Origin of the sequence: Klebsiella sp. CN_Kp097, assembly GCF_040064495.1 — a bacterium.
Classification (GTDB): domain Bacteria; phylum Pseudomonadota; class Gammaproteobacteria; order Enterobacterales; family Enterobacteriaceae; genus Klebsiella; species Klebsiella aerogenes.
Genome location: NZ_JBEAIL010000019.1, coordinates 57,672 through 114,995, shown reverse-complemented (window position 1 = coordinate 114,995; position 57,324 = coordinate 57,672). Strand labels below are relative to the sequence as shown.

General features: G+C 55.5%; 55 protein-coding genes (2 of these 55 running past the window's edge). 31 read left to right on the top strand and 24 right to left on the bottom strand.

The annotated features are described in order from the left end of the window. Both pgaC and pgaD read left to right on the top strand, forming a co-directional pair. Positions 1-198: the end of a poly-beta-1,6-N-acetyl-D-glucosamine synthase gene (gene pgaC, locus ABLV07_RS16895; protein WP_020079842.1), read on the top strand. Its footprint begins 1,134 nt before the window's first position; the window shows 198 of its 1,332 coding nt (coding positions 1,135-1,332); its start codon lies beyond the left edge, outside the window; the stop codon is at positions 196-198. Further along, complete coding sequence (gene pgaD / locus ABLV07_RS16890; RefSeq protein WP_015704090.1) at positions 195-629, top strand: poly-beta-1,6-N-acetyl-D-glucosamine biosynthesis protein PgaD; 435 nt, start codon at positions 195-197, stop codon at positions 627-629. The genes pgaC and pgaD overlap by 4 nt, the downstream gene beginning before the upstream one ends. 57 nt (positions 630-686) lie before the next feature. Here the strand turns inward: pgaD and ABLV07_RS16885 are convergent, their stop codons facing one another. Next, positions 687-1,478 (bottom strand): DsbA family protein, encoded by a 792-nt coding sequence (locus ABLV07_RS16885; RefSeq protein ID WP_059476360.1) that lies wholly within the window; start codon positions 1,476-1,478, stop codon positions 687-689. 219 nt (positions 1,479-1,697) lie between these two features. On the opposite strand from ABLV07_RS16885, the gene ABLV07_RS16880 reads away from it, so the two are divergent. The 3 genes from ABLV07_RS16880 to cbpM all read left to right on the top strand — a co-directional run bounded on the left by ABLV07_RS16880 (position 1,698) and on the right by cbpM (position 3,745). Beyond that, positions 1,698-2,381, top strand: a complete 684-nt coding sequence (locus ABLV07_RS16880; RefSeq protein WP_348853873.1) for a TerC family protein — start codon at positions 1,698-1,700, stop codon at positions 2,379-2,381. 141 nt (positions 2,382-2,522) lie between these two features. Beyond that, positions 2,523-3,440: a curved DNA-binding protein gene (gene cbpA / locus ABLV07_RS16875; RefSeq protein ID WP_047057455.1), complete on the top strand. Its 918-nt coding sequence runs from the start codon at positions 2,523-2,525 to the stop codon at positions 3,438-3,440. Next, positions 3,440-3,745: a chaperone modulator CbpM gene (cbpM, locus tag ABLV07_RS16870; protein WP_015368685.1), complete on the top strand. Its 306-nt coding sequence runs from the start codon at positions 3,440-3,442 to the stop codon at positions 3,743-3,745. Before cbpA ends, cbpM begins: the two co-directional genes overlap by 1 nt. A 192-nt stretch (positions 3,746-3,937) precedes the next feature. Here the strand turns inward: cbpM and ABLV07_RS16865 are convergent, their stop codons facing one another. The 4 genes from ABLV07_RS16865 to ABLV07_RS16850 all read right to left on the bottom strand — a co-directional run bounded on the left by ABLV07_RS16865 (position 3,938) and on the right by ABLV07_RS16850 (position 8,410). After that, positions 3,938-4,309 (bottom strand): plasmid partitioning/stability family protein, encoded by a 372-nt coding sequence (locus ABLV07_RS16865; RefSeq protein WP_348853872.1) that lies wholly within the window; start codon positions 4,307-4,309, stop codon positions 3,938-3,940. Positions 4,310-4,318: 9 nt separating this feature from the next. Further along, positions 4,319-5,275, bottom strand: coding sequence for a plasmid stability protein StbA (locus tag ABLV07_RS16860; protein ID WP_015368687.1), 957 nt, complete (start codon positions 5,273-5,275; stop codon positions 4,319-4,321). Positions 5,276-5,549: 274 nt separating this feature from the next. Further along, entirely contained in the window at positions 5,550-6,965 is a 1,416-nt protein-coding gene (gene melB, locus ABLV07_RS16855) for a melibiose:sodium transporter MelB (protein WP_032709637.1), read from the bottom strand. 92 nt (positions 6,966-7,057) lie between these two features. After that, on the bottom strand, positions 7,058-8,410 hold the full coding sequence (locus tag ABLV07_RS16850) for an alpha-glucosidase/alpha-galactosidase (protein ID WP_103826187.1): 1,353 nt from the start codon (positions 8,408-8,410) through the stop codon (positions 7,058-7,060). A gap of 239 nt (positions 8,411-8,649) precedes the next feature. On the opposite strand from ABLV07_RS16850, the gene melR reads away from it, so the two are divergent. Then, positions 8,650-9,588: a transcriptional regulator MelR gene (gene melR / locus ABLV07_RS16845; protein ID WP_026612426.1), complete on the top strand. Its 939-nt coding sequence runs from the start codon at positions 8,650-8,652 to the stop codon at positions 9,586-9,588. 50 nt (positions 9,589-9,638) lie between these two features. On the opposite strand, the gene proP is transcribed toward melR, so the two are convergent. Then, positions 9,639-11,141: a glycine betaine/L-proline transporter ProP gene (gene proP, locus ABLV07_RS16840; RefSeq protein WP_015368691.1), complete on the bottom strand. Its 1,503-nt coding sequence runs from the start codon at positions 11,139-11,141 to the stop codon at positions 9,639-9,641. Positions 11,142-11,675: 534 nt separating this feature from the next. Here proP and ABLV07_RS16835 point away from each other — a divergent pair. From ABLV07_RS16835 to phnP, 12 genes are all read left to right on the top strand, one after another. Then, a complete protein-coding gene (locus tag ABLV07_RS16835) occupies positions 11,676-12,011 on the top strand; it encodes a zinc ribbon domain-containing protein YjdM (protein WP_015368693.1) in 336 nt (111 codons plus the stop codon). A gap of 284 nt (positions 12,012-12,295) precedes the next feature. After that, entirely contained in the window at positions 12,296-12,730 is a 435-nt protein-coding gene (yjdN, locus tag ABLV07_RS16830; protein WP_015704080.1) for a VOC family metalloprotein YjdN, read from the top strand. Positions 12,731-12,886: 156 nt separating this feature from the next. Then, positions 12,887-13,612 carry a phosphonate metabolism transcriptional regulator PhnF gene (phnF, locus tag ABLV07_RS16825; RefSeq protein WP_015368695.1) on the top strand — a complete coding sequence of 242 codons (726 nt, stop codon included), beginning with the start codon at positions 12,887-12,889 and terminating at the stop codon, positions 13,610-13,612. Continuing rightward, positions 13,613-14,065 (top strand): phosphonate C-P lyase system protein PhnG, encoded by a 453-nt coding sequence (phnG, locus tag ABLV07_RS16820; protein ID WP_108683961.1) that lies wholly within the window; start codon positions 13,613-13,615, stop codon positions 14,063-14,065. After that, entirely contained in the window at positions 14,062-14,646 is a 585-nt protein-coding gene (phnH, locus tag ABLV07_RS16815; RefSeq protein WP_045362698.1) for a phosphonate C-P lyase system protein PhnH, read from the top strand. Before phnG ends, phnH begins: the two co-directional genes overlap by 4 nt. After that, on the top strand, positions 14,647-15,711 hold the full coding sequence (locus tag ABLV07_RS16810; RefSeq protein WP_348853871.1) for a carbon-phosphorus lyase complex subunit PhnI: 1,065 nt from the start codon (positions 14,647-14,649) through the stop codon (positions 15,709-15,711). After that, on the top strand, positions 15,704-16,552 hold the full coding sequence (locus ABLV07_RS16805; RefSeq protein ID WP_015368699.1) for an alpha-D-ribose 1-methylphosphonate 5-phosphate C-P-lyase PhnJ: 849 nt from the start codon (positions 15,704-15,706) through the stop codon (positions 16,550-16,552). The genes ABLV07_RS16810 and ABLV07_RS16805 overlap by 8 nt, the downstream gene beginning before the upstream one ends. Next, a complete protein-coding gene (gene phnK / locus ABLV07_RS16800) occupies positions 16,549-17,307 on the top strand; it encodes a phosphonate C-P lyase system protein PhnK (RefSeq protein ID WP_015368700.1) in 759 nt (252 codons plus the stop codon). Before ABLV07_RS16805 ends, phnK begins: the two co-directional genes overlap by 4 nt. 107 nt (positions 17,308-17,414) lie before the next feature. Next, the gene (phnL, locus tag ABLV07_RS16795) at positions 17,415-18,095 is read left to right on the top strand and encodes a phosphonate C-P lyase system protein PhnL (RefSeq protein ID WP_045362692.1); all 681 of its coding nucleotides are present in this window, start codon (positions 17,415-17,417) and stop codon (positions 18,093-18,095) included. Continuing rightward, entirely contained in the window at positions 18,092-19,228 is a 1,137-nt protein-coding gene (gene phnM, locus ABLV07_RS16790) for an alpha-D-ribose 1-methylphosphonate 5-triphosphate diphosphatase (RefSeq protein WP_045367887.1), read from the top strand. Before phnL ends, phnM begins: the two co-directional genes overlap by 4 nt. After that, positions 19,228-19,791, top strand: a complete 564-nt coding sequence (gene phnN, locus ABLV07_RS16785) for a ribose 1,5-bisphosphokinase (protein WP_015368703.1) — start codon at positions 19,228-19,230, stop codon at positions 19,789-19,791. The genes phnM and phnN overlap by 1 nt, the downstream gene beginning before the upstream one ends. 15 nt (positions 19,792-19,806) lie before the next feature. Further along, positions 19,807-20,565, top strand: a complete 759-nt coding sequence (gene phnP, locus ABLV07_RS16780; protein ID WP_015368704.1) for a phosphonate metabolism protein PhnP — start codon at positions 19,807-19,809, stop codon at positions 20,563-20,565. A 22-nt stretch (positions 20,566-20,587) separates the two neighbouring features. On the opposite strand, the gene yjdP is transcribed toward phnP, so the two are convergent. After that, on the bottom strand, positions 20,588-20,941 hold the full coding sequence (gene yjdP, locus ABLV07_RS16775) for a DDRRRQL repeat protein YjdP (protein WP_015368705.1): 354 nt from the start codon (positions 20,939-20,941) through the stop codon (positions 20,588-20,590). Between the two features lie 70 nt (positions 20,942-21,011). Then, positions 21,012-23,297, bottom strand: coding sequence for an ATP-binding protein (locus tag ABLV07_RS16770; RefSeq protein ID WP_047045317.1), 2,286 nt, complete (start codon positions 23,295-23,297; stop codon positions 21,012-21,014). Positions 23,298-23,486: 189 nt separating this feature from the next. Here ABLV07_RS16770 and ABLV07_RS16765 point away from each other — a divergent pair, with 189 nt between their 5' ends. Genes ABLV07_RS16765 through ABLV07_RS16755 form a run of 3 tightly spaced genes read left to right on the top strand, consistent with a single transcriptional unit; the run spans position 23,487 to position 26,974 of the window. Then, positions 23,487-25,007, top strand: a complete 1,521-nt coding sequence (locus ABLV07_RS16765; protein WP_045367893.1) for a sugar ABC transporter ATP-binding protein — start codon at positions 23,487-23,489, stop codon at positions 25,005-25,007. After that, positions 25,004-26,002, top strand: coding sequence for a putative carbohydrate ABC transporter permease (locus ABLV07_RS16760; RefSeq protein WP_015368708.1), 999 nt, complete (start codon positions 25,004-25,006; stop codon positions 26,000-26,002). Before ABLV07_RS16765 ends, ABLV07_RS16760 begins: the two co-directional genes overlap by 4 nt. A gap of 30 nt (positions 26,003-26,032) precedes the next feature. Further along, positions 26,033-26,974 (top strand): ABC transporter substrate-binding protein, encoded by a 942-nt coding sequence (locus ABLV07_RS16755; RefSeq protein WP_015368709.1) that lies wholly within the window; start codon positions 26,033-26,035, stop codon positions 26,972-26,974. Positions 26,975-27,006: 32 nt separating this feature from the next. Here ABLV07_RS16755 and ABLV07_RS16750 read toward each other — a convergent pair whose 3' ends face one another. Beyond that, on the bottom strand, positions 27,007-27,741 hold the full coding sequence (locus ABLV07_RS16750; RefSeq protein WP_045362674.1) for a response regulator transcription factor: 735 nt from the start codon (positions 27,739-27,741) through the stop codon (positions 27,007-27,009). Between the two features lie 272 nt (positions 27,742-28,013). Here ABLV07_RS16750 and fdhF point away from each other — a divergent pair, with 272 nt between their 5' ends. Beyond that, positions 28,014-30,161 (top strand): formate dehydrogenase subunit alpha, encoded by a 2,148-nt coding sequence (gene fdhF, locus ABLV07_RS16745; protein WP_080624900.1) that lies wholly within the window; start codon positions 28,014-28,016, stop codon positions 30,159-30,161. Between the two features lie 200 nt (positions 30,162-30,361). After that, entirely contained in the window at positions 30,362-31,045 is a 684-nt protein-coding gene (locus tag ABLV07_RS16740; protein WP_026612428.1) for a tetratricopeptide repeat protein, read from the top strand. Between the two features lie 35 nt (positions 31,046-31,080). Here the strand turns inward: ABLV07_RS16740 and gltP are convergent, their stop codons facing one another. Then, positions 31,081-32,391: a glutamate/aspartate:proton symporter GltP gene (gene gltP / locus ABLV07_RS16735; RefSeq protein WP_015368716.1), complete on the bottom strand. Its 1,311-nt coding sequence runs from the start codon at positions 32,389-32,391 to the stop codon at positions 31,081-31,083. Between the two features lie 414 nt (positions 32,392-32,805). Between gltP and acs the strand changes: the two genes are divergently transcribed. The 3 genes from acs to actP all read left to right on the top strand — a co-directional run bounded on the left by acs (position 32,806) and on the right by actP (position 36,913). Then, positions 32,806-34,764: an acetate--CoA ligase gene (gene acs, locus ABLV07_RS16730; RefSeq protein ID WP_032709622.1), complete on the top strand. Its 1,959-nt coding sequence runs from the start codon at positions 32,806-32,808 to the stop codon at positions 34,762-34,764. A gap of 188 nt (positions 34,765-34,952) precedes the next feature. After that, complete coding sequence (locus ABLV07_RS16725; RefSeq protein ID WP_015704068.1) at positions 34,953-35,267, top strand: DUF485 domain-containing protein; 315 nt, start codon at positions 34,953-34,955, stop codon at positions 35,265-35,267. Then, positions 35,264-36,913 (top strand): cation/acetate symporter ActP, encoded by a 1,650-nt coding sequence (gene actP / locus ABLV07_RS16720; RefSeq protein ID WP_015704067.1) that lies wholly within the window; start codon positions 35,264-35,266, stop codon positions 36,911-36,913. Before ABLV07_RS16725 ends, actP begins: the two co-directional genes overlap by 4 nt. Positions 36,914-36,954: 41 nt before the next feature. Here the strand turns inward: actP and ABLV07_RS16715 are convergent, their stop codons facing one another. The 7 genes from ABLV07_RS16715 to ABLV07_RS16685 all read right to left on the bottom strand — a co-directional run bounded on the left by ABLV07_RS16715 (position 36,955) and on the right by ABLV07_RS16685 (position 44,112). Next, complete coding sequence (locus tag ABLV07_RS16715; protein ID WP_171830015.1) at positions 36,955-38,046, bottom strand: type 1 fimbrial protein; 1,092 nt, start codon at positions 38,044-38,046, stop codon at positions 36,955-36,957. A gap of 21 nt (positions 38,047-38,067) precedes the next feature. Beyond that, the gene (locus ABLV07_RS16710) at positions 38,068-38,637 is read right to left on the bottom strand and encodes a fimbrial protein (protein WP_015368722.1); all 570 of its coding nucleotides are present in this window, start codon (positions 38,635-38,637) and stop codon (positions 38,068-38,070) included. Between the two features lie 34 nt (positions 38,638-38,671). Next, the gene (locus tag ABLV07_RS16705; RefSeq protein ID WP_348853870.1) at positions 38,672-41,257 is read right to left on the bottom strand and encodes a fimbria/pilus outer membrane usher protein; all 2,586 of its coding nucleotides are present in this window, start codon (positions 41,255-41,257) and stop codon (positions 38,672-38,674) included. Then, positions 41,211-41,900, bottom strand: a complete 690-nt coding sequence (locus ABLV07_RS16700) for a fimbrial assembly chaperone (protein WP_045412667.1) — start codon at positions 41,898-41,900, stop codon at positions 41,211-41,213. The genes ABLV07_RS16705 and ABLV07_RS16700 overlap by 47 nt, the downstream gene beginning before the upstream one ends. Before the next feature lie 56 nt (positions 41,901-41,956). Further along, a complete protein-coding gene (locus ABLV07_RS16695; RefSeq protein WP_162619017.1) occupies positions 41,957-42,517 on the bottom strand; it encodes a fimbrial protein in 561 nt (186 codons plus the stop codon). Positions 42,518-43,019: 502 nt separating this feature from the next. Continuing rightward, a complete protein-coding gene (locus ABLV07_RS16690) occupies positions 43,020-43,709 on the bottom strand; it encodes an LrgB family protein (RefSeq protein ID WP_015368726.1) in 690 nt (229 codons plus the stop codon). After that, positions 43,702-44,112 carry a CidA/LrgA family protein gene (locus ABLV07_RS16685; protein ID WP_015368727.1) on the bottom strand — a complete coding sequence of 137 codons (411 nt, stop codon included), beginning with the start codon at positions 44,110-44,112 and terminating at the stop codon, positions 43,702-43,704. The genes ABLV07_RS16690 and ABLV07_RS16685 overlap by 8 nt, the downstream gene beginning before the upstream one ends. A gap of 103 nt (positions 44,113-44,215) precedes the next feature. On the opposite strand from ABLV07_RS16685, the gene ABLV07_RS16680 reads away from it, so the two are divergent. Continuing rightward, the gene (locus ABLV07_RS16680) at positions 44,216-45,097 is read left to right on the top strand and encodes a LysR family transcriptional regulator (protein WP_015368728.1); all 882 of its coding nucleotides are present in this window, start codon (positions 44,216-44,218) and stop codon (positions 45,095-45,097) included. A 330-nt stretch (positions 45,098-45,427) separates the two neighbouring features. Here the strand turns inward: ABLV07_RS16680 and ABLV07_RS16675 are convergent, their stop codons facing one another. The 4 genes from ABLV07_RS16675 to soxR form a co-directional block, all read right to left on the bottom strand. Further along, positions 45,428-47,074, bottom strand: coding sequence for a Na+/H+ antiporter (locus ABLV07_RS16675; RefSeq protein ID WP_015368729.1), 1,647 nt, complete (start codon positions 47,072-47,074; stop codon positions 45,428-45,430). A gap of 147 nt (positions 47,075-47,221) precedes the next feature. Beyond that, positions 47,222-48,571, bottom strand: coding sequence for an NCS2 family permease (locus ABLV07_RS16670; protein ID WP_015368730.1), 1,350 nt, complete (start codon positions 48,569-48,571; stop codon positions 47,222-47,224). A gap of 372 nt (positions 48,572-48,943) precedes the next feature. Beyond that, a complete protein-coding gene (locus ABLV07_RS16665) occupies positions 48,944-49,612 on the bottom strand; it encodes a glutathione S-transferase (RefSeq protein WP_015368732.1) in 669 nt (222 codons plus the stop codon). A gap of 274 nt (positions 49,613-49,886) precedes the next feature. Beyond that, positions 49,887-50,345: a redox-sensitive transcriptional activator SoxR gene (gene soxR, locus ABLV07_RS16660; RefSeq protein WP_015368733.1), complete on the bottom strand. Its 459-nt coding sequence runs from the start codon at positions 50,343-50,345 to the stop codon at positions 49,887-49,889. An 85-nt stretch (positions 50,346-50,430) separates the two neighbouring features. Between soxR and soxS the strand changes: the two genes are divergently transcribed. Further along, positions 50,431-50,760, top strand: a complete 330-nt coding sequence (gene soxS / locus ABLV07_RS16655) for a superoxide response transcriptional regulator SoxS (RefSeq protein ID WP_015368734.1) — start codon at positions 50,431-50,433, stop codon at positions 50,758-50,760. Here the strand turns inward: soxS and ABLV07_RS16650 are convergent. Beyond that, positions 50,745-52,349: an EAL domain-containing protein gene (locus ABLV07_RS16650; RefSeq protein WP_042894962.1), complete on the bottom strand. Its 1,605-nt coding sequence runs from the start codon at positions 52,347-52,349 to the stop codon at positions 50,745-50,747. The genes soxS and ABLV07_RS16650 overlap by 16 nt on opposite strands. A gap of 551 nt (positions 52,350-52,900) precedes the next feature. Between ABLV07_RS16650 and ABLV07_RS16645 the strand changes: the two genes are divergently transcribed. After that, positions 52,901-53,182, top strand: a complete 282-nt coding sequence (locus ABLV07_RS16645) for a YjcB family protein (RefSeq protein WP_015704055.1) — start codon at positions 52,901-52,903, stop codon at positions 53,180-53,182. A gap of 67 nt (positions 53,183-53,249) precedes the next feature. On the opposite strand, the gene iraM is transcribed toward ABLV07_RS16645, so the two are convergent. Then, entirely contained in the window at positions 53,250-53,609 is a 360-nt protein-coding gene (gene iraM, locus ABLV07_RS16640; protein ID WP_015704054.1) for an anti-adapter protein IraM, read from the bottom strand. A 451-nt stretch (positions 53,610-54,060) separates the two neighbouring features. On the opposite strand from iraM, the gene ABLV07_RS16635 reads away from it, so the two are divergent. Continuing rightward, complete coding sequence (locus ABLV07_RS16635; RefSeq protein ID WP_049034647.1) at positions 54,061-55,641, top strand: lytic transglycosylase F; 1,581 nt, start codon at positions 54,061-54,063, stop codon at positions 55,639-55,641. A gap of 79 nt (positions 55,642-55,720) precedes the next feature. On the opposite strand, the gene ssb1 is transcribed toward ABLV07_RS16635, so the two are convergent. Continuing rightward, positions 55,721-56,245, bottom strand: a complete 525-nt coding sequence (gene ssb1 / locus ABLV07_RS16630; RefSeq protein WP_015368746.1) for a single-stranded DNA-binding protein SSB1 — start codon at positions 56,243-56,245, stop codon at positions 55,721-55,723. Between the two features lie 254 nt (positions 56,246-56,499). Here ssb1 and uvrA point away from each other — a divergent pair, with 254 nt between their 5' ends. Next, a protein-coding gene (uvrA, locus tag ABLV07_RS16625; protein ID WP_047075914.1) for an excinuclease ABC subunit UvrA crosses the window boundary here: on the top strand, positions 56,500-57,324 show its start. 2,001 nt of this gene lie beyond the right edge of the window; only the first 825 of its 2,826 coding nucleotides appear in the window; it begins with the start codon at positions 56,500-56,502; its stop codon lies off the right edge, out of view.

Below are 57,324 nucleotides of genomic sequence, written 5' to 3'. Positions count from 1 at the left end.
ATCGCCAGCCTGTACATCGAACGGCGCTATGAACGCGGCGTCGCCGGCTCGCTGTTCTGGGTGATCTGGTTTCCGATGGTGTACTGGATGATCGGCCTGTTAACCACCATCGTCGCCTTCCCCAAAGTCATGTTGAAACGTAAACGCGCCAGGGCTCGCTGGGTCAGCCCCGATAGAGGTAAAGGAAGAATGTCATGAACGAACAAACCCTGATCTTAACCGAGCATCGTATGCTGCCGCGGATCTTTGACGGCGTGTTAACCGCTATCGCGTGGGCCGGCTTCGCCTTTTTTCTGTATGCCAACCTGCTGATGCAGTTTACCGAGCGCGGTAACGACAGCTGGGACGCGATTATGGCGTCGTTTAATACCGTGCTGGTCTATTTACTGGTGGCGGCAATTAACGGCTGGCTGCTGATTTTGTGGTATCAGTACAATCTACGCCGTTATAACGCCCGACGGCACGGCAGCATGGCCTCGCTGCGCCATGAAGAGCTGGCGGAGAGCTTTAATATCGCGCCGCAGATCATTTCCGAGATGAGCCAATATAATCTGCTGACGGTATACCACGACCAGATTGGCAGAATCATTGATTTAAAAATCAATCAGAACGAGGAAGACGAACGCTAACGGGACCACCAAAAAGGCCGCATCACGTGCGGCCTTTCCTCTTTCAGCCCGGTGAGATTACTGACCGCCGGCTTTCTTAATCGCCGCATCCAGCGAGGCTTTGTCAGCCAGTCCCGGGAAGACGGTAATGGTCGCTTCGGTCGCGCCGGTAGTCGGCATAACAATCACGCCAGGCGTACCGCTTAAGCCAATCTCCTGCGCCAGCTGGTTAATGTTGTCCAGCGCCGGTTCGACATCCGCCGCTTTTTTGGCGTCAAAGTTCACCTTTTTCGCCTGCTGCTGAATATCCGCCGCCGTCAGTTTACCTTCGTTATGCCCGGTGGCGTAAACGCCGTTGTGGTAAGTCAGGTAGGCCTCGGCCCCTTTCTGCTGATATATCTGCAGACCGGTTTTCGCCGCGTCCAGCGAGGTTGCCCAGCGGCTGCCGAAAATCGGCCACTCTTTGAAAGCAAAGCGGGTTTGCGGATGGTCTTTAATTACCTGCTCCATAACCGGCGCGAGGCGGCTACAGTAGATGCATTGATAATCGAAGAACTCGATAACGGTAACTTTACCGTTAGCCGGGCCGTAGGTTGGCGTGGCCTTATCCTGCGTCAGCTTGTCGGCATTCTTGATTACCGCCTGGGTAGCGGCGCTGGCCTGCTGTTCCGCCTGAATTTGCTGCAGCTTTTGGCTGGCCTGCAATAGCACTTCCGGATGAGCGACCAGGTAGTCAGCGGCGATTTTGCCAATACGCGCTTCCTGCTCCGCGGTGAAAGTCGCGGCCGGCGCGTCAGCGGCGCTGGCCAGCGCCGGCAGCAGGGAAGCGCCCGCCAGGGCGAGAATAAGTAGATTCTTGATGCCAGACATATTGAAAAGTCCTTACGAAAAAGTAGACGGCAGGTGAGCCTAATCGGACAAAATATCATCCTTTGGCGGCGAATCATTGTCAGTCTATGCATTGATTCGTAACTTTATTTGTCAGACGCCCCGATTCCCCCTACGGCTTGAAGGGTGGTCAGGGGCGAAGAACGGGAGTACCCTGCGCCCATCTTTTTTGATCGACATTATTTGCAATACGAGCCAGGCATGAACGAAATATTGAGTCAGTGGGACTTCGCCGTCATTTTGCTACAAATCATCGCCATCGATTTGTTATTAGGCGGCGATAACGCGGTGGTCATCGCCATGGCCTGCCGCAAGCTGCCGGCGCATCTGCGCACCAAAGCCATTGTTATCGGTACTCTCGGCGCGATTATCGCCAGGGTCGCGCTGCTGGCGGTGGCACTCTATTTACTGTCGTTGCCGTGGCTAAAAATCGTCGGCGCGCTACTGCTACTGTGGATTGGCATTAAGCTGGTCGCCAACGAGGAAGAAGAGAGCGATATCAGCAGCTCAAGCAGCCTATGGCGCACCGCCGTCACCATCACCGTCGCCGATGTCATCATGTCGCTGGATAACGTACTGGCCGTGGCCGCCGCCGGTAAAGGCCATCTGTTACTGGTGGCGCTGGGGGTATTAATCAGCATTCCGATTATTGTCGCCGGTAGTAAGCTGGTGTTGGCAATCCTGACCCGCTTTCCCTCGGTCGTATTACTGGGCGGCGCGCTGATTGGCTGGATTGCCGGTTCAATGATGATAACCGACCCGACCTTTGTTCAGCTGTTCCCCCATTCCCCGAATTATCTACATTTTGTTGCCGGGGCCATTGGCGCGGCGTTGGTGCTGCTGGAAGGATGGCGGCGCAACTACCGCTCCGGTACCCCAGAATAATCACTGAACGCCGTCACCCCCGACGGCGTCAAGTTTTCGCCACTTTTCTCCGCCACCCTTTCTCATTTGCCCTACGCTTAATAGAGCCGCCTGATCCAGGGATTCTGTGACCAGATTTTTGAGCATAAATGAGATAACACCATGGAATTAAAGGATTATTATACCATTCTGGGGGTTAAGCCAACGGACGATCTGAAAACCATCAAGACCGCCTATCGCCGTTTGGCTCGTAAATATCACCCCGACGTCAGCAAAGAACCCGATGCCGAAGCAAAATTCAAAGATCTCGCCGAAGCATGGGAAGTTCTCAAAGACGATCAGCGTCGCGCCGAATATGACCAACTTTGGCAGCACCGCAACGATCCGCAGTTCAACCGCCAGCAGCACGCCCACGAACAAAGCTACAGCCAGCAGGACTTCGACGATATCTTCTCCTCGATGTTCGGCCAGCAGGCGCATCACGCCCGCCGCCAGCGCGCCGAGCGCGGCCACGATGTCGAAATCGAAGTGGCGGTGTTCCTCGAAGAAACCCTCGCCGAACAGACTCGTACCATCAGCTACAAGCTGCCGGTCTATAACGTCTTCGGCATGGTTGAGAGTGAAACGCCGAAAACGCTGAATGTGAAAATTCCGGCGGGGGTCAGCGATGGCCAGCGTATTCGCCTGAAAGGTCAGGGGACACCGGGCGAAAACGGCGGCCCGAATGGCGATCTGTGGCTGGTGATTCATATCGCGCCGCATCCGCTGTTCGACATCAACGGTCATAACCTGGAGATCGTACTGCCGCTGGCGCCGTGGGAAGCCGCGCTGGGGGCGAAAGTCACCGTACCGACGTTAAAAGAGAGCATTCTGCTGACAATTCCAGCGGGTAGTCAGGCGGGACAACGGCTGCGTATCAAGGGCAAAGGGTTGGTGAGCAAAACCCACACCGGCGATTTGTTCGCCGTCATCAAAATCGTTATGCCGCCAAAACCAGATGAAAAAGCGCGTGAGCTCTGGCAGCAGCTCGCCGAAAGCGAAGCCAGCTTCGATCCGCGTAAGACATGGGGGAAAGCCTGATGGCTAAAGTAACAGTGACGTTTACCATCACCGAGTTGTGCCTGCGCACCGGGGTGTCGGAAGAGGAGCTGACGGAAATCGTCGGCTTAGGGATGATTGAGCCGCACCAGCCGCAGGCTGAAACCTGGCTGTTTGACGACAGCGCGGTGACGATTGTGCATCGCGCAGTGCGCCTGCGTAACGAGCTGGAGCTGGACTGGCCGGGGATTGCGGTGGCGTTGACGCTGCTGGATGAAAATGCGCGACTCACCCGCGAAAATCGACTACTGCAGCAGCGTCTGGCCCGCTTTTTGACCCATAGCTAAGCGGAATTCCCGGGTCGCGGCGTTCCGCCTTACCCGGGCTACAGGTCGCTCACAGCGCAAACGGTAGCCCGGCTGAGCGTAGCGTAAGCCGGGAAATTTCCCGGGTCGCGGCGTTCCGCCTTACCCGGGCTACAGCTCGCTCACGGCGCAAACCGTAGCCCGGCTGAGCGTAGCGAAAGCCGGGATAAGCGCTTAATCCGGCAGCGAGCCGGCGAGATTACGCGCGGAGACGCTCTCGCTCACCGGTGCAGGCGGCTCGGGCGCCTTAACCGGCGCGGCCGCTGGCGCGGATGCCGGAACGGAAGAGGCTGGCTGAATCTCAAGAAACGAGGCCAGCATTCTGCGCAGCGTCTCCGGTGGCGTATCTTCCGCCAGCAGCGCCGCCAGCATTGACGGCAGCCGGCTATCAACTTCACCCAACGCTAACCCGGCCAACAGCGCCGTACGCGACATATCCCCGCGATCGCCGCGGTGATGGGCCTCAATTTTCGCGTCCGCAAAGCGCTCGCTGGCGCTGATATCCGGGCGCAGGTATATCAGAACCTTTCTGCGGTCCAGAGTCATAGACGCTCCTTAACCAATAATTTTCAGACCACGCACGAGGGCGAACTGCGGCTCGTCGGCCACCACAAAGCGATCTTCGCGCAGACCCATACGTTCGCGAATCGCATCGGCAACCAGCGGCGCGCCGCCGCCAATCACGATGGCGTGCGAATAGCCTTTAAAACTATCAATCGCCGTCAGAACGCGAGTCGTCAGGCGTTCGATGCTATTGGAGATAACCTTTTTCACCTCAGATACCGCATCCGGATCGTTGATGTTATCGGTCAAATACTCTTCGTCGTGGCGGTTGATGATTATCTGATCAACGTTATAACTGGAGGTATCGGTATTCGCCCGCGCCAGCGCCAGCTTAACGGCGTCGGTCACCAGCGACACGCCCAGCTTCGGGTCACCGTAAATGCGCGAAACCGAGGTCATTTGCCCGGCCACCATCGAAATATCCAGCGTGGTGCCGCCGAGGTCGACAATCAGCACCGAATGCGACGGTTTCAGCTCATCACACAGGCTGATACCCGCCGGAATGGATTCCGGACGCACGGTGACTTTGGTGATATTGAACACCACGCCTTTATTCAGTTTAACTTCGCGAAGCAGGCTCTTTTTCTTACGCTCAATGTTATCAAGACGATATTGCGCATCTTCATCATAAAATTCGGTCAGCGGCAGGGTGACCACAATCTCGACATCCTGCGGTTCCAGACCGCTGGTCAACAGCGCATGGTGGACAGCGATGGAGTTCAACGGGCTGTATTGCCAATCAATATTGTTGGTGGGTAATGCATCGGGGGTGATCAGGTCGAAAGAGTACTTTTCATCATCCACGGTGTAGTTAAATGGCTTCCCGGCGCCGAAGGTGGCAGACCAGCCTCGTTTAAAACTATTGGGGCTGATATGGGTGAAAGTTTCGCCATCTTGCTCCCACAGCATTTTGATATTGGTTGAACCATCATCGATAAAAATGCGCATCGCATTGCTCCATCACTGAGACAAAGAAGAGAAAATTTAAGACCCAAAAAGAGTAGCAAGAGTTAAAAAGCAGCGCAAGAGCACGAAAAAGAGACAATTCCGAGTTTTATTTGAGAAACAATGGAGATTTCGATTAACCCATTGAGTTCAAAGAGAGAACTTATAGAGACAAAACAGAGAACTAAAAATTTTCATTTCTGTCTGTTTTAAACGCTATTTTTGTGCAAAAAGAGAGCATCCCTCCCCTCTTTCGCCAGCGGTTTGCGCACGCTTTTTACACCTGATTGGGTACCACAATCGGCCGTTCCGGCTCGACGACATTTTCCGGTACCCGACGATATTTATCCAGCAGGTGAATCTGAATACGTCGCAACATATCGCCATTCAGCTTGTAATAACGGAAATAGAGAAACAGCGTCAGGGCAAAAAAGAGCGTCGGCAGCGCAATCATTATCGCCTGCATCCCCAGCAGCGTGTGGGACGACTGCACAACATTCGGCACGTAGCCAATGATACCCAGCACGATGGCGATAAACCAGGCCGCAAACGCCGAACCAGCTTTGACCACCAGCGTCTGCACCGAGTAGGCGATACTTTCGCAGCGGATATTCATCGTATATTCGCCGTAGTCGACGGTATCGGCCACCATAATGACCTGCAGCACCCAGAATAGCGCGGTGCCGATATTCAACAGCACCCCGGCCAGCGAAATCAGCGCGAGGTTGTAAACGCCGCTCAGCGCCATCAGCAACAGCACGCCACAGCCCAGCACCGGCATGATCGATGCCCCCGCCCACAGAATGCGCCGCGACAGCCCTTTTACCAGTCGAGGGAACAAGATCAGCGTCAGTAAATTCGCCGCCCCCGCGTAGGACATGTAATACGGGAACATCTCCGCGCTGCCAATGACGTAGGTAAAGTAATAAATCGCGAAGCCGGCAATGATATTCGCCGCCGTGTTATAGGCCAGCGCCATGCCCAACAGGCAGGCCAGCTGATCGTTTTTATAGATGAGCGCCACCATCTGACGCAGTGAAAGATGGCTGGAATCCTCGCTCACGCCGCTATCCGACGAGTAAACCTCATGCACGTTGCGCAAGGTAACGAGGGTGGAAATTACGAAAAAGGCAATCAGCACCAGGGTAAACATCTGGAAACCGAAGCCGCGATCGGCGCCGCCGACGGCGCTGACAAACGGCAGTGTGACCCCGGCCGTCACAAACCCGGCAAGGCTGGCGAAAAAGCGCGGGTAAGGCACCAGCTGTTCACGTTCGCGTTTATCAAGGGTAATGGTCGGCACCAGCGACCAGAACGGCACATCCATGATGGTATAGGTGAAGCCCCACAGCAGGTAGGTCAGCCACACCCACGCCAGTAGCGCTCCGCCGCTGAAGTGATGGGCGCTGAACAGCATATACAGCACCACCGAGTTGGTGATAGTTCCGATCAGGATCCACGGCTTGAATTTCCCCCATCGCGATCGCGTGCAGTTGACGATCCATCCCATGATCGGATCGGCTATCGCATCAAGGATCCTCGCCACCAGAAACAAGGTGCCAACCACCCCAACCGATAGGCCAACAATATCGGTGTAGTAATACATCAGATACATGTAAACGATACCGATAGCGAAATCTTTACCAAAAGCACCAAATCCGTAGCTGAGCTTTGTTGTCATTGAAATACTCATAGGGTACAGGTCGCTGTCGCCAGCGCCTCCTTTAGCGTTTGATAGAGCATGGCAGGCGCCGCCGGGCCAGATCCCTCGGCGGCATGAGAAGATTAGCGGTGCAGCCAGGCCGGCAGCCAGTCGCCGTGGCTGGCGATCAGATCGTCCACCAGCGCGTAGATCTCTTCGATCCCCAGCACCGCAGCGGTGTGCGGATCCATCATCGTGGCGTAATAGACGTAATCCCGGTCTTCGTTGAGGATCGCCTGCGTCAGCAGCGTCTGCACGTTGATGTTGGTCTGCATCAGCGCCGCCAGATGCGCCGGCAGCGCGCCCACTTTCGTCGGCTGGATGCCGTTGGCGTCCACCAGGCAGGCAACTTCCACGCAGCAGCCCTGCGGCAGGTTGTCGATAAGATTATCGTTGCGCACGTTGCCGTACACCACGCTTGGCTCGCCGGTCCAGATAGCGTTCATGATGGTGCTGGCATACTCGCGCGAAGGTTTAACCTCGATCCGCTCGCCGCTCTTATAGCTCTCCAGCTCTTTATGCCAGTTGGCCAGCTGCTCGACGCAGCGTTTGGGGTACTCATCCAGCGGTACTTTATAGCGGGCGATAAGATCGTCGCGTCCCGGCTTGATAAACCATGGCGTGTATTCGGCGAAATGCTCCGACGATTCGGTGACAAAGTAGCCCAGCTTTTTGAACATCTCATAGCGGACGATGTTTTCGCAGCGCGGATTGCCATGCAGGTTCGGTTTCGGCGCCCGCCCTTCGGCGTAGGCCTGCAGCAGGTCGGGATAGATACTGACGTAGCTGCCGTCCGCGAGCTTTTTCTCCAGCGACAGATAGAACGCCATATGGTTAATACCCGCGCAGCGGTAGCGTAAATCCGCCGGGTCGAGGTTAAGATCGCGCGCCAGCTCTTCTGCTGTGCCTTGCACCGAGTGACACAGACCCACCTGCTTGATATGCGGGTAGCGGGCGTACATCGCCCAGGTGTTCATCGCCATCGGATTAACGTAGTTAAGCATGGTGGCGTTTGGGCAAACCTCGGTCATGTCGTCGCAGATAGCCCACAGGTGCGGGATGGTGCGCAGCGCGCGCATAATGCCTCCCGGCCCCAGCGTATCGGCAATGGTCTGCTCAAGGCCGTGACGTTTACAGACTTCGAAATCGGTGACAGTACAGGGTTCATAGCCGCCAATCTGGAAGGCGACGACGACAAAATCGGCGTCGTGCAAGGCGGTTTTACGATCGCGATGGCAGCTAATTTCGCCATTCGCACCGACGGAATCCATCAGCTTTCGCACCACGGTATGCGACTCTTCCAGCCGGGTTTCGTCGATATCCATCAGCGCGATATGCGCCGATTTCAACGCCGGGCGCTGGAAAACATCACCGAGAATATTTTTAACAAACACCGTCGAACCGGCGCCGATAAAGGTAATTTTTGGGGCGGACATCGCGCTCTCTCCATCAGGTCATTGAACACTTTCAGAGTGGCATGCCGCTCGCCGCTGCGCTGCCCCGTTCCCACCGGAGCATTCCCGGAAACTCAGATCGGCCATTGAACGCCACAAAATCTGAGTTTTTGGGAATAGATCGGCTTAAAAGGAGAGAAAACGGGCCGATGATTCCGCTAAGCTGTAATCAGTTCAGGCTAAAAACGCAGCCACTCTGACGATCCAGGAATCCGCCCATGATGGAACACCGCTTCACTTCCCTGCCCCCCGACCCGCACATGTGCAGCAGCGATGAAAAGCAGAGCCGCAGCCCGCTGGCGCTCTATTCCGAGTATCAGCGCATGGATATCGAACTGCGCCCCCCGCACGCCATGGCCACCAGCCACTGGCACGGCCAGGTAGAGGTCAACGTGCCGTTCGACGGCGACGTGGAGTATTTGATTAACAATGAAGTGGTGCGCATTGAGAAAGGCTATATCACCCTGTTTTGGGCCTGTACGCCGCATCAGTTGACCCGCCCCGGCGACTGCCAGCAGATGGCGATATTCAACCTGCCGATGCATCTGTTTCTGTCGTGGCCGCTGGATCGCGAACTGATAAACCACGTCACCCACGGGATGGTGATTAAATCTCTCGCCGCCCAGCAGTTAAGCGCTTTTGAAGTGCGCCGTTGGCAGCAGGAGTTGAATCACGAGAATGAACAGATTCGCCAGTTGGCGATCGATGAAATCGCCCTGATGCTCAAGCGGCTGAGCCTCGCCGGCTGGCAGCCGATTCTGGTCAATAAGACCTCGCGCACGCACAAGAACAGCGTCTCGCGCCACGCACAATTTTACGTTAGCCAGATGCTGGAATTTATCGCCGCCCATTATGACCAGGCGCTGACCGTCGATGCCGTCGCCGAACACGTTAAACTCAATCCGAACTACGCGATGGGCGTTTTTCAGCGGGTAATGCAGCAGACCATGAAGCAGTACATTACCGCCATGCGCATCAATCACGTACGCGCGCTGCTGAGCGATACCGATAAGACCATTCTTGATATCGCCCTCACCGCCGGGTTCCGCTCCAGCAGCCGCTTCTACAGTACCTTCACCCGCTATGTCGGCATGCCGCCGCAGCAGTACCGTAAATTGAGCCAGCAGCGCCGCCACAGCCTCGCGCCGCCGCAGCCATAAAAAATGCCGCCGGGGTCTCCCACGGCGGCATTTTTCACAGCTTAAAACGGTTAGTCGTTGATACGTGGATGCTGCTGTACCAGACGGGCGCGTTTTTCCTGCAGGTCGGCGATTTCCTGATCGATATCTTCGATTTTATGTTCGATGTTATCGTAGTGCTCGCCCAGAATTTCTTTCGCTTCCTGGATATCGGACGCCGCCGGCGTCGCCCCTTTCAGCGGACGGTTAGCGGTCTCTTTCATCGACAGGCCGGTAATCAGGCCAATCACCGCAATCACCATCAGATAGTAAGCCGGCATCATCAGGTTCTGGGTGGTTTCCACCAGCCATGCCGCCAGCGTCGGCGTCAGACCGGCGATCAGCACCGAGATGTTAAAGGCGCTGGCCAGAGCGCTGAAGCGAATGTGGGTCGGGAACATCGCCGGCAGCGATGAGGCCATCACGCCGATAAAGCAGTTCAGCACCACCGCCAGCAGCAGCAGACCGGCGAAGATCAGGCCAATCACGTTACTGTTAATCATGATAAAGGCCGGGATAGACAGCGTGAACAGCGCGACGCTACCCACCAGGATAAACGGACGACGGCCAAAACGGTCGCTCAGCATGCCGATAACCGGCTGGACAAACAACATGCCGACCATGATGGCGATAATAATCAGTACGCCGTGATCTTCCGAGTAGTGCAGGTTGTGCGACAGGTAGCTCGGCATGTAGGTCAACAGCATGTAGTAGGTCACGTTAGTGGAAATCACCAGGCCAATACAGGTCAGCAGGCTGCGCCAGTGTTTGGTGGCAATCTCTTTAAAGGAGACTTTCGGACCCTCCTGCAGGCCTTCGCGGTCGCCCTGTTCAAGGGTATCCACGTGCTGCTGGAACGCCGGGGTCTCTTCTAACGCGTGACGCAGGTACAGGCCGATAATCCCCAGCGGCAGCGCCAGGAAGAACGGAATACGCCAGCCCCAGTCGAGGAAGTTCTCTTCGCCCACGACGCTGGAAATCAGTACCACCACGCCTGCGCCCATTACGAAGCCGGCAATCGAACCGAAGTCCAGCCAACTGCCCATAAACCCGCGTTTACGGTCAGGCGAGTATTCGGCCACGAAGATCGACGCCCCGGTATATTCGCCGCCTACCGAGAAGCCCTGCGCCATTTTACACAACAGCAGCAGAATCGGCGCCCAGATACCAATGGTGGCATACGACGGAATAAGACCGATACAGAATGTACTTATCGACATGATAACGATGGTGATCGCTAAGATTTTTTGTCGACCGTATTTATCGCCGAGCATCCCGAAGAACAGGCCGCCGAGCGGACGAATCAAGAAAGGAACCGAGAAAGTACCGAGCGCGGCAATCATCTGCACGCTGGGATCGGCATCGGGGAAGAAGACTTTACCGAGGGCATAAGCCACAAAACCATACACACCGAAATCGAACCACTCCATCGCATTACCGAGCGAGGCCGCGGTGATGGCTTTTCGCAGCTTGCTATCATCGATGATAGTGACATCCCTAAGCGTAATCGGCTTTATTTTTTTCCTTTTAAGCATACTTTTCCTCTGTGCTATCGCCTTGAGCGCACGACTCCTCGCCAAATGACGAGGTCATTCGCGACGTACGTTGGGAGCGGCGAAGTGCTGTGCTCCACATTTCAAGCGTAGCAGGTTTGCCTGCACTGTCTTTCTGACAGAGTGTACAACCGAACCTGTTGACGCCTGCTCTGGCCTTAAATTAATAATTCACTTACCAAATATGCAGTGACGAATTTACTTACATCCCTTTTTACCCTACCAGCGTTTAAATTTGGGATCAACTTCACGAAAAATTCGCCCAGCTTAATTACAGAGCCAAATAAAATGAATAAGTTCAATCTCTGTTTCGCCGCCGATGTTTATTTCTGGACTTTATTAGCGTCTGTTTTTCAGCATATTCTCCGCAAAGCCAAAATAATTACCCTGCGTTATTTCCTGGAAAAAATGCCCGACAAAAGTGCGGGATTGCGCTATAATCAGCCGCACTTTCGGCTCACAGCCGCTGTTTAACGGACCAACGTCCTGTTTTTCCCAGTAATCACGAGGAACGCCATGCAACTTCCACACTGCCCAAAATGCCATTCTGAATACACATATGAAGATAACGGCATGTACATTTGCCCGGAATGCGCCCACGAGTGGAACAATGCCGAGCCGGCCGACGATGCCGACGCGCTGATTGTAAAAGACGCTAACGGCAACTTACTTGCCGATGGCGACAGCGTGACCGTGGTGAAAGATCTGAAGGTAAAAGGCAGCTCTTCCATGCTGAAAATCGGCACCAAAGTGAAGAATATCCGTCTGGTCGAAGGCGATCACAACATCGACTGCAAAATTGACGGTTTTGGCCCGATGAAGCTGAAATCTGAATTCGTCAAAAAGAACTAATTAATTTTTTTTGCGCCAGCGTCATTATTTTTCCGGCGCTGGCGGCAACCTCGCCGGCACGTCCGAATATCAGCGGCGGATCGCGGCGAAATTATTTTGCTAATTTCGCGAAAATTATTCCCGAAATCTCCAGGCCGAACCGCGCGATCAATTCTCATTTCGTCTCTGCCTTCCCGCCACGCGGCGACGCATTTTCAGAAAAATTCACCCCGCTTTGCCGCCTGGCTTCTTTTGCCCGTCACCAACTACGCTTTATGGGTCATTGGTTATCTGAGGTCATGGTTATGTCCCTGAGTCCTTACATCGCTTTTAGCGGCAACTGCGCTGCCGCCATCGCCTTCTATCAGCAGGCGCTGGGGGCGCAGCTTATCCACCAAATCACCTACGGCGAAATGCCGCAGAGCGCCCAGGATGCCGAAGATGGTTGCGCCTCCGGGCAACATCTTGCCGCCGACTGCATCGCCCACGCCAGCCTGCAGGTCGCCGACAGTATTTTGATGTTGAGCGATAGCCCCAGTAGCGACATGGAACATTACGCAGGATTCGTCCTCGTGCTGGAGCCGAAAGATATTGCTGAAGGCAAACACTGGTTTGAGGCGCTGGCCGATGGCGGGCGCATCGAAATGGCATGGCAGGAGACCTTCTGGGCCCACGGTTTCGGCAAAGTGGTCGATCGCTTCGGCGTGCCGTGGATGGTTAACGTCGTCAAACAACCCTAATCTTCTCTCCAGGGCGGCTTCTCCGCCCTGTCATCTCACCGGCATTAACTCTTCATCCTGCGGTCATCGTGACTTAACAGGAATGTAACAAAAACGCGTCAGTATCGGCCCACGCTCAACGGGGAACCCCAAGGTACTTAGTGAGGCTCGATAACCATGTACTTATCCAGACATCCGACCAGTTACCCCACCCGGTATCAGGAAATTGCCGCCAGGCTTGAACAGGAGCTGCGCCATCACTATCGCTGCGGCGACTATTTGCCTGCGGAACAACAGCTGGCGGCGCGCTTTGAAGTTAACCGCCACACCCTACGCCGCGCCATCGATCAGCTGGTGGAACGCGGATGGGTCCAGCGCCGCCAGGGCGTCGGCGTACTGGTATTGATGCGCCCCATCGACTACCCGCTCAACGCCCAGGCGCGTTTTAGCCAGAATCTGCTGGAACAAGGCAGCCACCCGACCAGCGAGAAACTGCTGTCGGTGCTGCGCCCGGCCAGCAGCCATGTCGCCGAAGCCTTTGGCATCGCCGAAGGCGAAACCGTCATTCATCTGCGCACCCTGCGCCGGGTTAACGGCGTGGCGTTGTGTTTGATTGACCACTACTTCGCCGACCTGCGCTTCTGGCCGGTGCTGCAAACCTTCACCCATGGCTCGCTACACGACCTGCTGCGCGACCAACTCGCCATCGAACTGACCCGCGTACGCACCAAAATCAGCGCCCGCCGCGCGCAGGCGAAAGAGAGCAAGCTGCTGGAAATCCCCAATATGGCGCCACTGCTGTGCGTACGCACGCTCAATAGCCGCGAGGGCGAGACAGTCACGACGGAGTACTCCGTCAGCCTGACCCGCGCCGACATGATTGAATTCACCATGGAGCACTGAATGCACTTCGATACCGCCACCCGCCAGCGCTGGATGTCCGTGCTGGCCCACAGTGACCCGCAGGACCTTCTGGCGCGCATGCAATCGCTGCGGCTGGCGCCGGAGTATGAATTAATTCGCCCCCCGGAAACCGGGCTGGTACAGCTCCAGGCGCGTATGGGCGGTATCGGCGATCGTTTCTTTGCCGGTGACGCCACTCTGACCCGCGCCGCCGTGCGCCTGGCCGATGGCACCCTCGGCTACAGCTGGATTCTGGGCCGCGACCGCCCACACGCCGAGCGCTGCGCGGCGATCGACGGCCTGCTGCAATCGCCTCACTATTTTCACACCTTAATGGAAACCCTCATTACCCCGCTGGAAGCACAACGCAGCGCGCGCCTCGACGCCCGCCGTGCCGAAGTCAACGCCAGCCGGGTCGACTTCTTTACTCTGGTTCGCGGAGATAACGCATGACATTACAAACCGCCTTTACCCTACCGGTGCAGGATGCCCAACACAGTTTCCGCCGCCTGCTGAAAGCAATGAGCGAGCCGGGAGTGATTGTCTCCCTGCAGCAGCTTCAGCACGGCTGGCAGCCATTGAATATCGCCTCCACCAGTCTGTTATTGACCCTGGCCGATCACGACACCCCGGTGTGGATGGCCGCCGCGCTGCATAACGATCTGGTCAGCCAAAATCTGCGCTTCCATACCGGCGCGACGCTGGTGGAACAGCCGCAGCAGGCGGTATTTGCCGTCGCCTGCGACACCATCAGCGCCGAACAGCTTAATGTCCTTTCCGCCGGTACTGCGGCCGCGCCGGAAACCGGCGTCACGCTGATTGTTCAACTAGCCAGCCTGAGCGGCGGACGCATGCTGCGCCTGACCGGCGCGGGCATTGCCGAGGAGCGAATGATCGCCCCCCAACTGCCGGACTGCATCATCGACGAATTAACCGAACGCCCGCACCCGTTCCCACTGGGCATTGACCTGATCCTGACCTGCGGCGAGCGCCTGCTGGCTATCCCGCGTACCACCCACGTGGAGGTGTGCTAAATGTATGTTGCCGTCAAAGGCGGCGAGAAGGCGATTAGCGCCGCTCACGCTTTGCAAGAGCAGAAACGACGAGGCGATGGACGGCTTCCTGAACTGAGCGTCGAGCAGATAAGCGAACAGCTCAGCCTGGCAGTGGACCGGGTGATGACCGAAGGCGGCATCGCCGACCGCGAACTGGCGGCGCTGGCGCTGAAGCAGGCTAGCGGCGATAACGTCGAAGCCATTTTCCTGCTGCGCGCCTACCGCACCACCCTGCCGCGGCTGGCAGTCAGCGAACCGATTGATACCGCCGGGATGCGCCTCGAACGCCGGATCTCCGCGGTGTACAAAGATATCCCCGGCGGCCAACTGCTGGGCCCGACTTACGACTATACCCACCGCCTGCTCGATTTTACCCTGCTGGCCAACGGCGAACCGCCGTCTGTACAGAGAGCCGATAGCGAAACGCAGCCGACGCCGCACGTCTTCAACCTGCTGACGCAGCAGGGGCTGGCCAAAGCGGAAGCGGACTGCGGCACGCCCCCTGACGATATCACCCGCACCCCGCCGGTCTATCCCTGCTCGCGCTCCTCGCGGCTGCAGCAGCTGGTACGCGGCGATGAAGGCTATCTGCTGGCGCTGGCCTACTCAACCCAGCGCGGCTATGGCCGCAACCACCCATTTGCCGGCGAGATCCGCAGCGGCTACGTGCAGGTGGAAATCGTGCCGGAAGAGCTGGGTTTTAGCGTCAATATTGGCGAGCTGCTGCTGACCGAATGCGAAATGGTCAACGGCTTTGTCGATCCAGAGGATGAGCCGCCGCACTTCACCCGCGGCTACGGCCTGACGTTTGGCATGAGCGAGCGTAAAGCGATGGCCATGGCGCTGGTCGATCGCGCCCTTCAGGCGCCGGAATACGGCGAAGAGATAAGCGGACCGGCCCAGGACGAAGAGTTCGTGCTGGCGCACGCCGATAACGTTGAAGCCGCCGGCTTCGTCTCGCATCTGAAACTGCCGCACTATGTCGATTTCCAGGCCGAACTGGCGCTGTTGAAACGCCTGCAACGGGAGAACGAACGTGGCTAACCCACTGACTGGCTATAACTTTGCTTATCTTGATGAGCAAACCAAGCGCATGATCCGCCGGGCGATACTGAAAGCGGTGGCCATTCCCGGCTATCAGGTGCCCTTCGGCGGCCGTGAAATGCCGATGCCCTACGGTTGGGGTACCGGCGGGATCCAACTGACCGCCAGCGTTATCGGCGAGAACGACGTACTGAAGGTCATCGATCAGGGCGCCGATGACACCACCAACGCGGTGTCGATCCGCCAGTTCTTTAAACGCGTAACCGGCGTCGCCACCACCGAACGCACCGAAGACGCCACCCTGATCCAGACCCGCCACCGGATCCCGGAAACGCCGCTGGTGGAAGATCAGATCCTGATCTATCAGGTGCCGATCCCGGAGCCGCTGCGCTTTATCGAACCGCGCGAAACCGAAACCCGCACCATGCACGCGCTGGAAGAGTACGGCGTAATGCAGGTGAAGCTGTATGAGGATATCGCCCGCTTCGGCCACATCGCCACCACCTACGCCTATCCGGTGAAGGTGAACGGCCGCTACGTGATGGACCCTTCGCCGATCCCGAAATTCGATAACCCCAAAATGCACATGATGCCGGCGCTGCAGCTGTTCGGCGCCGGGCGCGAAAAACGTATCTACGCGGTGCCGCCCTATACCGCAGTCGAAAGCCTCGATTTCGACGATCACCCGTTTAGCGTGCAGGAGTGGGATGAACCCTGCGCCATTTGCGGTTCGCGCCACAGCTATCTTGACGAAGTGGTGCTGGATGACAGCGGCCAGCGGATGTTTGTCTGCTCCGATACCGACTATTGCCGCCAACAGAGCGAGGCGCAGAAAAAATGAGCCAGCCGTTACTTACAGTCAATCACCTGACCCATCTCTATGCGCCGGGAAAAGGTTTTAGCGATGTCTCTTTCGAGCTGTGGCCGGGCGAAGTGCTCGGCATCGTCGGCGAATCCGGCTCCGGTAAAACCACGCTGCTGAAAGCGATTTCCGCTCGTCTGGCGCCGCAACAGGGTGAAGTGCGGTATCAACAGCGCTCGCTATATGCCATGAGCGAAGCCGAACGCCGCCGCCTGCTGCGCACTGAATGGGGCGTCGTGCATCAGCACCCAATGGACGGCCTGCGTCGCCAGGTCTCGGCGGGCGGCAACATCGGCGAACGGCTGATGGCGACCGGCGCCCGCCACTACGGCGACATTCGCGCCACCGCCGAACGCTGGCTGCAGGAGGTGGAGATCCCGCCTTCCCGCATCGACGACCTGCCGACCACCTTTTCCGGTGGCATGCAGCAGCGCTTGCAAATCGCCCGCAATCTCGTGACGCAGCCGAAACTGGTGTTTATGGATGAACCCACCGGCGGGCTGGACGTCTCGGTACAGGCGCGCCTGCTCGATCTCCTGCGCGGGCTGGTAGTGGAGTTAGGGCTGGCGGCGGTGATAGTCACCCACGATCTCGGCGTCGCCCGCCTGCTGGCGAACCGCCTGCTGGTGATGAAACAAGGACAGGTGGTGGAAAGTGGCTTAACCGACCGGGTGCTCGACGATCCGCATCATCCTTACACCCAGCTACTGGTGTCGTCGGTGTTGCAGAATTGATGCTGTTTTGCCGGATGGCGGCTGCGCCTTATCCGGCCTACAGGTGCGTTATTCGTAGGCCGGGTAAGCGAAGCGCCACCCGGCACTCCAACCCCGAGAGGGCTAAAATGATCCGCGTTGAAAACATCCATAAAACCTTTGTTCTGCACCAACAGCACGGCGTACGCCTGCCGGTGCTCGCCGACGCTTCGCTCACCGTTAACGCCGGGGAGTGCGTGGTGCTGCACGGCCATTCCGGCAGCGGTAAATCGACGCTGCTGCGCTCGCTGTACGCTAACTATCTGCCGGACAGCGGTCATATTCATATCCGCCACGGCGACGAATGGGTAGATCTTGTGACCGCCACGCCGCGCAAGGTGCTGGAAGTGCGTAAAACCACTATCGGTTGGGTTAGCCAGTTTCTGCGGGTGATCCCGCGGATATCCGCACTGGAAGTCGTCATGCAGCCGCTGCTCGACCTCGGTACGCCGCGCGAAGAGAGCGCCGCTAAAGCCGCCCGCCTGCTGACCCAGCTCAACGTGCCGGAGCGTCTGTGGCATCTGGCGCCGTCCACCTTTTCCGGCGGCGAACAGCAGCGGGTCAACATCGCCCGCGGTTTTGCGGTCGACTATCCGATTTTACTCCTTGATGAACCCACCGCCTCGCTGGATGCCAACAACAGCGCTGCGGTGGTGGCGCTGATCCAGCAGGCTAAAGCGCGCGGCGCAGCTATCGTCGGTATTTTCCATGATGAAACGGTACGCGGCCAGGTCGCCGATCGCCTGCACCCAATGGGTATCACTGTATGATAATCAATAACGTAAAGCTGGTACTGGAAGACGAAACCATCAACGGCTCACTGGAAGTGCAGGATGGACGAATTTACGCCTTTGCCGAGAGCCAGAGCCGACAGCCCGGCGCCCTCGATGGCGAAGGCGGCTGGCTGCTGCCGGGGCTTATCGAACTCCATACCGATAACCTGGATAAATTTTTCACCCCGCGGCCAAAGGTTGACTGGCCTGCACACTCGGCGATGAGCAGCCACGATGCTTTGATGGTCGCCAGCGGCATCACCACCGTACTCGACGCCGTGGCGATTGGCGACGTGCGCGACGGCGGCGACCGCCTTGAGAATCTGGAAAAGATGATCAACGCGGTGGAAGAGACGCAAAAACGCGGGCTTAACCGCGCCGAGCACCGCCTGCATCTGCGCTGTGAACTGCCGCACCACACCACTCTGCCGCTGTTTGAAAAGCTGGTCGACCGCGAGCCGGTCACCCTGGTGTCGCTGATGGACCACTCGCCGGGTCAACGCCAGTTCGCCAACCGCGAAAAATATCGCGAATATTATCAGGGCAAATATCAGCTCAGCAGCGAGCAGATGCAACGCTTCGAAGAAGAGCAAATGGCGCTGGCGGCGGCCTGGTCGCAGCCTAATCGCCAGGCTATCGCCGCAATGTGTCGGGAGCGCCAAATCGCTCTCGCCAGCCACGACGACGCCACTCATGAACATGTCGCCGAATCCCACCAGCTTGGCAGCGTGATTGCCGAATTTCCCACCACGTTGGCCGCCGCGCAGGCTTCGCGCCAGCACGGAATGAATGTGTTGATGGGGGCGCCGAATATCGTGCGCGGCGGCTCGCATTCCGGCAATGTCGCCGCGCATCAACTGGCCGCCAGCGGCCTGTTGGATATTCTCTCTTCCGACTACTACCCCGCCAGCCTGCTTGATGCCGCTTTCCGCATCGCCGATAGCGACGACAACGCTTTCACGCTGGCGCAGGCTGTCCGTCTGGTCAGCAAACATCCTGCGCAGGCGCTGGGCCTGCATGACCGCGGCGTCATCGCCGAAGGCAAACGCGCCGATCTGGTGCTCGCGCACCGCCGCGGCCAGCACGTCCATATCGATCACGTCTGGCGTCAGGGAAAGAGGGTCTTTTAATGCCTGGAAAACTGATTTGGCTGGTCGGCCCCTCGGGGTCGGGAAAGGATAGTCTGCTGGCCGCGCTGCGCCAGCGTGAGCATCCGCAACTGCTGGTCGCGCATCGCTACATCACCCGCCCGCACCTGGTGGGCTGCGAGAACCATATTGCGCTCAGCGAGCATGAGTTTTTCACCCGCGCCGAGCGTAATCTTTTCGCGCTAAGCTGGCATGCCAACAATAATTACTATGGCGTCGGCATAGAGATCGACCTCTGGCTGCATGCCGGTTTTGATGTGGTCGCCAACGGCTCGCGCGCGCATCTGGCGCAGGCGCGGGAACGTTACGATGACGTACTGGTACCGATTTGTCTCGAAGTTTCGCCAACGGTGTTGCGCCAGCGGCTTGAACAGCGCGGTCGGGAAAATGCCGTGGAAATCGCCCAACGCCTGCAACGCGCCGCGCGCTATAAACCGGCCGATTGCCTGACGTTGAATAACGACGGCAGCCTCGGGCAATCGGTAGAGCGTTTCTTCCAGCTGTTGCGCCAGCACGCCGGACGTGAAGAGAATCAGCATGCCTGAGGGTAAGGTAATACGATGAGCCTGACGATCCGCCTGACCGGCACCGGCGGCGCCCAGCAGGTGCCGGTCTTCGGCTGCGACTGCGCCGCCTGCCAGCGCGCCCGCGTCGATGCTCGCTATCGCCGCCGCCCCTGCAGCGCGGTGGTGCGCTTTAACCATGCGGTCACGCTGCTCGACGCCGGGCTGGCGGATCTGGCGGAACGCCAGCCCGCTGGCAGCTTCCAGCAGATTTTATTGACGCATTACCATATGGATCACGTGCAGGGGCTGTTCCCCCTGCGCTGGGGGGTGGGCGATCCGATTGCGGTGTACGGCCCGCCGGATGACATCGGCTGCGACGATCTGTTTAAACATCCCGGCATCCTCGATTTTAGCCACACCGTTATCCCCTTCACGGTATTTGAATTACAGGGGCTACAGGTCACGCCGCTGCCGTTAATCCACTCGAAGCTGACCTACGGCTATCTGCTGGAGTCGGCGCACAGCCGGGTGGCCTGGCTTGCGGATACCGCCGGGCTGCCGGAGAAGACGCTGAAGTTTTTACTTAATAATCAGCCGCAGGTGATTGTCATCGATTGCAGCCACGAGCCCAGAACAGAGACACCGCGCAACCACAGCGACTTGAATACCGTGCGCGCGCTGAACCAGGTACTTGGCTGCCCGCGGGTGATCCTCACCCATATCAGCCATCAGTTCGACCGCTGGATGATGGATAACCCGCTGCCGAAAGGGTTCGAGGCGGGATACGACGGCATGGAGATCGTGCTGGAGTAACCGGCGTCATGGCAATGGAAAATCAGTAATCGTCGTCGAGACGGCGCTGGTCGCTCTCCAGCTGGCGACGATCGCTATCAAGCTGGCGCTGGCGTTCATCCAGCTGGCGACGGCGGTCGTCAAGCTGGCGCTGGCGATCGTTATATTGCTGCTGGTTATCCCTACGCTGCTGGCGGCTGCCCTGATAGCTGCCGTCATCGTAGCGTCCGTCGTCATAGCGCCCGTCGTCGTCGTCGGAACGGCTGCTGCCCGGATTGTAGGCATCGTTGATGGCTTGCTGAATATTGCCAATAGCGTCGTCAATAATATCGGCATGGGCCAGTTGGCTGCTCAGCGCCAGCGTGCAAAAAAACAGAGCGGTTGCGTAACGTTTCATCGTGGCCAGTCTCATCAGGGTACTGGTGGTACCTTAATCAACCCTATTTGCCGCGTGTAGCGGAGGAATCTCAAATCCGCGCCATCGCCGCACGCAACGCCTGCGCCAGCTGCGTGCGGGTGAAAGGCTTGCGCAGTCGTTCAACCTCAGGCAACGCCGGATTATGCGCAGGGCGCAAATCCTGGCCGCTAATCAATAGCAGCGCCACCGCCGGGAAGCGGCGTTGCGCTTCGTGAATGACCTCGGCGCCGCTCAGCCCCCCAGGGAGCATTAAATCGCTGATCAACAACGCGATATCCCCGGAGGCCGCCAGCATCTGCAGCGCTTGCTCGCCGCTTTGTGCCTCCAGCGTCATCCAGCCAAGCTGATGCAGCTGCTCGCATAACGTCTGGCGCACATCGGCTTCATCCTCAAGCACCAACGCCAGCCGCTCGCCGCTCACCATCGGTTCGCTAACCAACGGCGTTCGTTCATCCTCCGCCGCTGCCGTGGCTCGCGGTAGCTGCAAACGAACGGTGGTGCCCTGCCCCGGCGCGCTTTCAATCGCCACGCGCCCGCCCGACTGGCGCACAAAACCGTACACCATCGACAGCCCAAGACCGCTGCCGCTACCGGTCTGTTTGGTGGTAAAGAAGGGCTCGAAAACCTGCGCTTTTATCTCCTGCGACATGCCGCAGCCGTGGTCAATCACCTCCAGCGCCACCATATCCTGACGCCGTCCATCGCTACGGGTGACCCGCTGGTTCCAGGTTCGTAGCGCGATAACGCCTGACCGCCCCTCCATAGCGTCGCGGGCGTTCATCACCAGGTTGATAATCGCGTTTTCCAGTTGTCCGACATCGATCCACGCCGGCCAGGCAGGCGACTGCGCTTCTATTTCGAGACGCAACGATGCGGGGAGCGAATGACGCATCAGTTCGCAGACATTCTCCAGCAACGGCTGCAGCGCCACCGCCTGCGGGTTCAGCGCCTGTTTACGCGAAAAGGCCAGCAACCGCTGAGTAAGTAAGGCGCCGCGTTCGGCAGCCTTCAGCGCCCGCGATATCCGCGGCGCATCGCGCTCATCCGGCTGTACCAGTTCGAGGCTGCCGATAATCACCGCCAGCAGGTTGTTAAAATCGTGCGCCAGGCCGCCGGTAAGCTGGCCGACGGCTTTCATTTTTTGGCTATGCAGCAGCGCCTCCTCCAGCCCCTGTCGCTCAAGGCGGTCGATCTCCATCTGGGTGGTTTTCTCCCGCAGCAGGCGGGTGGTGTGTTCAAGGGAAGCGGTATTGCGAGCGAAAACGTTAAAGGCGCGCGCCAGTTCGCCAAGCTCATCACGCCGTTGCAGGGCCGGCACCGTCACGTTCTGCTCGCCGTGCGCCAGCCGCGACATCGCGCCGGATATCGCGTTCAGATTGAGGCCAAGATTACGATAGATATACCAGCCAGCGCACCCGGTGATCGCCAGCGCCAGCAGCGCGGCCAGCAGGATAAACGTGCTGATGGAGCGCAACTGCTGGTGGCTTTGCGCCGCTCGCGCCTCCGAAGCTTGAGCGACTCTGGCAACATATTGATTAATATCGCCATTAAGCAGCGCAACCAGCGCTTTGATATGAAACATATACCAACCGATCGCCAGATCGCTCTCTTCAAGCTGCGCCGATAGCGGCGCCAGCCGCGCCAGTTCGGCGTTGAAATCCGGCAGGATAAAGGCCAGCGCAGAATCGCTATCGTTGCGCGGTAAAAAGCGTCTGATGTCATCGAGCTGCAGGACGATCGAGCGCGGCGTCGCAGTGTGTATCGCGGCGACGATCAACCGGTCCATCTCGTTTAAACGCTGAGGATCGATCGCCGCTTTACCATCGCGATCGTTGAGATCCTGCAAATGGCGCAAATAGCTCTGGTTTTGATACAGCGCGCTCAGCAGTTCATTGCGCTGCAGATGGCGGCGTTGCCCGCGTTCCAGCATGCCGGCGACACTCTGCTGCAGCTCGTTGCTACGACGAATAATGCTCGCTACCAGCGCCAGTTCCTGCCGGGCCAACGGCGCCGAGGCCAACTGGCCCAACGAATGCTTCAGCGCCTGTTGGGTTTCCAGCAGCCGTTGCGCTTCGCTTTTATACTCCAGCGCGCCAACCACCTGCGACAACCGCACCGCCGCGGTAGCGACGTTAGCGGTATCACGCGCCAGATTCATACTGCCGTTCATGTCGCTAAGCGTTTGCAGCTGCACCTGCTCCTGCAACTGACTGGCATGGCGAAAACCGAAAATCGCCACTCCGGCGACCATTAACGTCACCGCCACCATCAACAAGTTAAATGACAGCAGGCGACCGCGGGCGCTAACGAAAAAGTACGGATGGCGAGAAGGCATGGCGACTCCGGTCAGGCGTTTTCTCCCATCATTCCCGTACTGTCGCCGAAGGTGAAGAAAATTTCTCGGCGTAATTGTGATCTGCATTAACTATTCAAAAATATGACAATTATGAATGGCCGATGACATCACTCATTTACGTTGCGGTGATGAAGTGCCGACATCGACAACGCAGCCAGGAGAGCAGGCATGCAGGGAACACCGGTGCTATCCATGCGCAACATCGCCAAAGTTTTCGGCAAATTTTATGCGCTGAAAGGGGTGGATCTGACGGTCTGGCCCGGCGAGATCCACGCGCTGATGGGCGAAAACGGCGCGGGAAAAAGCACGTTGATGAAGATCCTCGCCGGCGCCTATACCGCCTCCAGCGGCGAGATCCTGATCGACGGACAACCGCAGACGATCAGAGGCCCGAAAGATGCGCTGGCGGCAGGGATTACGCTTATCTATCAGGAGATGCAGCTGGCGCCGAATCTCACCGTCGCGGAAAACATTTTCCTCGGCAGCGAGCTTTCCCGCGGCGGTCTGGTACAGCGTAAAGAGATGGAGTCCCAGGCGCAGGCGGTTATCGACCGGCTCGGCGCGCAGTTCAAAGCCAGCGACCGGGTGATGAAGCTGACTATCGCCGAACAGCAGCAGGTGGAAATCGCCCGCGCGCTGCATCGCAACAGCCGCATTCTGGTGATGGATGAACCTACCGCCGCCCTCTCCTCGCGAGAAACTCAGCGCCTGTTTGAGCTGATTTTACGCCTGCGCGATGAAGGGATGGCAATCATCTATATCAGCCACCGCATGGCCGAAGTGTATGAACTCTCCGACCGGGTCAGCGTGCTGCGCGATGGCCAGTATGTCGGCAGCCTCACCCGCGACCACCTTAGCGCCCCCGAATTAGTGCGCATGATGGTTGGCCGTCCGCTTAGCGATCTGTTCAATAAAGAGCGCGATATCCCGCGCGGCCAGCCGCGCCTGCGGGTGCAGGATCTCAGCGACGGCGGCAAAGTGCATCCCAGCAGTTTGGTGGTGCACGCCGGGGAAATCGTTGGCCTCGCCGGGCTGGTCGGCGCCGGGCGTTCCGAACTGGCGCAGCTGATTTTCGGCGTCCGCAAAGCCACCGCCGGGGTGATTGAAATCGACGGCGAACCGGTGGTTATTCACTCGCCGCGCGAAGCTATCGACCTCGGGATCGGCTTTCTGACCGAAAACCGTAAGGAACAGGGGCTGTTTCTCGAACTGGCGGCGCAGGAGAACATCACCATGGCGACGCTTGAGCGCGACGCCAACTGGGGAATGCTCGACCGTAAGAAGGCGCAAACCATCTCCGATGACGCCATCCAGCTGCTGAACATCCGCGTCCCGCATGCTCAGGTGCGCGCCGGCGGGCTTTCCGGCGGCAATCAGCAAAAGCTGCTGATTTCACGCTGGGTGGCGATCGGCCCGCGCATTCTTATCCTGGATGAACCGACCCGCGGCGTTGACGTCGGCGCCAAAAGCGAGATTTACCGCATCATGAATCAGATGGCCCGCCAGGGCGTCGCCATTTTAATGATCTCCAGCGAATTGCCGGAAATCGTAGGCATGAGCGACCGGGTATACGTGATGCGCGAAGGCGCTATCGCCGGCGAGTTGCAGGTTGGCGAGATCAGTCAGGAAAGCATTATGACGCTGGCGACCGGCGTGAACGATTCTCACCTAAAGGCAGGACAAGCATGAGCATACCGAAAGAGACCTCCGCGCCGGCGGCGAAATCCGCCTCGGCAAAAAAAATGCTGATGGGCGACCTGATGCAAACCGTCGGCATCCTGCCGATTTTAATCCTGATCGTCGCGGTGTTCGGCTTCGTCGCGCCGAACTTCTTTACCGAAAGCAACCTGCTGAATATTACCCGCCAGTCCTCCATCAACATCGTGCTGGCGGCGGGGATGACCTTTATTATTCTTACCGGCGGTATCGATCTGTCGGTGGGGTCAATTCTCGGCACCACTGCGGTTGCGGCGATGGTGGTATCGCTCATCCCACCATTCGCGATGCTGTCGATTCCGGCGGCTCTGATGCTCGGCCTGCTGCTCGGTCTGTTCAACGGCGCGCTGGTGGCCTTCGCCGGACTACCGCCGTTTATTGTCACCCTTGGCACCTACACCGCGCTGCGCGGCGCCGCCTATCTGCTGGCCGACGGCACCACTGTGATTAACTCCGATATTAGTTTTGAATGGATCGGCAATAACTATCTCGGCCCGGTGCCGTGGCTGGTGGTGATAGCGCTGGCGGTCGTGGCGGTATGCTGGTTTATCCTGCGCCGCACCACCCTCGGTATTCATATTTACGCCGTTGGCGGCAACATGCAGGCGGCGCGGCTGACGGGGATTAAAGTCTGGCTGGTGCTGCTGTTCGTCTACGGCATGAGCGGGCTGCTTTCCGGGCTCGGCGGGGTGATGAGCGCCTCGCGGCTGTACAGCGCCAACGGCAACCTCGGCGTCGGCTATGAGCTGGACGCCATTGCCGCGGTGATCCTCGGCGGCACCAGTTTCGTCGGCGGTATAGGCACCATCACCGGTACGCTGGTGGGGGCGCTGATTATCGCCACCCTCAACAACGGCATGACGCTGATGGGCGTCTCCTACTTCTGGCAATTGGTGATCAAAGGGGCGGTGATCATCATAGCGGTGCTGATCGACAAATACCGTACCCGACACCATCAAAGTGCATAACAACAACATCTTACCTGCGAGGAAAAGCGAATGCGTTTAAAACCGATAGTGACCGCGCTGTGTGCCGGCGCGCTGCTGGCCGCCTCCCCTTTTGCGTCGGCCAAAGATCTACAAGCGATAGGCGTGACGGTGGGCGACCTCGCCAACCCGTTCTTCGTGCAAATCACCAAGGGGGCCGAGCTGGAAGCGCGCAAGCTGGCGGGGGATAAAGTGAAGGTCACGCTGGTGTCGAGCGGCTACGACCTGGGGCAGCAGGTAGCGCAGATCGATAACTTTATCGCCGCCAAAGTCGATATGATCATCCTCAACGCCGCTGATTCAAAAGGTATCGGCCCGGCGGTGAAGCGGGCGAAAGAGGCCGGGATCGTGGTGGTGGCGGTTGACGTCGCCGCCGAAGGCGCCGATGCCACCATCACCTCCGATAATACCCAGGCCGGCGCGATGGCCTGTAAATACATTAGCGATCGCCTGAACAACAAAGGCAACGTGGTGATTATCAACGGGCCGCCGGTTTCCGCGGTGCAGAACCGCGTTGAAGGCTGCGAAACCGAATTCAAAAAACATCCGGATATCAAAATCCTCTCTGCCAACCAGAACGCGAAAGGCAGCCGCGAAGGCGGGCTGGAGGTGATGACGTCGCTGCTGGCAGCTAATCCGAAGATTGACGGCGTGTTCGCGATTAACGATCCGACGGCGATTGGCGCCGATCTGGCGGCGAAACAGGCGCAACGTAATGAGTTCTTTATCGTGGGCGTCGACGGCAGTCCGGACGGCGAAGAGGCGCTGAAGCGTAAAAATTCGCTGTTCGTCGCCACGCCGGCGCAGGACCCGCAGGTCATGGCGGCGAAGGCGGTGGAAATCGGTTATGACATTCTGCAGGGCAAGCCCGCGCCAGCCGCGCCGGTGCTGATCCCGGTGAAAATGATCGATAAAAATAACGTCAGCAGCTACAAGGGCTGGACGGTGAAATAACGCGGCAAAGCGGCGCCGGGTCTCTTTTCGCCCTACGCCGCTTTGTCGTTATGGATAACGTCAGCGGCGAAAACGTAGCCCAGCCCGCGCAGGGTTTTAATCAAGGTGGGCTGATGCGGATTGACCTCAACTTTACGCCGCAGGCGCATGATCAGCACATCGATCGTGCGGTCGAATACCTCCATGCTCTCATTATGGGTCAGCGCCAGCAGCTGTTCACGGTTCAGAACCCGGCGGGCGTTTTGCGCCAGCGCCAGCAACAATCCATACTCCCCCTGGGTTAACGCCACGCTCTGCTGTTGGGGATTAAACAGCTCACAGCGGCGGGTATCCAGCCGCCAGCCGTTAAACAACAGCCCATGCTCCCCGCCCGGCACGAGGCTTTCCGCGCCGATCGCCCCGCTGCGCCGCAGCACCGCCTTGACGCGCGCCACCACTACACGGGCATTAAACGGTTTGGCGATGTAATCGTCGGCGCCCATTTCCAGCCCGACCACCACATCCGATTCGCTTCCCAGCCCGGAAAGCATTATCACCGGTAGCTCAGGCCGCGTGCGCTGCAGCTGTTGTAACACCAGCAATCCATTGGTATCCGGCAAGATCATATCCAGCAGCACCAGCGCGATATCTGCGCGCCGGGCGACCGTCGCCAGCGCTTCGCCGCCGTTCTGGCAGGCCACCACCTCGAACGCGTGGGCGCCGAGCACGTCGCTCAGCAGCTCGCAGATCGCGGCGTCATCATCAATCACCAAAATGACCGGTTTCATGGTTTACCTCTGCCAGGCGGGAATAGTGTCAGTCTGGTCGATTGTGCAAGCGGGCGACGACAAATCCATTTTTCGCTGCCGTTTTTATAATCGGCGTCACATCTCCAGGCTTTTCGTCACGTCAAAACTGACGATGACCTGTTTTTCGTCAGCATTTCGCCCAAAAAAGCCGCGTACTATCCGTCAATACCCACAATGAAAACATGGCATAGAAGATGCATAGTGACGGTCGATTGCGCGTCAGCGCTAATTGATTAACTGGAGCAAAACCGATGAAAAAAGTCGTCACGGTTTGCCCGTATTGCGCATCAGGTTGCAAAATCAACCTGGTGGTCGATAACGGCAAAATCGTCCGGGCTGAGGCGGCGCAGGGGAAAACCAATCAGGGCACCCTGTGTCTGAAAGGCTATTATGGCTGGGACTTCATTAACGATACCCAGATCCTGACCCCGCGTCTCAAAACCCCCATGATCCGTCGCCAACGTGGCGGCAAACTGGAAGCCGTCTCCTGGGATGAGGCGCTCGATTACGTCGCCACCCGCCTTGGCGCCATTAAAGAAAAATATGGCCCGGACGCGATCCAGACCACCGGCTCCTCCCGTGGTACCGGTAATGAAACCAACTACGTGATGCAAAAATTCGCGCGCGCCGTTATTGGCACCAATAACGTCGACTGCTGCGCTCGCGTCTGACACGGCCCTTCGGTTGCAGGTCTGCACCAGTCGGTCGGTAACGGCGCCATGAGTAATGCCATCACGGAGATTGATAACACCGACCTGGTGTTTATCTTCGGTTACAACCCGGCGGATTCCCACCCTATCGTGGCGAATCACGTCATTAACGCCAAACGCAACGGGGCGAAAATCATCGTCTGCGACCCGCGCAAAATTGAGACCGCGCGCATCGCCGACATGCACATTGCGCTGAAGAACGGCTCGAATATCGCGCTGCTCAACGCCATTGGCCACGTCATTATTGAAGAGGATCTGTACGATAAATCCTTCGTCGCCAGCCGTTCCGAGGGCTTCGAGGAGTATCGCAAAATCGTCGAAGGCTACACGCCGGAGTCGGTGGAAGAGATAACCGGCGTCAGCGCTCAGGAGATCCGCGCCTGCGCCCGGATGTACGCCAGCGCCAAATCCGCCGCCATCCTGTGGGGCATGGGCGTCACCCAGTTCTACCAGGGCGTGGAGACCGTGCGGTCGCTGACCAGCCTCGCGATCCTTACCGGCAACCTCGGCAAGCCGAGCGTCGGCGTCAACCCGGTACGCGGGCAGAACAACGTCCAGGGCGCCTGCGACATGGGCGCACTGCCGGATACCTATCCGGGCTACCAGTACGTTAAGTTCCCGGAAAACCGCGAGAAGTTTGCCAGAGCCTGGGGCGTCGACAGCCTGCCGGAACATACCGGTTATCGCATCAGCGAGCTGCCGCACCGCGCCGAACACGGCGAAGTCCGCGCGGCGTACATTATGGGCGAGGATCCGCTGCAGACCGATGCCGAGCTTTCTGCGGTGCGCAAGGCGTTTGAACAGCTGGAACTGGTTATCGTCCAGGATATTTTCATGACCAAAACCGCCGCCGCGGCCGACGTCATCCTGCCGTCCACCTCGTGGGGCGAGCACGAAGGCGTGTATACCGCAGCGGACCGCGGCTTCCAGCGCTTCTTTAAAGCGGTGGAGCCGAAGTGGGACCTGAAAACCGACTGGCAGATCATCAGCGAAATCGCCACCCGGATGGGCTATCCGATGCACTACAACAACACCCAGGAGATCTGGGATGAGTTGCGGCATCTGTGCCCGGACTTCTACGGCGCCACCTATGAGAAAATGGGCGAACTCGGCTATGTCATGTGGCCATGCCGCGATGAGTCCGACGCCGACCAGGGGACGTCGTATCTGTTTAAAGAGAAGTTCGATACCCCGAACGGGCTGGCGCAGTTCTTCACCTGCGACTGGGTCGCGCCGATCGATAAGCTCACCGACGAGTATCCGATGGTGCTCTCAACGGTGCGCGAGGTCGGCCACTACTCCTGCCGTTCGATGACCGGCAACTGCGCGGCGCTGGCAGCGCTGGCGGATGAACCGGGCTATGCGCAAATCAACACCGCCGACGCCGAACGGTTAGGCATCGAAGATGAAGCGCTGGTGTGGGTCAATTCGCGTAAGGGCCGCATCATCACCCGCGCGCAGGTCAGCGATCGACCGAATAAAGGCGCGGTGTACATGACCTACCAGTGGTGGATCGGCGCCTGTAACGAGCTGGTGTCGGAGAACCTGAGTCCGATAACCAAAACGCCGGAGTACAAGTACTGCGCAGTTAACGTTGAGCGGATTGCCGATCAGCGCGCGGCGGAACAGTACGTAATCGAGGAGTACAACAAGCTGAAAGCCCGCCTGCGCGAAAGCGCGATGGGTTAAGGTTCGACGGCCTTACCCGATATCCGGGCCCTTCCCCGGTGGCGCTTACGCTTACCGGGGCTACCAACCGAATACCGAACCGTAGCCCGGATAAGGTGCTATGCGCCGCTATCCGGGTATTCACCCCGCTAATTCCCGCCATTTTCTTCTTTTCCGCCGCCCTTTATACTGCGGGGGTCTCCCTTACTGATAATAAAAAAATGAAATACCTCTATTTACTGCTGGCGCTGACAAGCTTCGCCGCAGACGCTGCGGATCCGGGCAGCCAATACCAACAGCAGGCCGAAGCTGGCGACCCACGCGCGCAGTTTTATCTGGCGGATACCTGGGTTAGCTCCGGCAACTATCAACAGGCTGAATACTGGGCGCAGAAAGCGGCGGCGCAGGGCGATGGCGACGCGATGGCGCTGCTGGCTCAGCTTAAAATCCGTAACCCGCAGCAGGCCGACTATCAACAGGCCCGACAGCTAGCGGAAAAATCCGTGCAGGCCGGCAGCAAGGCTGGCGAGATTATCCTCGCCCGCGTGCTGGTCAATCAGCAGGCTGGCCCCACCGATTATGCGCACGCCATCAGGCTGCTGCAGGATGCGGCCAAAGATGAAGAGAGCGACTCAGCCGTCGATGCGCAGATGCTGCTGGGGCTTATCTACGCCAGCGGCGTGCTGCCGCCGGAAGATGACCTCAAGGCCGCGCAGTACTTCAAAGGCAGCTCGGCGCTTTCACGCACCGGCTATGCCGAATACTGGGCAGGGATGATGTTCCAGCAGGGAGAGAAAGGTTTTATCGAACCAAACCCGCAAAAAGCGCTGCACTGGCTTAACGTCAGCTGTCAGGAGGGGTTTGATACCGGATGTGAAGAGTTCGACAGGATAACCAAAGGCTAAAAAAAGCCCGGCGCGAATGGCCGGGCTCTGACATCTTATTGGGCGGTTTTATCAAACTTGCCCAGCACTTCGCGTTCATACGCCAGCGCTTTCTTGCGATCAAACTTATGTTCCCACTTGGCGATAACCAGCACCGCCAGCGCGTTGCCGACCACGTTCAGCGCGGTACGCGCCATATCGAGGATACGGTCGACGCCGGCAATAAACGCCAGCCCTTCCAGCGGGATCCCCACGCTACCCAGGGTCGCCAGCAGCACCACGAAGGAGACGCCCGGTACACCCGCGATGCCTTTCGAGGTCACCATCAGCGTCAGCACGAGAGTGATTTCCTGCCACAGGGAGAGGTCGATACCGTACAGCTGGGCGATGAAGATCGCCGCGATGCTCTGATATAGCGTCGAACCATCGAGGTTAAAGGAGTAGCCGGTCGGCACCACGAAGCTGGTGATGGAGGCCGGCGCGCCGTAGGCTTCCATTTTCTCAATGATACGCGGCAGCACGCTCTCGGAGCTCGCCGTGGAATAAGCCAGAATCAGCTCATCTTTAAGGATACGAATCAGGATCCAGATGCTCAGCCCACATACCCGCGCCACGATACCCAGCACCACCAGCGCGAAGAACAGAATCGCGAAGTAAACCAGGATAACCAGCTTAGCCAGCGGCCACAGCGAAGCGAAGCCGAAGGTGGCGACGGTCACCGAGATCAGGGCAAAGACCCCGACCGGCGCATAGCGCATTACCATGTGCGTCACTTTGAACATGGTTTCAGAGATAGAACGGAAAACGGTGACCAGCGGTTCGCGATGGGTCGCCGGCAATGAAGAGAGGCCCAGACCGAACAGCACCGAGAAGAAGATAATCGGCAGCATATCGCCTTTCGCCATCGAGGCGACGATATTGGTCGGCACCAGCGACAGGATAGTCCCCATCAGGCCATGAGCGTGGCTCTGCACCTCTGCGGTGGTGTTCTGATATTTCGAGATATCGACCGCCGCCAGCTGCGACATATCAATGCCGCTGCCCGGTTGGAAGACGTTCGCCAGGGTGATCCCCAGCACAATCGCCACCGTGGTGATCACTTCAAAATAGATAATGGTCTTGGCGCCGATGCGGCCCAGTTGCTTGGCGTCGCCTACACCCGCAATGCCCACCACCAGCGTCGAGATGACAATCGGGACGACAATCATTTTAATCAGGTGGATAAAGATATCGCCCGCCGGGGTCAGGAGGTTTGAGATTAACCAATCACGGCTTTCGGCGTGGTAATGCAGGTAGCTGCCCAGAAGTATGCCAAGCACCAGGGCTAGCAAAATCTGCCAGGCCAGGCTGACTTTTGTTTTTTTCATCACTACTGACTTCCTCAATGAAAGGCACCATTCCGGGAGGTAATGGCACCCACTGAAAGGGGTATGAATTGTGTTGCGTTGCTTTATGGGGTTATTTAACGCGCAATATCAGTATCATTTGCACGGCATGCTGCGCAAGCCTTTAAGAACAGGGCTTTCCTCTGGTTTTCTGCATAAACCCGCCCATTTCAGCGCATTACATTGCATAAGTATTTGTTATAAAAAATATTTAACACATTCAGTTTCTATAAATCCACGCTGTAAATTATTTCACTTCAAAGTTTCATTTGATTGAATTTCATTCAGTTTAATCAATGCGTGATCTGCCCCCCAAATAGTAAACAAAGCTCATAAAGCCCCTATTCTTAACGGTTATTTGACATATATTTAACAAGTTAAAGGAGAAAAAAAGCCATGAGCCAAATACATAAACACCCTATTCCCGCAGAGATTGCGGAACATTGCCTGATGAATCCGCAACAGTACCAGGTGAACTACCAACAATCCATCAGCAACCCAGATGCCTTCTGGGGTGAGCAAGGCAAAATCCTCGACTGGATTAAGCCCTATACGCAGGTAAAAAATACCTCTTTCGCCCCGGGAAACATCTCCATCAAATGGTATGAAGATGGCACCCTGAACCTCGCGGCCAACTGTCTCGACCGCCATCTGCACGAGCGCGGCGACCAGACCGCGATCATCTGGGAAGGCGACGACGCCAGCCAGAGCAAAAACATCACTTATCGCCAGCTCCATCGCGATGTTTGCCGTTTTGCCAACGTATTGCTCGATCTGGGCATTAAAAAAGGCGATGTCGTTGCTATCTATATGCCGATGGTGCCTGAAGCCGCCGTCGCCATGCTGGCCTGCGCGCGCATCGGCGCTATCCATTCGGTTATCTTCGGCGGCTTTTCGCCGGAAGCGGTTGCCGGACGCATTATCGACTCCAGCGCTCGCCTGGTGATCACCTCTGACGAGGGGTTACGCGCCGGTCGCGCCATCCCGCTGAAGAAAAACGTCGATGATGCGCTGAAAAACCCGCACGTCACCAGCATCGAGCACGTAGTGGTACTCAAACGCACCGGCGGCAAAATCGACTGGCAGGAAGGTCGCGACCTGTGGTGGAGCGATCTGATTGAAAAAGCGGATGACCAACATGAAGCGGTGGAAATGAACGCCGAAGACCCGCTGTTCATCCTCTATACCTCCGGCTCGACCGGCAAGCCGAAAGGCGTGCTGCACACTACCGGCGGCTACCTGGTGTATGCGGCGACTACCTTCAAATACGTCTTTGATTATCATCCGGGCGATATCTACTGGTGCACCGCCGATGTGGGCTGGGTCACCGGTCACAGCTACCTGCTGTACGGCCCGCTGGCCTGCGGCGCCACCACGCTGATGTTTGAAGGCGTGCCAAACTGGCCGACCCCGGCGCGCATGTGCCAGGTAGTGGATAAACATCAGGTCAATATTCTGTACACCGCGCCGACGGCGATCCGCGCGCTGATGGCGGAAGGCGACAAAGCTATCGAAGGTACCGATCGTTCCTCACTGCGCATCCTCGGCTCGGTCGGCGAGCCGATTAACCCGGAAGCCTGGGAGTGGTACTGGAAGAAGATCGGCAACGAAAAATGCCCGGTGATGGACACCTGGTGGCAGACCGAAACCGGCGGCTTCATGATCACCCCGCTGCCGGGCGCCACCGAACTGAAGGCCGGTTCCGCCACGCGTCCGTTCTTCGGCGTCCAGCCGGTACTGGTGGACAACGAAGGGACGCCGCTGGAAGGCGCGACCGAGGGCAACCTGGCGATCGCCGACTCCTGGCCTGGCCAGGCGCGTACCCTGTTTGGCGATCATGAACGCTTCGAGCAGACCTACTTCTCAACCTTTAAAAATATGTACTTTAGCGGCGACGGCGCCCGTCGCGACGAAGATGGTTACTACTGGATCACCGGTCGCGTCGATGACGTACTGAACGTCTCCGGCCACCGTCTGGGCACCGCGGAAATTGAATCCGCGCTGGTTTCGCATCCGAAAATCGCCGAAGCGGCGGTGGTCGGTATTCCGCATAACATCAAAGGCCAGGCCATCTACGCCTACGTGACGCTGAATCACGGCGAAGAGCCGACGCCGGAGCTGTATGCCGAAGTACGTAACTGGGTACGCAAAGAGATTGGCCCGCTGGCGACGCCGGATGTACTGCACTGGACTGACTCGTTGCCGAAAACCCGCTCCGGCAAAATCATGCGCCGTATTCTGCGTAAGATTGCTGCTGGTGATACCAGTAATCTCGGGGATACCTCGACGCTGGCCGATCCGGGCGTAGTGGACAAACTGCTCGAAGAGAAGCAGGCCATTGCGATGCCGTCATAACCTTAACCTATTCCCTACCCCCTCTCCCTCTTAGGAGGGAGAGGTTAAAAACATAAACTCCCCCCAAGGATTCTATTCAGCAGGAAAGCGGTAAATCAGCGACGACTCGACGCAATAGCGTCGGGCGAGTCACTGTTGCCGACGGATAGCCGATGGATGACATAAGGGTTACCTCTGGAGACGCGAAGATGAATGAACAAATTTGTCAGCGGATAGAAAATAGTGCGCATTTCAGGGAGTTAGTTGCATCACGGCAACGGTTTGCCGCCATTCTGTCAGTCATTATGTTGGTCATTTACGTAGGCTTTATTTTGCTTATCGCCTTCGCGCCCGGCTGGCTGGGGACGCCTCTGCATGAAGGCACCAGCGTGACCCGCGGCATCCCTATTGGTATCGGCGTCATTATTGTGTCCTTCGTCCTGACCGGGATTTACGTCTGGCGGGCAAACGGCGAATACGACAAGTTGACCAAAAGCGTGATCAGCGAGGTGCAAGCATCATGAAAAAAGTCCTGACGGCGCTTGCCGCCACGCTCCCTTTCGCCGCTAACGCCGCCGATGCCATTACCGGCGCGGTGCAGCGTCAGCCGACCAACTGGCAGGCGATTATCATGTTCGTGATTTTCGTCGCCCTGACGCTGTACATCACTTACTGGGCGTCAAAACGCGTACGTTCGCGCAGCGATTACTACACCGCTGGCGGCAATATTACCGGCTTCCAGAACGGGCTGGCGATTTCCGGCGACTTTATGTCCGCGGCCTCGTTCCTCGGCATTTCGGCGCTGGTCTACACCTCCGGCTACGATGGACTGATCTATTCGCTCGGCTTCCTCGTCGGCTGGCCGATTATTCTGTTTCTGATCGCCGAACGCCTGCGTAACCTCGGCCGTTACACCTTTGCCGACGTAGCATCTTACCGCCTAAAGCAGGGGCCGATCCGCACCCTCTCCGCCTGCGGTTCGCTGGTGGTTGTGGCGCTGTATCTGATCGCGCAGATGGTTGGCGCCGGTAAGCTCATCCAGTTGCTATTCGGCCTCAACTACCACGTTGCGGTGGTGCTGGTCGGCGTGCTGATGGTGTTGTACGTGCTGTTCGGCGGCATGCTCGCCACCACCTGGGTACAGATTATCAAAGCGGTCCTGCTGCTGTTCGGCGCCAGCTTTATGGCCTTTATGGTAATGAAGCACGTCGGCTTCAGCTTCAATAATCTGTTCGCCGAAGCGATGGCGGTGCATCCGAAAGGGGCGGCGATCATGAGCCCCGGCGGGCTGGTGAAAGACCCCATCTCGGCGCTATCGCTCGGTCTCGGCCTGATGTTCGGTACCGCGGGTCTGCCGCATATTCTGATGCGTTTCTTCACCGTGAGCGACGCCAAAGAAGCGCGTAAGAGCGTGTTCTACGCCACCGGTTTCATGGGCTACTTTTATATTCTTACCTTTATCATCGGCTTCGGCGCCATCATGCTGGTGGGAGCGAATCCGGCGTTTAAAGACGCCGCCGGTCAGCTTATCGGCGGCAATAATATGGCGGCGGTGCATCTGGCGGATGCCGTCGGCGGTAATCTGTTCCTTGGCTTTATCTCGGCGGTGGCTTTCGCCACGATCCTGGCGGTAGTCGCCGGGCTGACGCTGGCGGGGGCATCGGCGGTCTCTCATGACCTGTATGCCAACGTGTTCAAGAAAGGGGCGACCGAACGTGAAGAGCTGAAAGTGTCGAAAATTACCGTGCTGATCCTGGGCGTGGTGGCGATTCTGCTGGGGATTTTGTTCGAAAACCAGAATATCGCCTTCATGGTCGGCCTGGCGTTCTCTATCGCCGCCAGCTGTAACTTCCCGATTATCCTGCTGTCGATGTACTGGTCGAAGCTGACCACCCGCGGCGCGATGATCGGCGGCTGGCTCGGCCTGCTCACTGCGGTGATTTTAATGATCCTCGGCCCGACCATTTGGGTGCAGATCCTTGGTCACGAGAAAGCGGTCTTCCCGTATGAATACCCGGCGCTGTTCTCCATCGCCATCGCTTTCATCGGCATCTGGCTGTTCTCGATTACCGATAACTCCGCCGAAGGGATGCGCGAGCGCGAGCAGTTCCGCGCTCAGTTTATCCGTTCGCAAACCGGTATCGGTATCGAACGCGGTCAGGCGCACTAAGTGTATCAGCCTCTTCCTCGCCTTGAGGAAGAGGCTGTGTTTTAGTTATAGGTAAAGGTTATCACCCCGCTCGCATTTGCCGGCCCCGCCGTCACCTCAGCCCCCGTCTTATAATAGTTGGCGGAAAACGATAATGTCTGCAAAGCGGTAGCTCCGCCGGGGCTATCAGGGTTGGTAAAGACGGTATAACCGGCATCCGCGTCGCTATTGGTCACCGTCGTGCGGCTTGAAGAATACAAACTGATATCCGTATTCAACGGTAGCGCCTCGCCATTCAGATTGAGCTGGACGCCAACACCGGTGGCGACATTGCTATCTGCTGTCAGCGCCATCACCGTGTTATCAGGATTATCACCGCCCGCTTGTGCCGCCGTCACCCGCATCGAGACGTTAGTGCCCGGTTCGCAGGAGAGCGTGACCGACTGCCGAGCTGAGCCCACTTTCGTCGCTGAATTAAACGCCGAAGCGCTGACCGTACCCATCTCGAAGTTCAGCCCCGAGCTATTGGTTACACAGCCCATCGGGGTCAGTTGAATCGTGGTGGTGCCGCTAATATGCAGTTGCGAAATCACGATAGTGCCTGTGCTATCTTTCGCAGAAACCGTAGCGATCGGATCGGTCAAAGACAGTTTACTATTTGTCGCTATTGGACCGCCTGTCGCCACTAACTGCAGCTGGTAAGCGGGTGAATAACTGGTTGAAGCATAATAATCCAGTACCCCGGAAGGTTTACCAAGATAGTAATTAGCATCACCAATAAAATGCGTCTGATAGTCACTACTGAAATCACCACTATCGCCGTCATATTCCCCGGTAATGTTTAGCCAGACTTTGACTCTCAATCCAACGCCTTGTAACGAGGTGGTATAGATATTATCACCGATTAAACTACCTGCATTATTTGAGGCCCACTGAAAGAGAGCGTAGATATCTCCTTTACAATTAGTTAGAGCGGTTGACGAATGAGTTATTTTTCCTGAGTCATATAATACTGTTCCGGCTGAGTAATTCCCGGCACTAACTAAAATCTTCTCAGGTAAATTAGTCATGGATATATCACCGTAATTTTCCCCGCCACACCCCCAGCTAAACTCAGTAAACAGGAACAGAGCTAGCCAGATAAATTTTTTCATGCATCCTCCTGCATGTAATAGTTATTTATAGGTGACATCAAAGGTCGCGGTAAATCCCACAATGCCAGCACTAATTTTTCCGTAGGGCGAATACATTCTGGCGATCATGTTAAATGTATGAGCGCCAGCACTATCATCAAACGTATAAACATACCGATCGTTCGGCCCTAATGGCTGGTTATCCGCCTGGCTTAGCAGTTGCATTCCGACACCGCTGGCCCCATCACTACCGGTTTGATAGTTTTTATAAATTGAAGCATGGGCATCATCAAAATAGGAGCCACTGAAGGATAAGGTGACCGTAGAGATTCCCGCGGAGCAGTTACTAAACTCAAGCTTAACCGGCGTGCTTTCCCCACTAGAACCCGCTTTACCGGTAAGCGTTTGATACGACACCGTGCCTAGATCAATGGTGGTAGAGGGTTTTATTTCAACGTTACAGGATGGCTCCTCAATGTTTCCGGAAACATTAAAATTGAGCGTACTTGAATCCTCATAGGCGAAAACTGGTGGCGAAATAACAAACAACCCACAGATTAAATAACCTAATAAACAGATCAAGATACCGCCAATATTTTTAACATCACCCATTATAAAACCCCATTGCTTTGAGCAATTGCATAAATTAATGACACAGTGTTTGATAAAAAATAATCTCCTGGCTTTTTTCTCTACCCGTCAAATCATAGTTTGCGCGGCATTGTTCATTGTCTCCCTCACCCCATTTCACCAGCATGGTTCCTTTTTGCTGAAGCCCTGTCATATAAACCTGCCCGTCATCACCAACAATATTGCTGCGAATATCCTGGCGCCGTTGCGGCTGTTTTTCTAAAGTCACAATAGCGCCGAACGGCGCGACGCCGGTCCGCGTCTTTAAAGTGACCATCGCTTTCGCTCCAATATAAGTATCGTATTGCACTCTCACTATCGCGTTGCGCGTCGGTACCACGTTTTTCACCACATTATCGATCTCCGCACCTGCAATCTGCTGTTCATCCAATGACAGGTTATTAATATGGTACGGCCGAATATATGGCACAATTGCGTAACCTGTGGAATCGGTAGTGACATTGGTTTGTCCGCGTACCGCCACATCACCCACACCGGGCGTGGCAATCAGGGCGGAACTCTCGCCGAGGAATCGGGAAAGCGTGAGTCCACCGGCGTGGGCGATCATGCCCCCGCGTAATGAATAGTTATAATGGTTGCTATAATGGTCATAGCCGTAACCGCCGGAAATATCCCCTCTGGAACTCTGATAATCCACGCCAATATTTCCGGAAGTGCTTTTATTACTGGCGTTATAACCTTGCTGAATATTCCAGTTAAGCGATCGATCCGCCAGCATCATACCGTTCAGTCCTACGCTGTGGGTAGTGTCGCTGGTACGGCCGGAGCTCATGCTGTAGTTAGATGAGAGACTCTCGCCGAGCGGCAGAGACAGCGTTAAAGACACAAGGGTATCGCTGTCAGGTTTAGTCTCGGTACTATTTTCGCTACTTTGCACGTTTCGGTTATATGAGTAATTAATAAAATACGAGACTTTTCCCACAGACCCGCTATAGCCAATACCCAGGGACTCCATTCGCGAACTATCCCAGTAGGTTTCATTGACTAAAGAAAGCGACAGAGAACCGTGTCCAAATAGTGATTGCGATATTGAGGCATCAAAGCGCCCTTTTTTCCGGCCATTTAAGGTACAACAATCGCGGTCATTTGAGGCATTATCGATAAAATCCTGAAAGGAGTAATATCCCGCGGTAGAATAGCGATAACCCGCAACCGAAAAATTAGTTCCCGTCTGTATAAAGCTCTTACTAAAGCGCAGACGTAAGGATTGTCCTTTTTTTTGCGATAACGTAGAACGGGTTTCGTTTTGTTTAATATCTGCCAATGACTGAGAAGCGTCAAACGACAACGCGCCAATACTGCCTAAGTTAAAACCAGAACCCATTAATATATTAGTATATTTATCTTCAGCCTGTTGCAATCCAGCATATAACGTAATATTGCTTGAAACGCCGTATGCCGCTGTCGACTGGATAAAATTATATTCTTTATCGCCAGAACTGGTCGCGCGCGTTTTTCCGCTACTAAAGGCATAGTCCAACTGCCCCTCTCGCTGCAAAATGGCAAGCGACGCATAAGGCACAATAAAATTTTGCTCACTACCATCGGACTCTTTAATATTAACGTTGAGATCGCCTGCGCTCCCCGTTGAATAAAGATCCTTAATCTCGAAGGCCCCGGGGGCAACCGTTGTTTTATAGATACTGTAACCATTCTGATAAACGGTGACCTCAGCGGTAGTACGCGCGATACCTTTAATCGTTGGCGCGAAACCATGCAGACTGTCCGGCAGCATTTCCTTATCAGAGCTTAGTTGCAGACCAGTAAAATTCATACTGTCATATATACCTGATGAGGTATACGTATTACCCAGAACGAATTGGCTTCTCAAGGTATGAATATCGCGAGCAAGATAGCTATACACCGATTGCCAGTGGCTGCCGCCATCGCCATGATCAAACGAGCTATAGTTGCGAAGACGCCACGGCCCCAGATTTATACCAGGCTGTAAACTCGCAAACTGACTTTCGGTGGCGCTACCGCCGTGCCGCGGTGTATTCCATTGCCCCGACAAACTGTAGTTAAGCAAACCCGCGTTTATTCCTTGCTGCCACTGTTCTTCCGGAACATAGTCTCCAGGGCGATTAAGCAACGCCGCCTGCGGCACGGAAAGTGCGAGGCGCTGCTGCGATAACGATACGGAGTATTCAAGGCCAGGAATAACAGACAGACGGGCACAATGCGTTGCCATATCCGTTAACTGCGGATAACGCTCGGTATTAATCGACCATGATCTTAACAGCTCAACGCCAATGCAGGGTTGAACCTTTATCTGCTGGTTATCCGTGTTTTTTTTAAATTCAACAACCTCGGAAGATATATATTTATCATTAATATAAATATCCAGATTATAACTACCGGGAGGAATCGTATCCTGAGATAACCAGGATAAATCCACAGCGGTAGCACTACTTTCAGTCACTTCCAGTAAATGAGGGTTGAAGTATTCTCCGGCTTGCGCGCCAGAACTTAGGGTAGTAACGTATAGCAGAAATGCTACTCCGATATACCCCGGAGTCTGAAACAGAGCAATGCTACTGTATGATTGCGGAATATTTTTTCCCTGCCATGCCATAATCATTAATCACGCTCCATGTGATTTCTTTACTTCCCGCAGAGGATAAAACAGCTTTTGCCGGTATTTTTAACGTAGAAAATGGTGCAACGAACCATATTCCAGATATATTCTGACCACTAATCTTTATTTGTGAGAAGTTCATATACAATGGTGAATAATTTATAACACTATAAAAATTGCTATCGCGGCGCCATTGTAATTTATCCGCATAGTTTTCTGGTATTTGGCCCTGTAGTTCTTTTGGACGATAAATAAGTTTAATTTTAGAGTTAATGGCAAACTGCACCGTATTTTTATCTGGCACATTGTCCATCGCGGGTATGCCTTTAACATTTAACCAGAGCATAGACTCGCGATCTGTTGGCAATGGTTTCCCTGAGCGCACGATCCGGACAAATCCTTTCTCTCCCGAATTTAATCGAAATAGCGGTGGTGTAATAATAAAAGCGTCTTTTACTGGCGATGACGTATCAACGACAGAAAGCCAGGACTGAACAATATTAGTAGTATTATCTTTATTATCAACACCAACCACCGTACTCTCTTTGGCGCCATCAAATATCACACGAGTCGCGCCCACCACCACGCTCGCTTGTGCATTCGAAAAAGTTAGCAATAAGCTAATAAAGAATAAACAATTTCTCATATATCCATAATAAAGGGGAATCGACACCCAGCTCCCCTTTCTCCGTATAAAATAAATTAATAGTAAGTCACGTTATAGGTAACTGTCGTATTTACCGTACCTTTCGTAGGATCAGAAGCGCCTGACTTGACCATTTTCACAGTAAAGGGAATAGTCGCTGCCCCGGATGAAATATCGACATCGGCACCTTCTTCGTTATTTTTCAGCAGATTACCCTCGTTATCAAAAATGGCGACCGCAACGCCGGAAGCAGCAGAACTCGTGGCCTGGTTTTTGAAGTAATCACTGTTCGCAGCATCTGCCTCGCCACCGAAGGTGATGCGGGCGACAGCGTTGCCCCCTTCTTCAGTAGCAGGACAGTTAGCGAGTGAAAATGAAAAATTCTTCGCCGCACCAAAGGTATTCGCTTTCAAGTCCGCTACTGAAGTGGTACCCATTTCGATAGATGTCACTCCACCATCAATTGTTGCGGTACAGGTGGTATCAGAAACGGTACCGTTGAAAGTAATAGTATTCGATGCAGCTTGTGTAAAAGTCGACAGCATGCAGGAGGCAGAAATTGCCAGCGCGCTTAACGCATATTTCTTACTAATTTTCATATGAATTCCCATATCCATTTTAAATGACAATCAATCCGTCAATTGCTTCATGCAGGTATATTAGAGAATGGAATTCAATATTCGCATTACAAATGCGTCATGCAAATAATGATAAGATCAATTTATACCCGTCATACTTCAAGTTGCATGTGCGTTGGCTTTCCTGCAACTCGAATTATTTAGGGTATATTTCACTACGTGGTCACTCATAGAATCCATTCAATAATAATAGCCCACGTAAAAAGAATATCGTGCAGAAAATATTTTTCAATAAGAAGAGCTAACATCACTTATTAGCTGAGATTCATCACCTGTCATCACACAATATAAAACCATAAACATCAACCAATTAGATACACTTTCAGCCATAAAGAAAGTTAATGCATTTTGATGGATTCGGAATAAAGCCTAAACACTTTAAATATCAATTAAGCCAAACGTCTTATATATACGTAGTTTCTTAAATCATTCTAATATCAGCAGCCTTACCTGCTGCACTTTGAGGTAAAACTGCTGAATATTAAAATATTGCCCAGCGTACTAGCGGCGCCGCCAGAACCATTACCACGCCGGAGAGCATCATTACCAGGCTGGCGACCACGCCCTCCTGCTGGCCGAGTTCGTAGGAGCGGGCAGTCCCGGCGCCGTGCGATGCTGCGCCGAACCCAGCCCCTTTCGCCATTCCGGCGCTGATCGACAGGCGTAAGAACAGCACGTCGCCAATCGCCATGCCAAAGACTCCGGTAACCACCACAAATAACGCCACCAGATCCGGTTGGCCGCCGAGCGGTTTCGCTGCCGCCAGCGCAAACGGAGTGGTCACCGAGCGTACCGCCAGGCTTCGCTGGATCTCATCAGAAAGAGTAAATAGACGCGCGAGCCAGACGGAAGTGGTCACCGCCACCACCGAAGCCGTCACGACACCGGCGGTCAACGACATCCAGTGACGCTTAATAATCGCTATGTTGTCATAGACCGGTACGGCGAAGGCGATGGTGGCCGGCCCCAATAACCACAATAGCCAGTGCGACTCGCCCATATAGCTCTGGTAGGAAATATGACCAAAGACGAGGATCAGCACCAACAGTACCGGTGTGAGCACCAGCGGCATCAACGGCAGTTTGTGGAAGCGGCGATAGAGGCGTTTATTGGCGAAATAGAGCCCGAGGGTGACCGCCAGGCACAGCACGCTCAGGGTAAAATCACTCATCTTTCAACCTGCTCACTTCATAGCGATAGACCTTATCCACTACCCAGGCCGTGGCGCCCAGTACCATGGTGGTGCTTAGCCCGATGACGAGGAAGATGCGCCAGCCGTCTATCATCAGCAGTTGCGCATAGTTAACGACAGCAACCACCGCCGGGACGAAAAACAGCAGCATCTCCGCCAGTAGCCAGCGCGCGCCTGCACGCACCCAGTTTAGCGGTATCACCCGGCAGACGATAAGCATCAGCAGCATCAACATGCCGACAAGATTGGCAGGAAGCGGGAGATGTAGCCAATTAACCAGATATTCAGCGCAGACAAACAACCCGGCATAGAGCAGTACCTGAACCGGTACCTGAAGACGTTGCATCACGAAAGGCGCAACACGTGCTGGCGCGAAGGCCATGAGCGGAATTCCCTAAAAATAAGTCAGGGGTGCAGTATAGAGAGCCGCCCTTGCGGACAGAAATGAATTAAAATCATCACAGGTATAGTCTCAGGGAATAATCATGGATATACGTACGTTGCGGTATTTTGTCGAAGTCGTCCGCCAGCAAAGCTTTACCCGCGCGGCGGAGAAGCTCTTCGTCACGCAGCCCACCATCAGCAAGATGCTCAAAAATCTGGAAGACGAGCTCAATTGCACCCTGCTTATCCGTGATGGCCGTAAGCTGTTGTTAACCGATACCGGCCGGGTAGTGTTCGAACGCGGGCAGGCGATACTCGGCGAATTCAGCCAGTTAAAAGCCGAGCTCAGCGACATCAACCATCTAAATAAAGGCGTGCTGCGCCTGGGGATCCCGCCGATGGTCGGCATGTTGATGGCCGAGCCCATCAGCCGCTTTCGCCTGCGTTATCCCGGCGTGGAGCTGAAAATTTCCGAGTTCGGCGGGTTGACGGTGCAGCAGGCGGTTAGCAACGGCGAACTCGATCTGGCGATGACCGCGCTACCGGTCGATGAGGCCAGCGCTCTGACCACGCTATCGCTCTTCAGCCATCCGCTCTGCGTCCTCGTACCGAAGACGGCGCAGTGGCAGGGTATCACCTCGATCTCGCCGCAAAAGCTGGCGCAGCATCCGTTGGTTATCTACAACGAAGATTTCGCCCTCAGCCAGCAACTGATGCGCCTGTTTGCCGAGCATGACGTGAAGCCGCGTATCGCCGTGCGCAGCGGCCAGTGGGATTTTCTGGCGGCGATGGTGCAGGCAGGCATTGGCGTGGCGATTTTGCCGGAGCCGATTTGCCAGCGTCTTGACGCTGAGGATTTTTACTGGATCCCGCTGGAGAGCGAATTACGTTGGGAATTAGGGATGATCTGGCGGGAAGGAGTGTATATGTCGCGCAGCGCCCAGGCGTGGCTGGAGTGCAGTAAGTCGTTTTGGCTGGAGTAACTCCCCGGTCGCGCTAACGCTTACCGGGGCTACATATAGACTGTCGATACTGTTATCGGTTGGCAACTTTTTAAGGATTTTTCCCGGAGGCGGCGCATTGCGCCTTCTCCGGGCTACCAAATCGCACAGCGCTGTAGCCCCGGTAAGCGGCAGCGCCACCGGGGGATTTTGAGGCCATTGGTACCGGCAGTTTCAGCCAGCATAGTGAATAAATTAAAGGCAGGCCGCACGGACCGTAGGACCGAAGGTCGGGTAAGGCGTTAGCCGCTACCCGACAAAAAACGGCACCGCGAGTAGTCCCGATAAGCGTCGCGCTTACCGGGGCGAAGGTTACTGATCTTCGATTAACAGCGCTTCTAACAGGTCGAGATCGTGCAGCAGTTTCTGCAACGTCTCGTTGCTGATTTGCCGCGTCGCGCGCAGGTGGTACAGCTCGCCGCGTTCCGAACGCAGCGCCGCCAGACGGAAACGGCGCTCAAGGCTCTCTTCCAGCATCGAGGTTTCGACATCGTTACGCCCATCTACGCGGCGACGCAAATTACCGATGACACGCGAACTCACCTCGGTCAGCAGTTGGTTGTCGATATTCTCTTTGGTATCCGCCGCCAGGCGTTCTTCCATTTTCTGAATCGCGACAATCGCCACATCCGCCGTCGCGGCGCGCGCCAGACGCTCTTCTTTGCGCTGCTGTACGTGGTCGGTGGACTCAATACGCCGCAGCAGAATCGGCAACGCGATCACCCCGACAAACAGGGAGAAAAGAATCACCCCGGCGGCAAGGAAAATAAGCTCGTAACGCGCCGGGAAGACGTTGCCGTCCGGCAGCAGTAGCGGAATCGATAGCACACCGGCGAGGGTAATCGCCCCGCGCACCCCGGCGACGGAGGAGATCAGCAGCTCGCGGGTGGTCCAGGAGCCAAACTCCATCGGTTTCTTCTTCAGGAAGCGCTGGCTAAGCTTACGCATCGTCCACAGCCAGCCGAAACGCACCAGCATCAGCGCGGCGTAAATCAGCACGATATCGGTGAACAGCATCCAGGTTTCAACGTTCGGATCGGCTTCCGCCGCTACCAGCGAGCTCGACAGGATATCCGGCAGTTGCAGGCCCAACAGCAGGAACACCATGCCGTTAAACACGAACTCCAGCATGGCCCAGGTACTGTTGGCGCGCAGGCGCATAGCCAGCGGCGCGGTACGCATCACCCCGGAACGGGTGATGGTCATACCCGCGGCCACCGCCGCCAGGATCCCGGAGAAACCGATATGTTCGGCAATCAGGTAGGAAGCGAACGGCAGCAGGAACAGCAGCACAATTTGCGTTGCCGGTTCATCGCCGCCCCAGCGGCTGAGGAAACGCATTGAGCGGCCATACAACCAACTGACCACAAAACCGGCCAGGATGCCGCCAATCGCCACCTTCAGGAACTCAACGGTTGCGCCGCCAATGGTGAACACCATCGTCCCCATCGCCACGGCAACGGCAAATTTTAACGACACCAGGCCAGAGGCGTCGTTCATCAGCGCTTCGCCCTGCAGGATGCCCATGATTTTCTTCGGTATCCGCCCTTCGCCGACAATACCGGACAGCGCCACGGCATCGGTCGGCGACAGCACCGCCGCAAGGGCGAACGCCGGAACCAGCGGGATCCCCGGCACAATCCAGTAAATCAGGAAGCCGATACCAACCACGGTAACCACCACCAGAGCCAGCGCCAGGCCGAAGATTTCCCGCCCGTGCTCGATAAATTCGCGGGTCGGCGTTTTCCAGCCATCGGCAAATAGCAGCGGCGGAATAAACAGAACGAGGAAGAGTTCAGGGTCGAACTCGACGTGCAAACCAAAGGTTGGCCAGGCTAACAGCGCGCCGATGGCGATTTGCATTAACGGTAGTGGAACCTGAAAGGGCAGTACGCGTGTAACCACCCCGGAGAGTGAGACCACAAGGGTCATGATGAGTATGGTGAAGAATATTTCCATGTGTTCCCTGTTTGCTGCGTTTTCTTTTTTTACATCTGAGGCGTCATGTCTCGAAATGATACGCTACTCAGATTAACGCAAAAGGAAACAGGATGTGGCTTAAAAATTAAACGGGCGGCCAAAGCCGCCCGTCGTTAGCAGGAAAAGTTAAATCGCCCAGCCGCCGGCATAGAAGATAACCAGCGCCGCCGCGATGATCACGGTGCCCGCATTGAGTTTACGCCACTCGCCGGATACCACGCGGCCAATCACCAACGATGCGAAACCGATCATGATGCCGGTCACGATGTTGCAGGTCAGCACGATGAACACCGCGGTAATCAGCCCCGCCATCGCATCAACGAAGTCATTGAAGTCGATTTTCGCCACGTTGCTCAGCATCAGCAGGCCAACGTACATCAGCGCTGGCGCGGTCGCGTAGGCCGGCACCAGATAGGAGAGCGGAGAAAGGAACAGGATCAGCAGGAACAGCACGCCAACGGTGACGGCCGTCAGGCCGGTTTTACCGCCCGCCGCCGTACCGGCCGCCGATTCGATATACACCGCCGCAGGAGCCGCGCCCACCACGCCGGAGAACACGCTGCTCAGGGAGTCGGTAGTCAGCGCTTTACCGCCGTTGATGATCTGCCCGTCTTTATCCAGCAGATTAGCCTGGCCGGCCACCGCGCGAATGGTGCCGGTGGCATCGAATACTGCGGTCATGACCAGCGCCAGTACGCTTGGTAACACCACCGGGTTCAGCGCGCCGATGATATCAAGGCTGCCAATAAGCGAATTGCCTTTGTCATCGCTCAGCGACGGCATGGCGAAAATCCCGGAGAAGTGGACGTTCGGATCGAAAATCAGCCCGATAATTGATACCCCGATGATGGTCAGCAGAATGCCGCCCGGCACTTTCAGTTTTTCCAGACCGATAATGACCGCCAGGCCAATCAGCGACATCATCACCGGGAAACTGTCGAAGTTGCCCAGCGCAACCGGCAGGCCGTCCAGCGGGTTTTTAATCACCAGGCCGACGCCGTTGGCGGCAATCAGCAGCAGGAACAGGCCGATACCGATGCCGGTGCCGTGCGCCACGCCCTGCGGCAGGTTGCGCAGGATCCAGCTACGAATACCGGTAGCGGAGATAATGGTGAACAATACCCCCATCAGGAAAACGGCGCCTAATGCTACTGGAATGCTGATGTGCTGCCCCAGCACCAGGCTAAAAGCGGTAAACGCGGTCAGCGAAATCGCGCAGCCGATAGCCAGCGGCAGGTTGGCCCACAGGCCCATGACTAATGAACCGACGCCCGCCACCAGGCAGGTCGACACGAACACCGCTGCCGGCGGAAAACCCGCTTTCCCCAGCATTCCCGGCACCACAATGACCGAGTACACCATCGCCAGGAAGGTCGTTAACCCGGCAACGATTTCCTGACGTACGGAACTGCCGCGAGCTGAAATTTTAAACCAGGCGTCTAAAGAACCGCCGGTACGCGCTGAAGGCGTAGACATAGAAAACTTCCCCTGAAAATTTTGATCGTTCGCGTGTATGCGTGATGGACCGTCCACTGCCAGTTAAACGCCATCTCCTTGTGCTGTTTCCCGGCGCCAGGAGGGAGGCTGAGAAAAAGCAAACGTTTAACTCCGCGCATACAATGCGGTATATGGAATGTCTTTGCTCCCCCTGTAGGCAGGGGAAAAAACGAGCAAAGTAAAAAGGCAAACGATTATCCTGTCTTTAGACGGCCCTTTTCAACTGAAGTTTGTCGTATTTTGCCAAATTTCGCCGCCAAAGCTCAGGAAATAGACAAACGATGCGCAAACGTTATCGTCAATGCGCAAAGCATTAACATTTTTATATGTTTTAATCCGCTTTCAGGCGCATTAACCGCCAGGTAGGGTAAACGGCCCGCCGCGCTCAATAGCGCTAATCCATGCCGGACGTGACTCAACCTGCTGCTGCCAGCGCCGTGTATGCGGCAAGTCTCCAACACCGCCGCGCGCCAGTAACGCCATCACCGGGAAGCTCATCTGGATATCCGCCATACTCAACGCACTGCCGGCAAACCACGGCTGACGGGCCAGATGCTGTTCTATATACGCCGCGTGGGTCGCCAGCTGTTTGTCCAGCCACGCTTTTTGCACCCCTTTGCCCAACGCCCCGCCCAGCGTGCGCATGCCAAGCGGCACCGGCGGCTTGCCGAGGCTGGCGAAGATAAGCTTCATCAACAACAAAGGCATTAACGATCCCTCGGCATAATGGAGCCAGAAACGATATTGCAGTTTCTCTTCCCGCCCCAGCGGTCTGAGCTGCTGGGCGCTATCGTAGGTCTCCTGCAGATATTCCAGAATCGCGCCGGACTCCGCCAGCACCACGCCTTGATCCTCAAGCACCGGCGATTTACCCAACGGGTGAATTTTTTTCAGTTCCGCTGGCGCCTGCATGTTTTTTTCACGCTGGTAGCAGACTACCTGATAGGACAATTGCAGTTCTTCCAACGCCCACAGCACGCGCTGCGAGCGGGATTGGTTGAGGTGATGGACCGTCAACATGGCGCTCTCCTGTTGTTCGTTCAAATTAACTATAGAAACAGGCGGCCAATGACGGAAAAATTTCGGCAACGTCAACAGGCAAAATCAGCAGGCTGTGCCACAATTACATTGTCGACGCAATCCGGAACCTCCTTCAACACATTGCGCAATACCTGAGGGGAGTCGACGTCGGGGGAAACCCTCCCGTGAGCCAGCGGGATAATGCGAAAGACAAAGACCGGAAAACAACTAAAGCGCCCTGTTGTGGCGCTTTAGTTTTTTGCAGGCATCACCATTAATCCTCTTCCAGCAGGCGTGCGCCGGTCCCCTCTTCACCCAACTTATCTCCAGGGTTGCGTAACGGACAATCGCGGCGCGATAAACAGCCGCAACCGATGCAGCCGTCGAGCTGGTCGCGCAACGCGGTCAGAGTGTGAATACGCCGGTCCAGCTCCTCCCGCCATTGCGACGACAGCTGTTTCCACTCTTTGGCGCTCAGATTATGCCCTTCCGGCAGGACGCCGAATGCCTCGCCGATGGTCGCCAGCGGAATACCAATACGTTGCGCAATCTTGATGATAGCGACCGCACGCAGCACATCGCGGCGATATCGCCGCTGATTGCCCGCGTTGCGCTGGCTGCGGATAAGCCCTTTGCTTTCATAAAAGTGCAGCGCCGAGACGGCGACGCCGGTTCGTTTCGCCACTTCCCCAGGGGAGAGCAGCATTTTGATACGGGTTGGTTTCTTTTCCATAAAAGCGCTTTACCTCAAGTTAACTTGAGGAATTATACTCGCCAGCAGACAAAACGACGAATCGAGAATTGAGAGAGGCCGCTTTATGTCCCATCAGGATATTATCCAAACGCTTATTGAATGGATTGATGAACATATCGATCAACCACTTAACATTGATGTAGTCGCTAAAAAATCGGGATACTCGAAATGGTATCTGCAGCGGATGTTCCGTACCGTCACCCACCAAACGCTGGGTGATTACATTCGCCAGCGCCGGCTACTGCTCGCCGCTGAGGCGCTAAGGACCACGCAACGCCCTATTTTTGATATTGCGATGGATTTGGGATACGTCTCGCAACAGACGTTCTCACGGGTGTTCCGCCGGGAGTTCGATCGCACTCCCAGCGACTACCGTCATCAGATTTCCGCCTGACGACCGTCGTGCGGCGGACGCAGTAAGATCGGGGATTTCGCCAGCCACTGGATAAACTCCTGTGGCGGCATTGCCCTGGCAAAATGCCAACCCTGACAAAACTGCACGCCGCGCTTAAGCAACCAATCCACCTGATCCAGCGTTTCTACCCCTTCAGCGATGGTTTTTAAACGCAGGCTACGCGCCATGTCGATGATATGCTCGGCAATCAGGTGGCTGGTGCTATTAGTCGTCAGCGTATCGATAAAAGATTTATCAATCTTCAGAATATCGACGTTGAGCGAATAGAGGTTGTGCAGGTTGGAATAACCGGTACCGAAATCATCAATAGCTATCTCATAGCCCGCTTCGCGGAAAGCCTGGATCACCGGCGTGGTTTTCGGCACATCGATAAACCCCCTTTCGGTGACTTCAATTTTGATTTGCTTCACGCAAACTGCATAGCTGCGCGCTTTCTCAGTGATCTGCGCAATCAACCTCGCGGAGTGGAAATCCGAGGCCGAAAGATTAATCGCGATATAGAGCTGCGGGTGTCGGGACAAATATTCGCCAAGATCGTTGAACAACTCGTCAACTACGTAATCTGTGACCTGAGCAATCATGCCTGAGTTTTCCGCCAATGGAATAAACTCCGCCGGACTCATAACCGGACCATCAAATCCCGGCCAGCGTAGCAGCGCCTCGGCGCCGACGCAGCGATTATTCTTAATGTCGATAATGGGTTGATAATGCAGACATAGCTGGCGGTGGCTTAACGCCCGCAAGAGCTTATTACGCGGTGAATGATACTGCTGACGGCTGCGCGACCATACCATCAGAATCAATATGCTGCAGATGATCCCTAACGGCAGGGTCAAGGTGACCTGATCGTACAGGCTGGCATAATAGCTGGCGCGCGAGGTGGACATGATGACCGCAATCGGCCGAATCGAGGAATGAGCGACGGTATAAACCCGGCCATCCTGATTAAAAAAAGCGTCTTCGTGGCGGATAAGGCGGTGTAGTTCCCTGGCATCAACGTTTTTACTCACCGAGAAAAACATGTTCGTTTTGGTATCGAAGACGCCGTAGGCTAAGTCTCTATCACTGGAAATGACCGAGCTATAAGAGAGAGGATTAACCACCACGGCATAATGGCCGCGCTGCATATAATTCATGTCATAGCCCGGATAAAACGGCGTATCGCGGTAGTAGTAAATAGAGACGTCGGGTTGGCGGGTGTAATTCGCCGCGGCTATTCTCCACCCCTCTTCGGGATGAACTGCAGTAGAACAGATGAATTTGTTACCGTTCGCGTAAATCAAGTCATCGACATACAGCAACCCACGGACAATATTCAACATGTAATGCTGATGCTGCGGGGAACATAATACCCCTTCAAATTGCATGGCTTTTTCGCGCGCCTGCTCGGATTCATGAATGACCATTTCCGTTTTTTGCAACGCCAGCTGCGAAAACGACTGCAATCTATCTGAGATTTCTTCCCGGGCTCTAATTTGCGCGAACCACAACGCCAACACCACCGGCAGCACAACCACCAGTATGGTGAAGAATATTTTGAACGCCTTATGCGGCGCGCTACGACTCATTTCCGCTTTTTATCCATGCGATACGCCTCAATCACGGTATAAGGGCAAAAACCAGGCATTACCGACTGTTATAAAAAACAGCGAATTTCAGCAACGAACACGTTTATGTAAAAACCTCACACCTAATAATGATGAATCATACTTACTTATAGATGGATCGAGAAACATTCTCGTAATAATTAAGACACTAGCCACTTACTAATTCGGTTTCTCCGTACAATTACTCGTAATAAGTAACAAAACCCGTAGAACAATTATCGGCAGTCTACGCCCAGCCCTTAGCAGCGTCGAAAAACAGACGCCAGACAAGCTGGCGTACATTCCCCCGACATTAACCACATTTATTTTGTGGTTTTAAAATGTCAAAAAAGGTCATTTTTTGTCTGGCGAATAAATCAGCAAATGTGATATAGTTCACACAAGTTGATGAAACAAAACTTTCGTTTCATCACTCCCTGAAGTGCCCCCAGATAGCCAGAGCGTCTCATTAATTGATAATCGCGCCAGGTTGTCTAAGGCCCCCGACTTTCATTGAGAGATAGGATAAGTTAATGGCTTCCATTACTACCAGTGTCGTTCTTTTGCGCTGGCCCCTGGTGAGCGCAGTATTGATGTTCCTGGCCAGCTCGCTGAATATTCAATTACGTAAAAGCGACTATGCCGGTTTAGCGATTATTTGTAGCTGTCTGGGCCTCGCTGCCGCCTGTTGGTTTGCTACCGGCTTGTTAGGCATCACCATGGTGGATGTCGCCAAAATCTGGGGCAACATTAAAGACGTCATGGTTGAAGTCATGAGTCAGACGCCACCAGAATGGCCAATGATGATGACCTGATAAAAAAGCTTCCTACGGGAAGCTTTTTTATTTTCAGCAACAGTGAGAACCTTCCCCGCGCCCCCGGCTAATATTGTTCGCATAACTGCGGCCGTAGACGCTCGTTTGGGCAGCGCTTAACTGCACAATATGATTGATAAAGACAAGATTCTGGTTCCGCGGCTTCAAAATTGTACGGGCAGATTGGCCGCTCTCTTAACGTTTCCCACTGTTTATCGTCATAACGCGTAATGTTATAAATTTTTAATGAATGATATTGATCATTAATTAAAACTTTAGAGGAAAAAAGTTTCATTGTTTCACCGGGAAGCAATAAAAGATCGGCTTCATACCAGATAATAAACTTCAGAAACCGCAGCCCCGATATTGACGAGAACGCAACGCCGGTATGCGGGCAGATAAGGGTGTTAAGAATAGTCCATTTCATCTTCCATCCTTGTAAGTAAAATCTGTGACGGGGAATTTAGTGATAGCACTCCTGGTCGTTATCTGCAAGGTAGCTTATTAATAGTGTGATATAGAACGAGGCTGGTACACATCGGTTATACCACTCATGAAGTAAGCTAATCCGGGCTTTATACGAATTATGTATTAATACTAAAAAAACATAACCATGCAGAGGCTATAAATAACCTTACAATAGATTTTAAATAACAGACAAAAATATCATTTTGATAGTCCATCAGGTTAAATAAGTGATTAGCGATCACAAATAAAAAAATATTCTACAGGGAGGGCTGTACCTCCTTCTTTTGTATTATAGCGGAAACGGTAATACCTCTTCCGCCGTACCGACGCAATGGAGGTAAGCAGAAAAAGACGCGGGAGAGCGTATGAATTGTCTAAAATATAACCATCTCCCTGCAGAGTGTCGCATCATGAACATCTTCGGTTTTCAGCGTCGCCTGGCGACGCTTTCCGCCTGCCTTCTCGCCTTACTGTTTGCCGTCTCAGCCCCGGTATCTTCGACGGAAAAACCGCCGCCGTTGCAAAATGATAAAACTGAACTGGCTATCAATATGGATCACATCATGCAGCCGCAAAAAGGCGATCTTCCCGACATGATCAACCGACGGGCGATCCGAGTGCTAACGACTTACAGCAAGACATTCTTTTTTATCGACAAAGGTACCCAACGCGGCGCTACCCACGATCTTTTCATCGCTTTAGAAAAAGATCTCAATAATCAGCTCGCAAAAGAGAAGAAGCTGAAGCAGAAACACCTCAAAGTGCGGATCGTTTTCATCCCGGTCACGCGGGATAACCTGTTCAAAGCGCTAAATGAAGGCAAGGGGGATATCGCCGCCGCCAATCTCACGATCACGTCGTCGCGTCAGGAGCAGGTCGCCTTTACCACCCCGCTCTATAGCGATGTCAAAGAACTGTTGGTATCGGGGCCATCATCGCCCGACGTGAAAAACCTGGAGCAGCTTTCCGGTAAAACCGTGTTTGTCCGCCGCTCCTCCAGCTATTACGAAAGTTTGCAGAGACTTAACGCCCGCTTCGCTAAAGCGTCGCTGCCGCCGGTTATTCTGCAGGAAGCGCCAGAGGCGCTCGAAGATGAGGATCTTCTCGAAATGCTCAATGCCGGCCTGATTCCCCTGATCGTAGTGGATCGCCATAAGGCGCTTTTCTGGAAACAGGTGTTTCCAAAAATTCAGGTGCATGACGACATTGTATTACGGGATGGCGGTAGCATCGCCTGGGCGGTCCGCAAAGATAACCCACAGCTTCTCGCGGTACTGAATAATTTCGTGAAAAATAATCGTCAAGGCAGCACCCTGGGAAACATGATTCTGCTGCGCTACCTGAAAAGCGCGACCTACGTTAAAAACGCCGCAGCCAACAGAGAGCGCGCTAAGTTTTTGCAGATGGTGGAAATTTTTAGAAAATATGGCGAACGCTATGATGTCGACTGGCTGCTGATGGCCGCCCAGGGATATCAGGAATCGCGGCTCAATCAATCGGTACGCAGCCACGTCGGCGCAATCGGCGTGATGCAGGTCATGCCCGCGACCGGCAAGGAATTGAAGGTTGGCGATATCAAAAAAATCGACCCCAACATTCATGCCGGCGTTAAGTATATGCGCTGGATGATCGATCATTACTATGGTGACCAACCGATGACGCCGCTTGATAAGGCGCTGTTTTCGTTTGCTTCTTACAATGCCGGCCCGGCACGCATCGCGCGTCTACGTACGGAAACCCAAAAACGCGGATTTGACCCGAATATCTGGTTTGGCAACGTCGAGAATCTCGCAGCAGAGAAGATCGGCGCTGAGACGGTGACCTACGTCAGCAATATCTATAAATACTACATTGCCTATCGGCTGATTATGGATGATATCGCCCGTAAACAAAAAGCTACCGCCGCGCCGCTACCCGAGCCTGGAACGGGTAAGCCGCAGCCAGACACAGTTCCGTCAACCGCTCCTGAAGCTTCGGCCCCGGCAACCTGAGAGCCTAAAACGAAAAAGCCCCGAACACTCGGGGCTTTTTGTTGGCTTACTGCATAGGCAGTAGGTAATAAGGAAAACCTTAGAACGGGATATCGTCGTCGAAGTCCATCGGCGGTTCGTTAGATGGCGCTGCCGGGGCCTGCTGCTGCGGACGAGACTGCGCGCCGCCGCTGAACTGGTTGCCGCCCTGCGGCTGCTGAGGCTGACCCCAACCGCCCTGCTGCTGGCCGCCGCCTGCCGGTGCGCCGCCGCCCTGACGGCCGCCCAGCATCTGCATGGTGCCGCCGACGTTTACCACGATTTCAGTGGTGTACTTGTCCTGACCGGACTGATCGGTCCATTTACGGGTGCGCAGCTGGCCTTCGATATAAACCTGAGAACCTTTACGCAGGTATTCGCCAGCGACTTCCGCTAGTTTGCCGAACAACACAACGCGGTGCCATTCAGTCTGCTCTTTCATTTCGCCGGTTTGCTTATCGCGCCAGGATTCGGAAGTTGCCAGCGTGAAGTTGGCGACAGCGCCGCCACTTGGCATGTAGCGTACTTCCGGGTCCTGCCCCAGATTACCGACGAGAATCACCTTGTTTACGCCTCTGCTGGCCATGATCGAATCTCCTGAATAATACGTTTTGTATAAGTGTAAACCGGGAATTCTAACACCACAAAGGGGCAATTTGATAGCTACGAAGCCAATTCCAGAAAACATCCCGCCGCTATGCAATTTTTCACCCTCTTACTGCAGCGCCATTCCAATACTGTATATCCAGACAGGTTAAGTTGTGTCATAATTAGCCGTTTCTGCCGTTTGTCCTTCAAACAAACCAGGCAATCCGTGTATCTACCTACCGGGAAAGGTGAATGGATAAGATCGAAGTTCGGGGCGCCCGCACCCATAATCTCAAAAACATCAACCTCGTCATCCCGCGCGACAAACTCATTGTCGTCACCGGGCTTTCTGGGTCTGGCAAATCCTCACTCGCTTTCGACACCCTGTACGCCGAAGGCCAGCGTCGCTACGTCGAATCGCTCTCCGCCTATGCGCGACAGTTCCTGTCTCTGATGGAGAAACCGGACGTCGATCATATCGAAGGGCTGTCGCCGGCGATTTCTATCGAACAGAAATCGACCTCCCACAACCCGCGTTCGACGGTAGGCACCATTACTGAAATCCACGACTATCTGCGACTGCTGTACGCCCGCGTCGGCGAACCGCGTTGCCCGGACCACGACGTCCCGCTGGCCGCGCAAACCGTCAGCCAGATGGTCGATAACGTGCTCTCACAGCCGGAAGGTCAGCGCCTGATGCTGCTGGCGCCCATTATTAAAGAGCGTAAGGGCGAGCACACCAAAACGCTGGAAAACCTTGCCAGCCAGGGCTACATTCGCGCGCGGATCGATGGCGAAGTCTGCGATCTTTCGGATCCGCCGAAGTTAGAGCTGCAAAAGAAACACACGATCGAAGTGGTTATCGATCGCTTCAAAGTACGTGACGATCTGGCGCAGCGTCTGGCGGAGTCTTTCGAAACCGCGCTGGAGCTCTCAGGCGGCACCGCCATTGTTTCCAACATGGATGACAGTAAAGCGGAAGAACTGCTGTTCTCGGCGAACTTCGCTTGCCCGATTTGCGGCTATAGCATGCGCGAACTGGAGCCGCGTCTGTTCTCCTTCAACAACCCGGCAGGG

Excerpts from the sequence above, each read along its gene's own strand:
- pgaD (WP_015704090.1), top strand. The coding sequence starts at position 195 with ATGAACGAACAAACCCTGATCTTAACCGAGCATCGTATGCTGCCGCGG.
- ABLV07_RS16885 (WP_059476360.1), bottom strand. The coding sequence starts at position 1,478 with ATGTCTGGCATCAAGAATCTACTTATTCTCGCCCTGGCGGGCGCTTCC.
- ABLV07_RS16880 (WP_348853873.1), top strand. The coding sequence starts at position 1,698 with ATGAACGAAATATTGAGTCAGTGGGACTTCGCCGTCATTTTGCTACAA.
- cbpA (WP_047057455.1), top strand. The coding sequence starts at position 2,523 with ATGGAATTAAAGGATTATTATACCATTCTGGGGGTTAAGCCAACGGAC.
- cbpM (WP_015368685.1), top strand. The coding sequence starts at position 3,440 with ATGGCTAAAGTAACAGTGACGTTTACCATCACCGAGTTGTGCCTGCGC.
- ABLV07_RS16865 (WP_348853872.1), bottom strand. The coding sequence starts at position 4,309 with ATGACTCTGGACCGCAGAAAGGTTCTGATATACCTGCGCCCGGATATC.
- ABLV07_RS16860 (WP_015368687.1), bottom strand. The coding sequence starts at position 5,275 with ATGCGCATTTTTATCGATGATGGTTCAACCAATATCAAAATGCTGTGG.
- melB (WP_032709637.1), bottom strand. The coding sequence starts at position 6,965 with ATGAGTATTTCAATGACAACAAAGCTCAGCTACGGATTTGGTGCTTTT.
- ABLV07_RS16850 (WP_103826187.1), bottom strand. The coding sequence starts at position 8,410 with ATGTCCGCCCCAAAAATTACCTTTATCGGCGCCGGTTCGACGGTGTTT.
- melR (WP_026612426.1), top strand. The coding sequence starts at position 8,650 with ATGGAACACCGCTTCACTTCCCTGCCCCCCGACCCGCACATGTGCAGC.
- proP (WP_015368691.1), bottom strand. The coding sequence starts at position 11,141 with ATGCTTAAAAGGAAAAAAATAAAGCCGATTACGCTTAGGGATGTCACT.
- ABLV07_RS16835 (WP_015368693.1), top strand. The coding sequence starts at position 11,676 with ATGCAACTTCCACACTGCCCAAAATGCCATTCTGAATACACATATGAA.
- yjdN (WP_015704080.1), top strand. The coding sequence starts at position 12,296 with ATGTCCCTGAGTCCTTACATCGCTTTTAGCGGCAACTGCGCTGCCGCC.
- phnF (WP_015368695.1), top strand. The coding sequence starts at position 12,887 with ATGTACTTATCCAGACATCCGACCAGTTACCCCACCCGGTATCAGGAA.
- phnG (WP_108683961.1), top strand. The coding sequence starts at position 13,613 with ATGCACTTCGATACCGCCACCCGCCAGCGCTGGATGTCCGTGCTGGCC.
- phnH (WP_045362698.1), top strand. The coding sequence starts at position 14,062 with ATGACATTACAAACCGCCTTTACCCTACCGGTGCAGGATGCCCAACAC.
- ABLV07_RS16810 (WP_348853871.1), top strand. The coding sequence starts at position 14,647 with ATGTATGTTGCCGTCAAAGGCGGCGAGAAGGCGATTAGCGCCGCTCAC.
- phnK (WP_015368700.1), top strand. The coding sequence starts at position 16,549 with ATGAGCCAGCCGTTACTTACAGTCAATCACCTGACCCATCTCTATGCG.
- phnL (WP_045362692.1), top strand. The coding sequence starts at position 17,415 with ATGATCCGCGTTGAAAACATCCATAAAACCTTTGTTCTGCACCAACAG.
- phnM (WP_045367887.1), top strand. The coding sequence starts at position 18,092 with ATGATAATCAATAACGTAAAGCTGGTACTGGAAGACGAAACCATCAAC.
- phnN (WP_015368703.1), top strand. The coding sequence starts at position 19,228 with ATGCCTGGAAAACTGATTTGGCTGGTCGGCCCCTCGGGGTCGGGAAAG.
- phnP (WP_015368704.1), top strand. The coding sequence starts at position 19,807 with ATGAGCCTGACGATCCGCCTGACCGGCACCGGCGGCGCCCAGCAGGTG.
- yjdP (WP_015368705.1), bottom strand. The coding sequence starts at position 20,941 with ATGAAACGTTACGCAACCGCTCTGTTTTTTTGCACGCTGGCGCTGAGC.
- ABLV07_RS16770 (WP_047045317.1), bottom strand. The coding sequence starts at position 23,297 with ATGCCTTCTCGCCATCCGTACTTTTTCGTTAGCGCCCGCGGTCGCCTG.
- ABLV07_RS16765 (WP_045367893.1), top strand. The coding sequence starts at position 23,487 with ATGCAGGGAACACCGGTGCTATCCATGCGCAACATCGCCAAAGTTTTC.
- ABLV07_RS16760 (WP_015368708.1), top strand. The coding sequence starts at position 25,004 with ATGAGCATACCGAAAGAGACCTCCGCGCCGGCGGCGAAATCCGCCTCG.
- ABLV07_RS16755 (WP_015368709.1), top strand. The coding sequence starts at position 26,033 with ATGCGTTTAAAACCGATAGTGACCGCGCTGTGTGCCGGCGCGCTGCTG.
- ABLV07_RS16750 (WP_045362674.1), bottom strand. The coding sequence starts at position 27,741 with ATGAAACCGGTCATTTTGGTGATTGATGATGACGCCGCGATCTGCGAG.
- ABLV07_RS16740 (WP_026612428.1), top strand. The coding sequence starts at position 30,362 with ATGAAATACCTCTATTTACTGCTGGCGCTGACAAGCTTCGCCGCAGAC.
- gltP (WP_015368716.1), bottom strand. The coding sequence starts at position 32,391 with ATGAAAAAAACAAAAGTCAGCCTGGCCTGGCAGATTTTGCTAGCCCTG.
- acs (WP_032709622.1), top strand. The coding sequence starts at position 32,806 with ATGAGCCAAATACATAAACACCCTATTCCCGCAGAGATTGCGGAACAT.
- ABLV07_RS16725 (WP_015704068.1), top strand. The coding sequence starts at position 34,953 with ATGAATGAACAAATTTGTCAGCGGATAGAAAATAGTGCGCATTTCAGG.
- actP (WP_015704067.1), top strand. The coding sequence starts at position 35,264 with ATGAAAAAAGTCCTGACGGCGCTTGCCGCCACGCTCCCTTTCGCCGCT.
- ABLV07_RS16715 (WP_171830015.1), bottom strand. The coding sequence starts at position 38,046 with ATGAAAAAATTTATCTGGCTAGCTCTGTTCCTGTTTACTGAGTTTAGC.
- ABLV07_RS16710 (WP_015368722.1), bottom strand. The coding sequence starts at position 38,637 with ATGGGTGATGTTAAAAATATTGGCGGTATCTTGATCTGTTTATTAGGT.
- ABLV07_RS16705 (WP_348853870.1), bottom strand. The coding sequence starts at position 41,257 with ATGATTATGGCATGGCAGGGAAAAAATATTCCGCAATCATACAGTAGC.
- ABLV07_RS16700 (WP_045412667.1), bottom strand. The coding sequence starts at position 41,900 with ATGAGAAATTGTTTATTCTTTATTAGCTTATTGCTAACTTTTTCGAAT.
- ABLV07_RS16695 (WP_162619017.1), bottom strand. The coding sequence starts at position 42,517 with ATGGATATGGGAATTCATATGAAAATTAGTAAGAAATATGCGTTAAGC.
- ABLV07_RS16690 (WP_015368726.1), bottom strand. The coding sequence starts at position 43,709 with ATGAGTGATTTTACCCTGAGCGTGCTGTGCCTGGCGGTCACCCTCGGG.
- ABLV07_RS16685 (WP_015368727.1), bottom strand. The coding sequence starts at position 44,112 with ATGGCCTTCGCGCCAGCACGTGTTGCGCCTTTCGTGATGCAACGTCTT.
- ABLV07_RS16680 (WP_015368728.1), top strand. The coding sequence starts at position 44,216 with ATGGATATACGTACGTTGCGGTATTTTGTCGAAGTCGTCCGCCAGCAA.
- ABLV07_RS16675 (WP_015368729.1), bottom strand. The coding sequence starts at position 47,074 with ATGGAAATATTCTTCACCATACTCATCATGACCCTTGTGGTCTCACTC.
- ABLV07_RS16670 (WP_015368730.1), bottom strand. The coding sequence starts at position 48,571 with ATGTCTACGCCTTCAGCGCGTACCGGCGGTTCTTTAGACGCCTGGTTT.
- ABLV07_RS16665 (WP_015368732.1), bottom strand. The coding sequence starts at position 49,612 with ATGTTGACGGTCCATCACCTCAACCAATCCCGCTCGCAGCGCGTGCTG.
- soxR (WP_015368733.1), bottom strand. The coding sequence starts at position 50,345 with ATGGAAAAGAAACCAACCCGTATCAAAATGCTGCTCTCCCCTGGGGAA.
- soxS (WP_015368734.1), top strand. The coding sequence starts at position 50,431 with ATGTCCCATCAGGATATTATCCAAACGCTTATTGAATGGATTGATGAA.
- ABLV07_RS16650 (WP_042894962.1), bottom strand. The coding sequence starts at position 52,349 with ATGAGTCGTAGCGCGCCGCATAAGGCGTTCAAAATATTCTTCACCATA.
- ABLV07_RS16645 (WP_015704055.1), top strand. The coding sequence starts at position 52,901 with ATGGCTTCCATTACTACCAGTGTCGTTCTTTTGCGCTGGCCCCTGGTG.
- iraM (WP_015704054.1), bottom strand. The coding sequence starts at position 53,609 with ATGAAATGGACTATTCTTAACACCCTTATCTGCCCGCATACCGGCGTT.
- ABLV07_RS16635 (WP_049034647.1), top strand. The coding sequence starts at position 54,061 with ATGAACATCTTCGGTTTTCAGCGTCGCCTGGCGACGCTTTCCGCCTGC.
- ssb1 (WP_015368746.1), bottom strand. The coding sequence starts at position 56,245 with ATGGCCAGCAGAGGCGTAAACAAGGTGATTCTCGTCGGTAATCTGGGG.